Annotated in this window: 54 protein-coding genes, 4 tRNA genes and 5 pseudogenes (2 of these 63 running past the window's edge); 44 read left to right on the top strand and 19 right to left on the bottom strand. The window is 70.8% G+C overall.

Features of this window, described 5'->3' with window-relative positions; all coding sequences use genetic code 11:
- The 4 genes and pseudogenes from NEH16_RS13135 to NEH16_RS13120 all read left to right on the top strand — a co-directional run.
- A pseudogene (locus tag NEH16_RS13135) lies at positions 1-1,169 on the top strand (LolA family protein) (it extends 57 nt beyond the left edge of the window).
- Positions 1,170-1,245: 76 nt separating this feature from the next.
- Positions 1,246-2,187: an ABC transporter ATP-binding protein gene (locus NEH16_RS13130; RefSeq protein WP_265542230.1), complete on the top strand. Its 942-nt coding sequence runs from the start codon at positions 1,246-1,248 to the stop codon at positions 2,185-2,187.
- Complete coding sequence (locus NEH16_RS13125) at positions 2,174-3,061, top strand: ABC transporter permease (RefSeq protein ID WP_265542228.1); 888 nt, start codon at positions 2,174-2,176, stop codon at positions 3,059-3,061. The genes NEH16_RS13130 and NEH16_RS13125 overlap by 14 nt, the downstream gene beginning before the upstream one ends.
- 192 nt (positions 3,062-3,253) lie before the next feature.
- A complete protein-coding gene (locus tag NEH16_RS13120; RefSeq protein WP_265542226.1) occupies positions 3,254-3,841 on the top strand; it encodes a TetR/AcrR family transcriptional regulator in 588 nt (195 codons plus the stop codon).
- A 4-nt stretch (positions 3,842-3,845) separates the two neighbouring features.
- On the opposite strand, the gene NEH16_RS13115 is transcribed toward NEH16_RS13120, so the two are convergent.
- Positions 3,846-4,652 carry an HAD family hydrolase gene (locus NEH16_RS13115; RefSeq protein WP_073964512.1) on the bottom strand — a complete coding sequence of 269 codons (807 nt, stop codon included), beginning with the start codon at positions 4,650-4,652 and terminating at the stop codon, positions 3,846-3,848.
- Positions 4,653-4,783: 131 nt separating this feature from the next.
- Between NEH16_RS13115 and NEH16_RS13110 the strand changes: the two genes are divergently transcribed.
- Positions 4,784-5,317 carry a hypothetical protein gene (locus NEH16_RS13110; RefSeq protein WP_265542224.1) on the top strand — a complete coding sequence of 178 codons (534 nt, stop codon included), beginning with the start codon at positions 4,784-4,786 and terminating at the stop codon, positions 5,315-5,317.
- Between the two features lie 17 nt (positions 5,318-5,334).
- On the opposite strand, the gene NEH16_RS13105 is transcribed toward NEH16_RS13110, so the two are convergent.
- Positions 5,335-6,261: a quinone oxidoreductase family protein gene (locus NEH16_RS13105; RefSeq protein ID WP_265542221.1), complete on the bottom strand. Its 927-nt coding sequence runs from the start codon at positions 6,259-6,261 to the stop codon at positions 5,335-5,337.
- Positions 6,262-6,349: 88 nt separating this feature from the next.
- On the opposite strand from NEH16_RS13105, the pseudogene NEH16_RS13100 reads away from it, so the two are divergent.
- Positions 6,350-6,799, top strand: a pseudogene (locus NEH16_RS13100) (MarR family winged helix-turn-helix transcriptional regulator); the annotation flags it as partial.
- Between the two features lie 70 nt (positions 6,800-6,869).
- Here NEH16_RS13100 and NEH16_RS13095 read toward each other — a convergent pair.
- Positions 6,870-7,328, bottom strand: a complete 459-nt coding sequence (locus NEH16_RS13095) for a carboxymuconolactone decarboxylase family protein (RefSeq protein ID WP_265542220.1) — start codon at positions 7,326-7,328, stop codon at positions 6,870-6,872.
- 84 nt (positions 7,329-7,412) lie between these two features.
- Between NEH16_RS13095 and NEH16_RS13090 the strand changes: the two genes are divergently transcribed.
- From NEH16_RS13090 to NEH16_RS33885, 4 genes and pseudogenes are all read left to right on the top strand, one after another.
- A complete protein-coding gene (locus NEH16_RS13090; protein ID WP_265542218.1) occupies positions 7,413-8,264 on the top strand; it encodes a sigma-70 family RNA polymerase sigma factor in 852 nt (283 codons plus the stop codon).
- Positions 8,265-8,753: 489 nt separating this feature from the next.
- Positions 8,754-9,833 (top strand): peptidoglycan recognition protein family protein, encoded by a 1,080-nt coding sequence (locus NEH16_RS13085; RefSeq protein WP_265542215.1) that lies wholly within the window; start codon positions 8,754-8,756, stop codon positions 9,831-9,833.
- 40 nt (positions 9,834-9,873) lie between these two features.
- A pseudogene (locus tag NEH16_RS33890) lies at positions 9,874-10,140 on the top strand (peptidoglycan-binding domain-containing protein); the annotation flags it as partial.
- Between the two features lie 15 nt (positions 10,141-10,155).
- Positions 10,156-10,779 (top strand): peptidoglycan-binding domain-containing protein, encoded by a 624-nt coding sequence (locus NEH16_RS33885; protein WP_430523778.1) that lies wholly within the window; start codon positions 10,156-10,158, stop codon positions 10,777-10,779.
- 48 nt (positions 10,780-10,827) lie between these two features.
- Here the strand turns inward: NEH16_RS33885 and NEH16_RS13075 are convergent, their stop codons facing one another.
- The 8 genes from NEH16_RS13075 to NEH16_RS13040 all read right to left on the bottom strand — a co-directional run bounded on the left by NEH16_RS13075 (position 10,828) and on the right by NEH16_RS13040 (position 20,182).
- Entirely contained in the window at positions 10,828-11,286 is a 459-nt protein-coding gene (locus NEH16_RS13075) for a VOC family protein (RefSeq protein ID WP_265542212.1), read from the bottom strand.
- Entirely contained in the window at positions 11,274-12,278 is a 1,005-nt protein-coding gene (gene rarD / locus NEH16_RS13070) for an EamA family transporter RarD (protein ID WP_265542210.1), read from the bottom strand. The genes NEH16_RS13075 and rarD overlap by 13 nt, the downstream gene beginning before the upstream one ends.
- A 116-nt stretch (positions 12,279-12,394) precedes the next feature.
- On the bottom strand, positions 12,395-13,255 hold the full coding sequence (locus NEH16_RS13065; RefSeq protein ID WP_265542209.1) for an SDR family oxidoreductase: 861 nt from the start codon (positions 13,253-13,255) through the stop codon (positions 12,395-12,397).
- Between the two features lie 158 nt (positions 13,256-13,413).
- Entirely contained in the window at positions 13,414-14,472 is a 1,059-nt protein-coding gene (locus NEH16_RS13060; RefSeq protein WP_265542207.1) for a 2-oxoacid:ferredoxin oxidoreductase subunit beta, read from the bottom strand.
- The gene (locus NEH16_RS13055; protein ID WP_265542205.1) at positions 14,465-16,411 is read right to left on the bottom strand and encodes a 2-oxoacid:acceptor oxidoreductase subunit alpha; all 1,947 of its coding nucleotides are present in this window, start codon (positions 16,409-16,411) and stop codon (positions 14,465-14,467) included. The genes NEH16_RS13060 and NEH16_RS13055 overlap by 8 nt, the downstream gene beginning before the upstream one ends.
- Positions 16,412-16,699: 288 nt before the next feature.
- Positions 16,700-17,359: a response regulator transcription factor gene (locus NEH16_RS13050; RefSeq protein ID WP_026171285.1), complete on the bottom strand. Its 660-nt coding sequence runs from the start codon at positions 17,357-17,359 to the stop codon at positions 16,700-16,702.
- 139 nt (positions 17,360-17,498) lie between these two features.
- The gene (locus NEH16_RS13045; protein WP_265542203.1) at positions 17,499-18,854 is read right to left on the bottom strand and encodes a sensor histidine kinase; all 1,356 of its coding nucleotides are present in this window, start codon (positions 18,852-18,854) and stop codon (positions 17,499-17,501) included.
- A 128-nt stretch (positions 18,855-18,982) separates the two neighbouring features.
- Entirely contained in the window at positions 18,983-20,182 is a 1,200-nt protein-coding gene (locus NEH16_RS13040) for a sensor histidine kinase (protein WP_265542201.1), read from the bottom strand.
- 188 nt (positions 20,183-20,370) lie between these two features.
- Here NEH16_RS13040 and NEH16_RS13035 point away from each other — a divergent pair, with 188 nt between their 5' ends.
- From NEH16_RS13035 to NEH16_RS12970, 14 genes are all read left to right on the top strand, one after another.
- A complete protein-coding gene (locus tag NEH16_RS13035) occupies positions 20,371-20,793 on the top strand; it encodes an NADH-quinone oxidoreductase subunit A (protein ID WP_242441963.1) in 423 nt (140 codons plus the stop codon).
- Positions 20,784-21,404, top strand: a complete 621-nt coding sequence (locus NEH16_RS13030; RefSeq protein WP_073964490.1) for an NADH-quinone oxidoreductase subunit B — start codon at positions 20,784-20,786, stop codon at positions 21,402-21,404. Before NEH16_RS13035 ends, NEH16_RS13030 begins: the two co-directional genes overlap by 10 nt.
- Positions 21,401-22,213 carry an NADH-quinone oxidoreductase subunit C gene (locus NEH16_RS13025; protein WP_374215659.1) on the top strand — a complete coding sequence of 271 codons (813 nt, stop codon included), beginning with the start codon at positions 21,401-21,403 and terminating at the stop codon, positions 22,211-22,213. Before NEH16_RS13030 ends, NEH16_RS13025 begins: the two co-directional genes overlap by 4 nt.
- On the top strand, positions 22,210-23,178 hold the full coding sequence (locus NEH16_RS13020; RefSeq protein WP_265542199.1) for a complex I subunit 1/NuoH family protein: 969 nt from the start codon (positions 22,210-22,212) through the stop codon (positions 23,176-23,178). The genes NEH16_RS13025 and NEH16_RS13020 overlap by 4 nt, the downstream gene beginning before the upstream one ends.
- Positions 23,178-23,762, top strand: coding sequence for a NuoI/complex I 23 kDa subunit family protein (locus NEH16_RS13015; RefSeq protein ID WP_265542198.1), 585 nt, complete (start codon positions 23,178-23,180; stop codon positions 23,760-23,762). The genes NEH16_RS13020 and NEH16_RS13015 overlap by 1 nt, the downstream gene beginning before the upstream one ends.
- Positions 23,759-24,355, top strand: a complete 597-nt coding sequence (locus NEH16_RS13010) for an NADH-quinone oxidoreductase subunit J family protein (protein ID WP_265542196.1) — start codon at positions 23,759-23,761, stop codon at positions 24,353-24,355. Before NEH16_RS13015 ends, NEH16_RS13010 begins: the two co-directional genes overlap by 4 nt.
- Complete coding sequence (nuoK, locus tag NEH16_RS13005) at positions 24,355-24,774, top strand: NADH-quinone oxidoreductase subunit NuoK (RefSeq protein ID WP_073964485.1); 420 nt, start codon at positions 24,355-24,357, stop codon at positions 24,772-24,774. The genes NEH16_RS13010 and nuoK overlap by 1 nt, the downstream gene beginning before the upstream one ends.
- Positions 24,771-26,771 (top strand): NADH-quinone oxidoreductase subunit 5 family protein, encoded by a 2,001-nt coding sequence (locus NEH16_RS13000; protein WP_265542194.1) that lies wholly within the window; start codon positions 24,771-24,773, stop codon positions 26,769-26,771. Before nuoK ends, NEH16_RS13000 begins: the two co-directional genes overlap by 4 nt.
- Before the next feature lie 27 nt (positions 26,772-26,798).
- Complete coding sequence (locus tag NEH16_RS12995) at positions 26,799-28,349, top strand: complex I subunit 4 family protein (protein WP_265547173.1); 1,551 nt, start codon at positions 26,799-26,801, stop codon at positions 28,347-28,349.
- The gene (locus tag NEH16_RS12990) at positions 28,346-29,863 is read left to right on the top strand and encodes an NADH-quinone oxidoreductase subunit N (RefSeq protein ID WP_265542192.1); all 1,518 of its coding nucleotides are present in this window, start codon (positions 28,346-28,348) and stop codon (positions 29,861-29,863) included. The genes NEH16_RS12995 and NEH16_RS12990 overlap by 4 nt, the downstream gene beginning before the upstream one ends.
- 116 nt (positions 29,864-29,979) lie before the next feature.
- Positions 29,980-30,444 carry an MscL family protein gene (locus tag NEH16_RS12985; protein WP_265542189.1) on the top strand — a complete coding sequence of 155 codons (465 nt, stop codon included), beginning with the start codon at positions 29,980-29,982 and terminating at the stop codon, positions 30,442-30,444.
- 194 nt (positions 30,445-30,638) lie between these two features.
- Positions 30,639-31,502 carry a zinc metalloprotease HtpX gene (htpX, locus tag NEH16_RS12980; RefSeq protein WP_265542187.1) on the top strand — a complete coding sequence of 288 codons (864 nt, stop codon included), beginning with the start codon at positions 30,639-30,641 and terminating at the stop codon, positions 31,500-31,502.
- Positions 31,499-31,891 (top strand): YccF domain-containing protein, encoded by a 393-nt coding sequence (locus NEH16_RS12975; protein ID WP_073964479.1) that lies wholly within the window; start codon positions 31,499-31,501, stop codon positions 31,889-31,891. The genes htpX and NEH16_RS12975 overlap by 4 nt, the downstream gene beginning before the upstream one ends.
- Positions 31,892-31,981: 90 nt before the next feature.
- On the top strand, positions 31,982-32,254 hold the full coding sequence (locus tag NEH16_RS12970; protein WP_073964478.1) for a GlsB/YeaQ/YmgE family stress response membrane protein: 273 nt from the start codon (positions 31,982-31,984) through the stop codon (positions 32,252-32,254).
- A 2-nt stretch (positions 32,255-32,256) separates the two neighbouring features.
- Here NEH16_RS12970 and NEH16_RS12965 read toward each other — a convergent pair whose 3' ends face one another.
- The 3 genes from NEH16_RS12965 to NEH16_RS12955 form a co-directional block, all read right to left on the bottom strand.
- A complete protein-coding gene (locus NEH16_RS12965; protein WP_265547171.1) occupies positions 32,257-32,916 on the bottom strand; it encodes an alpha-ketoglutarate-dependent dioxygenase AlkB family protein in 660 nt (219 codons plus the stop codon).
- Positions 32,917-32,929: 13 nt separating this feature from the next.
- The gene (locus NEH16_RS12960) at positions 32,930-33,436 is read right to left on the bottom strand and encodes a methylated-DNA--[protein]-cysteine S-methyltransferase (RefSeq protein ID WP_265542183.1); all 507 of its coding nucleotides are present in this window, start codon (positions 33,434-33,436) and stop codon (positions 32,930-32,932) included.
- 146 nt (positions 33,437-33,582) lie between these two features.
- The gene (locus tag NEH16_RS12955; protein ID WP_018519335.1) at positions 33,583-34,071 is read right to left on the bottom strand and encodes a YajQ family cyclic di-GMP-binding protein; all 489 of its coding nucleotides are present in this window, start codon (positions 34,069-34,071) and stop codon (positions 33,583-33,585) included.
- 191 nt (positions 34,072-34,262) lie between these two features.
- On the opposite strand from NEH16_RS12955, the gene NEH16_RS12950 reads away from it, so the two are divergent.
- Positions 34,263-34,344 (top strand) — tRNA-Tyr (locus NEH16_RS12950).
- Between the two features lie 47 nt (positions 34,345-34,391).
- On the opposite strand, the gene NEH16_RS12945 is transcribed toward NEH16_RS12950, so the two are convergent.
- Together NEH16_RS12945 and NEH16_RS12940 are read right to left on the bottom strand one after the other, a co-directional pair.
- Positions 34,392-35,048, bottom strand: a complete 657-nt coding sequence (locus NEH16_RS12945) for an NAD(P)H-binding protein (RefSeq protein ID WP_265542180.1) — start codon at positions 35,046-35,048, stop codon at positions 34,392-34,394.
- Positions 35,049-35,082: 34 nt separating this feature from the next.
- A complete protein-coding gene (locus NEH16_RS12940) occupies positions 35,083-36,342 on the bottom strand; it encodes an amidohydrolase family protein (RefSeq protein ID WP_265542177.1) in 1,260 nt (419 codons plus the stop codon).
- A gap of 214 nt (positions 36,343-36,556) precedes the next feature.
- Between NEH16_RS12940 and NEH16_RS12935 the strand changes: the two genes are divergently transcribed.
- The 8 genes and pseudogenes from NEH16_RS12935 to NEH16_RS12900 all read left to right on the top strand — a co-directional run bounded on the left by NEH16_RS12935 (position 36,557) and on the right by NEH16_RS12900 (position 41,360).
- Positions 36,557-36,629: transfer RNA gene (locus NEH16_RS12935), tRNA-Thr, on the top strand.
- A 44-nt stretch (positions 36,630-36,673) separates the two neighbouring features.
- Positions 36,674-36,746, top strand: a tRNA-Met gene (locus NEH16_RS12930).
- An 88-nt stretch (positions 36,747-36,834) separates the two neighbouring features.
- Entirely contained in the window at positions 36,835-36,999 is a 165-nt protein-coding gene (gene rpmG, locus NEH16_RS12925; protein WP_003956487.1) for a 50S ribosomal protein L33, read from the top strand.
- A 133-nt stretch (positions 37,000-37,132) separates the two neighbouring features.
- Complete coding sequence (locus NEH16_RS12920; protein ID WP_018101272.1) at positions 37,133-37,585, top strand: MaoC family dehydratase N-terminal domain-containing protein; 453 nt, start codon at positions 37,133-37,135, stop codon at positions 37,583-37,585.
- The gene (locus NEH16_RS12915; protein WP_265542154.1) at positions 37,585-38,013 is read left to right on the top strand and encodes a MaoC family dehydratase; all 429 of its coding nucleotides are present in this window, start codon (positions 37,585-37,587) and stop codon (positions 38,011-38,013) included. Before NEH16_RS12920 ends, NEH16_RS12915 begins: the two co-directional genes overlap by 1 nt.
- A gap of 139 nt (positions 38,014-38,152) precedes the next feature.
- Complete coding sequence (locus tag NEH16_RS12910) at positions 38,153-38,701, top strand: TetR/AcrR family transcriptional regulator (RefSeq protein ID WP_265542152.1); 549 nt, start codon at positions 38,153-38,155, stop codon at positions 38,699-38,701.
- 77 nt (positions 38,702-38,778) lie between these two features.
- A complete protein-coding gene (locus NEH16_RS12905; RefSeq protein WP_265542151.1) occupies positions 38,779-40,233 on the top strand; it encodes an MFS transporter in 1,455 nt (484 codons plus the stop codon).
- Positions 40,234-40,305: 72 nt separating this feature from the next.
- Positions 40,306-41,360 (top strand): annotated as a pseudogene (locus NEH16_RS12900) (UDP-N-acetylmuramate dehydrogenase).
- Between the two features lie 39 nt (positions 41,361-41,399).
- Here the strand turns inward: NEH16_RS12900 and NEH16_RS12895 are convergent.
- Entirely contained in the window at positions 41,400-42,035 is a 636-nt protein-coding gene (locus NEH16_RS12895; RefSeq protein WP_265542149.1) for an NAD(P)-dependent oxidoreductase, read from the bottom strand.
- Between the two features lie 87 nt (positions 42,036-42,122).
- On the opposite strand from NEH16_RS12895, the gene NEH16_RS12890 reads away from it, so the two are divergent.
- Positions 42,123-42,722 carry a TetR/AcrR family transcriptional regulator gene (locus tag NEH16_RS12890; protein WP_073964468.1) on the top strand — a complete coding sequence of 200 codons (600 nt, stop codon included), beginning with the start codon at positions 42,123-42,125 and terminating at the stop codon, positions 42,720-42,722.
- Positions 42,723-42,725: 3 nt separating this feature from the next.
- Here the strand turns inward: NEH16_RS12890 and NEH16_RS12885 are convergent.
- Together NEH16_RS12885 and NEH16_RS12880 are read right to left on the bottom strand one after the other, a co-directional pair.
- A pseudogene (locus NEH16_RS12885) lies at positions 42,726-43,747 on the bottom strand (adenosine deaminase).
- Between the two features lie 124 nt (positions 43,748-43,871).
- Entirely contained in the window at positions 43,872-45,098 is a 1,227-nt protein-coding gene (locus NEH16_RS12880) for a pyridoxal phosphate-dependent aminotransferase (RefSeq protein ID WP_073964466.1), read from the bottom strand.
- A gap of 225 nt (positions 45,099-45,323) precedes the next feature.
- Here NEH16_RS12880 and NEH16_RS12875 point away from each other — a divergent pair.
- The 10 genes from NEH16_RS12875 to NEH16_RS12830 all read left to right on the top strand — a co-directional run.
- Positions 45,324-45,396 (top strand) — tRNA-Trp (locus NEH16_RS12875).
- A 106-nt stretch (positions 45,397-45,502) separates the two neighbouring features.
- Positions 45,503-45,790, top strand: coding sequence for a preprotein translocase subunit SecE (gene secE, locus NEH16_RS12870; RefSeq protein WP_073964465.1), 288 nt, complete (start codon positions 45,503-45,505; stop codon positions 45,788-45,790).
- Between the two features lie 71 nt (positions 45,791-45,861).
- On the top strand, positions 45,862-46,704 hold the full coding sequence (gene nusG / locus NEH16_RS12865; protein WP_073964464.1) for a transcription termination/antitermination protein NusG: 843 nt from the start codon (positions 45,862-45,864) through the stop codon (positions 46,702-46,704).
- A gap of 175 nt (positions 46,705-46,879) precedes the next feature.
- Positions 46,880-47,314, top strand: coding sequence for a 50S ribosomal protein L11 (gene rplK, locus NEH16_RS12860; RefSeq protein ID WP_018101261.1), 435 nt, complete (start codon positions 46,880-46,882; stop codon positions 47,312-47,314).
- An 80-nt stretch (positions 47,315-47,394) separates the two neighbouring features.
- Complete coding sequence (gene rplA / locus NEH16_RS12855) at positions 47,395-48,117, top strand: 50S ribosomal protein L1 (RefSeq protein WP_073964463.1); 723 nt, start codon at positions 47,395-47,397, stop codon at positions 48,115-48,117.
- 158 nt (positions 48,118-48,275) lie between these two features.
- Positions 48,276-49,190 (top strand): hypothetical protein, encoded by a 915-nt coding sequence (locus NEH16_RS12850; protein WP_265542147.1) that lies wholly within the window; start codon positions 48,276-48,278, stop codon positions 49,188-49,190.
- Between the two features lie 291 nt (positions 49,191-49,481).
- Entirely contained in the window at positions 49,482-50,039 is a 558-nt protein-coding gene (rplJ, locus tag NEH16_RS12845) for a 50S ribosomal protein L10 (RefSeq protein ID WP_018101258.1), read from the top strand.
- Between the two features lie 84 nt (positions 50,040-50,123).
- Complete coding sequence (gene rplL, locus NEH16_RS12840) at positions 50,124-50,507, top strand: 50S ribosomal protein L7/L12 (protein ID WP_073964461.1); 384 nt, start codon at positions 50,124-50,126, stop codon at positions 50,505-50,507.
- 561 nt (positions 50,508-51,068) lie between these two features.
- The gene (gene rpoB, locus NEH16_RS12835) at positions 51,069-54,554 is read left to right on the top strand and encodes a DNA-directed RNA polymerase subunit beta (RefSeq protein WP_073964460.1); all 3,486 of its coding nucleotides are present in this window, start codon (positions 51,069-51,071) and stop codon (positions 54,552-54,554) included.
- Between the two features lie 130 nt (positions 54,555-54,684).
- Positions 54,685-55,112 carry the start of a DNA-directed RNA polymerase subunit beta' gene (locus NEH16_RS12830; protein WP_073964459.1) on the top strand. It continues 3,472 nt past the right edge of the window, so only the first 428 of its 3,900 coding nucleotides appear in the window; its start codon is at positions 54,685-54,687; its stop codon lies beyond the right edge, outside the window.

Raw genomic sequence — 55,112 nt, 5'->3', positions numbered from 1 at the left:
CGCCGCAAGGCCGCGCGCTACATCGTCCCCGTCGCGGTGGCGGGGTGGCGGCCGCGACGATCGGCCTGGTCCCGGCGCTCGCCAGCTCGGGCGACCCCGATCTGCCGAAGATCACCGCTCAGGAACTCATCGAGAAGATCGCCGCGTCGGACACCGAGCGGTTCTCCGGCACGGTGAAGATCAGCACGGACCTCGGCATCCCGTCCATGGGCGGCCTGGCCGGCTCCTTCCTGTCCGGCGCGGCCGAGGGCGGCGACGGCGGCAAGGACGCGTCGAGCGCCGACCCGCAGTCCAAGCTCACCGAGCTGGCCTCCGGTACGCACACCCTCCGGGTGGCCGCCGACGGCCCCGACAAGCAGCGCCTGTCCGTCCTGGACCAGGCGTCCGAGTACAGCCTCATCCACAACGGCGACGACGTCTGGGCCTACGACAGCGGCTCCAACGCGGTCTACCACGCGGAGGGCAAGGGCGAGGCGCCCCACGGCAAGGACCGGGCCGCCCCGAAGACCGTCACCCCCAAGGCCCTCGCCGAGGAGGCGCTGAAGGCCGCCGACGGCACGACGTCCGTCTCGGTGGACGGCACCGCGCGGATCGCCGGGCGCGACGCGTACCGCCTGGTCCTGAAGCCCGAGCAGAAGGGCTCCACGGTCGGGTCCATCACCGTCGCCGTGGACGCGGAGAACGGCGTGCCGCTGAAGTTCACGCTTCAGCCCAGCAGCGGCGGCAAGGCGGTCGTGGACGCCGGTTTCACCTCCGTCGACTTCGGGAAGCCCGCCGCGTCCTCGTTCGCCTTCACCCCGCCCAAGGGTGCGAAGGTCACCGAGGCCGACGAGGCGAAGACCGAGGGCCACGAGAAGGCGCGGGGCGACCTGGACGCGTTCAAGGACGCGGAGGGCGCCGGCGCCCCGAAGATCATCGGCAAGGGCTGGAACAGCATCGCCGAGTTCAAGACCCCCGGCGGCGCGGCGCTGCCCTCCGAGGCGTCGAAGGGCGTCCCGGCCGAGGCCCAGCAGTTCTTGGACGCGCTCGGCGACAAGGTCAGCGGGAAGTTCGGCTCGGGCACGGTCTTCAAGACCCGTCTGATCAACGCCTTGATGACGGACGACGGCCGCGTCTACGTCGGCGCGGTCACCAAGGACGCGCTGGTCGCCGCCGCGAACCGGGGCTGACGTTCCTCCGCCCGCCCCGCCGTGCGTGTCGCGCGGCGGGGCGGGCGCGACCGTACGACCAGTGGGGAGCAACACCATGGCGGCACCCTCACCCGTCATCGAGACGCGCGGGCTGACCAAGCGCTACCGGGGCGGCCAGCTCGCCGTGGACGGGCTCGACCTCAGCGTCCCCGGTGGCAGCGTCTTCGGCTTCCTCGGGCCCAACGGCTCCGGCAAGACCACCACCATCCGGATGCTCATGGGCCTCATCGCCCCCACCTCCGGCACCGCGAGCGTCCTCGGCCGCCCCATGCCGGACGCCTCGCGCACCGTCCTCCCCGAGGTCGGCGCGCTGATCGAGGGGCCCGCGCTGTACGGGTTCCTGAGCGGCCGGGACAACCTCCTCCGGTTCGACCGGGCCGACCCCACCGCCGACCCGCGCACCCGCGCCGCCCGGGTCGGGGAGGCGCTGGACCGGGTCGGGCTCGCCCCGGCGGCCGGCAAGAAGGCGCGCGCGTACTCGCTGGGCATGAAGCAGCGTCTCGGCCTCGCCGCCGCCCTGCTCCGGCCGCGCCGGCTCCTCGTCCTGGACGAACCGACCAACGGCCTGGACCCGCAGGGCATGCGCGAGATCCGCGCCCTGGTCCGGGAGCTGGCGGCGGACGGCACCACGGTCTTCCTCTCCTCCCATCTGCTGGACGAGATCGAGCAGGTCTGCACGCACGCGGCGGTGATGGCCCGGGGCCGCCTGCTCACCCAGGGCCCGGTCGCGGGCCTGGCCACGGGCGGCCGGCTGGCGGTCACCACGCCGGACCCGGCGGACGCGGCGCGGGTGCTGAAGGAGCAGGGCGTCACGGGCATCACGGTGGACGGCGACCGCGTCCGCGCGGACGCCCCGCCGGGCACGGTGGATGCGGCCGATCTCAACGCGGCGCTGGTGCGGGCGGGCGTGCGGGTGCGGGCGTTCGGGGTGGAACGGGCTTCGCTGGAGGACGCGTTCGTGGCCCTGACGGGAGAGGGATTCGATGTCGCAGGCTGAAGCCGCACCCGCCACCGTGCCTGCTGGGCGCAACCCCCTTTGGACCCTGGGCATCCTCCGCTCCGAGTTCGCCACCACCCTGCGCCGCTGGCGCACCGTCGCGCTGCTCGGTGTGCTGGCCGCCGTGCCCGTCCTGATCGGGATCGCCGTGCGCATCGAGACGGCGGACGGCTCCTCGGCGGGGGCCGGGGGAGGGGGCGGCGGGCCGGCCTTCCTGTCCCAGGTGACCAACAACGGGCTCTTCCTGGTCTTCGCCGCGCTCGCCGCGACGCTCCCGGTCTTCCTGCCGATGGCGGTCGGCGTCATCGCGGGCGACGCGGTCGCGGGCGAGGCCAACGCGGGCACCCTGCGCTATCTGCTGGTCGCCCCGGCCGGCCGGACGCGGCTGCTGCTCGCCAAGTACGCCGCGACGCTCGGCTTCTGCCTGGTCGCCACGCTCGTCGTGGCCGCCTCCGCGCTGGCGGTGGGCGCGCTGCTGTTCCCGGTGGGCGAGGTCACGACGATCTCGGGGACGACGATCGGCTTCGGTGAGGGGCTGGTACGCGCGGGGGTCGTCGCGGTCTTCGTGGCGGCGTCCCTGACCGGCTTCGCGGCACTCGGCCTGTTCGTCTCGACCCTCACGAACAGCGGCATCGCGGCCATGGCGGCGACGGTCGGAGTGCTGATCACCGTCCAGATCGTGGACACCATCCCCCAGCTGAGCGGGGTCCACCCCTACCTCTTCCCGCACTACTGGCTGTCCTTCGCGGACCTGCTGCGGGAGCCCGTCTACTGGGACGAGCTGCTCAGGAATCTCGAACTCCAGGCGCTGTACGTGGCGGTGTTCGGCTCCGCGGCCTGGGCCCGGTTCACCACGAAGGACATCACGGCCTGACCGGGATCCGCGCCCGTACCGTCGGCCGGCGAGCCGTCCCCCGATCGGCTCGTCGCGGCACGAACGGCACGAACGGCGCGAAAACAGAAGGAACGAGCCGACACGCTACGTTCCGTTTCCGCCAGAGCATTGTTCGACTTGTAGCGACTCACTGTCAATAAGGTTTGGCTCAAACAGTCCTATGCTCACCGAATGAACACATCGCCGAGTTCACTGCGCAGGAGCGAGAGCTCACGCAGGGCGACCCTGCAAGCCGCCCTCGATCTCTGTACGGAGAGGGGCTACGGGCGGGTCACGGTCGAGGCGATCGCGGCGCGGGCGGGCGTGAGCAAGAAGACGATCTACCGCTGGTGGCCGTCGAAGAGCGCGGTGCTGCTGGAAGCCTTCACGGAGATGCTGGTCTCGGCGACCCCGTTCGTGGACACCGGTGACATCGCGAAGGATCTGCGTACCCACCTCACGGGCGCGGTGAACGTCCTCGCCGTACCCCCGTTCGGCCCGGCCTACGCGGGCATCCTCTCCGAACTCCACCACGACGACCAACTGGCCGAAACGGTTCGCACACAGCTCATCGACCCCCGCTTCCGGGAGGCGGTCGGCCGGCTGCGGAGCGCCCAGGACCGGGGCCAGATCCCGCCGGACGCGGACCTGGACCTCGCGGTGGAGATGCTCTACGGCCCGCTGTACTACCGCCATGTGCTGCGCAAGCCGATGCAGGACGCGGAGGACGTGGGGAAGCTGGTGGACCACGTACTGCGGGCGCTGGGGGCGACGCTCTGAACCCTCAGCCGTAGAGGCGTTCCAGCACGACCGCTATCCCGTCCTCCTCGTTGGAGAACGTCACCTCGTCGGCCGCCGCGCGCAGCTCCGGGTGGGCGTTGCCCATGGCGACGCCGTAGCCGCAGCTGCGGAACATCGGCAGGTCGTTGGGCATGTCCCCGAAGGCGATCGCCGTGCGCGGGTCGATGCCCAGCTCCTCGGCGGCGAGCGCGATCCCGGCGCCCTTGTCGATGCCGTACGGCTGGAGCTCGACGGTCCCGGGCCCGGAGTGCGTCACCGTGGCGAGGTCCCCGACGACCGCGCGGGCCTCGGCGGTCAGCGCCTCGTCGCTCAGCTCGGGGTGGCGGATGAGCACCTTGATCACGGGCTCGGCCCACAGCTCGTCCCGGTGCCGGGTGCGCTGTGCGGGGAGCGTGGCGTGCGGCAGCCGGTAGCCGGGCTCGATGAGCGTGCGCCCCTCGGCCCCGTCCTGGTCCACGGCGGCGAAGACCTGGCCCACCTGGGCCTCGATCTTCCCGAGCGCGGTCCCGGCCGCCTCCCGGTCGAGCGTGACGGCCCGCACGGTGCGCCGCGCCCCGGCGTCGTACACCTGCGTGCCCTGCCCGCAGACGGCCAGCCCCTCGTACCCGAGCCCGTCCAGCAGCTCCCGCACGCCGGGCACGGGCCGCCCGGTGACGACGAGATGGCGGGCGCCGGCCGCGCGGGCCAGGGCGAGCGAGGCGCGGGTGCGGGGGCTGACGGTGTCGTCGCCGCGCAAGAGGGTGCCGTCCAGGTCGGTGGCGACGAGGGCATATGCGGGTGGGATGGGCATGGCAGCAAGCGTAGGTGCTGGTTTCCGGAGCCCGGCCGGAGTTGTGGCGGGGCGGGGGCGTGGGGTAGGGGCAAAAGAATTTCGACAACAAGGGTTGTCGAAACGGATCTCGACAACTAAAGTTACGAGGCATGGGGAACTCTGGGGAGATCGAGAACGCGGCGACGGGCCGGGACGTGGATCGCGTGGCGCTGGACGCGGCGCTGCTGGAGGCGCTGAATCCGGTCGCCGAGGCGCTTCAGGCGCGGGCGACGGGGCTGCCGCCGGACCGGATGTGGGCGGCGGAGCCGGTGGAGGTGTCGCTGTCCGTTCTGGCCGCTTGGAAGGTGGTCGACGAGGAGGTCAAGCGGCTGACCGCGATAGCCGCCCGGACGGCCGGTTCCTACGGCGCGAACTACGAGCGGCTGGGGGCCGCCTGGGGGATCACGCGGCAGGGTGCCCGCAAGAAGTGGCCGGATGCGGTGGGGAAGCGGCGCGAGGCGAGCAAGCTGGAACTGTTCGGCGGCAGGGCTGAGTTGAGTTGGGAAGAGGTGCCGGGGGGCTGGTGCTGGTCGGGCCTGGGCGCCGACGGCACGCATAGTGCGGCGGACGGTACGGGGGGCTTCCCGACGAAGGAGGAGGCGGCGGCCCACGCGGGCGCGTTCCTGAAGGAGCACGCGGAGTAGGCGCGGCGCTCGGGTGGTCAGGATGCGGTGAGGACGACCTTGCCCCGGTTGGCCCGGTTCTCGATCGTCGCGTGGGCGAGGGCCGCGTCGGCCAGCGGGTGGGCCGCGTGGACGGCGGGGCGCAGGCTGCCCTCGGCGTGCAGCGCCCACAGCTCCGCGATCCAGCCGGCGTACCGTGCGGGCTGCGTCCGGGCGATGTGGGCCACCTGGAAGCCGATGACCGACTTGCCGCCGACGAGCAGGTCGTACGCCTCGATCGTGCCGCCGCCCGAGCTGTAGGCGACGAGTCGGCCACCGGGGGCGGTGGCCCGGACGGCCCGGGGGAGGAGGTCGCCGCCGACCGCGTCCAGGACGATGTCGCAGGGCTCGCCCCAGCTCTCGCCGGTGTACGTCACCACCTCGTCGGCCCCGAGCGACCGTACGAAGTCCGCCTTCGCCGGATCGCCCACGGCCGCCACGACCCGGGACGCGCCCCGGAGCCGGGCGAGCTGGAGCGCCAGGTGCCCGACGCCGCTCGCGGCGGCCGTGACGAGCACGGCTTCGCCCTTCTCGGGCCGCGCGGACTCCAGCGCCCCGAGCGCGACGACCCCGCTCCGGACGAGCGCGACGGCGTCCTGGGCGGTGGCCCCGGCGGGGACGGCGGACGCCATGGCCTGGTGGAGCAGGGCGTATTCGGCGTACCCGTGCCCGAAGCAGAGGCCGGTGACCCGGTCGCCGACGGCGTGCGCGCTCACCCCGTCCCCGAGCGTCACCACCTCCCCGGCGACCTCGCCGCCGAGCGGGATCGGCTCCCGGCCTTCGCGCACCTTCCGCACCACTGGGAGGGTGATGCCGACTGCCTCGACCTTGACGAGGAGTTCGCCGGGGCCGGGTGTGGGAACGGGCACGTCCTCCTCGAACAAAACCTCGGGCCCGCCGCTGTGTTCGTACCGAATGCGCCGCATGGCGATGACCTCCGACCGAGGGGGCGTTCATTGGGAACGCCAACGATAGGGCGAAAGTCGTTGGGGAGTCCAATGATTCCTGGATACGATGCGGGGCATGGCAGACAAGGCAGCAGCGACGACGGCCCCGAGCCGCATCCGCCCGCTCCCGAGCTGGCTCCTGGGCCGGGCGGCGGCGCGGGGCCGGTCCCTGGTGGCGGATGCGCTGGCCGCGCACGGCATGAAGATGTGGCACCACGTAGTGCTGGCGGCGGTGGAGGACTTGGAGCCCGTCGCCCAGGCGGACCTGGGCCGCGCGGTCGCCCTCGACCCGAAGGACCTGGTCGGCATCCTGAACGACCTTCAGGAGGAGTCCCTGATCGTCCGCGCCCCGGACCCGAACGACCGCCGCAAGAACGCGGTCAGCGTGACGGAGGCGGGGCGCCGCCGCCTGGAGGAGTGCACGGCAGCGGGCGACCGCGCCAACGCGGAACTCCTGGCCCCGTTGACCCTCGACGAGCGGGTCCGCTTCCTGGACATGCTGCGCCGGATCAGCGGGGCCGGACGAACCTGGACCGAGCCGAACCCGCCGTCCTTGACGTCCGTGCTGGAGGCGGAGCACGCGGGCGTCAGCCCCACGTCTTCCCGGCGGGTTCCTTGACCGTGCGGTTGATGCGGTTGAAAAAGTTGGTCAGGGCGATTTCGAGGTTGAGGGCGCCGATCTGCTGCTCGGTGAATTGCGCGCTGACCTCGTCCCAGATTTCGTCGGTGACGCCGGGGGCGCCGTCCTGGAGGCGGGTGGCGCCCTCGGCGAGGGCCAGCGCGGCGCGCTCGCCGTCCGTATAGAAGGGCGCTTCGCGCCAGGCCGCGACGGTGTGGAGGCGCTCGTCGGTGTCACCGGCCTTCTTGCCGGCGGCGACGGCGGCGAAGACGCAGGCCGAGCAGCCGTTGATCTGGCTGACGCGCAGGTGGACGAGGGCGAGGATCTTGGGGTCGACGCCGCCGGAGGCAATCGCCTGGTGGAGGTGGCGGACGGCGGTCCAGACGTCGGGGTGGGCGCCGTTCTTGTCCTTGAGGCGGTTTTCCATGGGGAGGGCTCCTTCGGAGGGTTACGTTGCCGCGCCGGTGCGCGTCATCCCTATGACGGAGCCGCTTCCAGGGAGGTAACAACCATGGCGTTGGCCGAGGAGTTCGAGGCGCACCGGGACCGGCTGAGGGCCGTCGCGTACCGGATGCTCGGGTCGCACGCGGACGCGGAGGACGCGGTGCAGGAGGCGTGGCTGCGGCTGTCGCGTCAGGACGCGGGGGAGATCGAGAACCTGGGCGGCTGGCTGACGACGGTGGTGGGCCGGATCAGCCTGGACGTGCTGCGGTCGGGGCGGCGGCGCCCGGAGGTGTCGTACGAAGAGGGGCCGGAGTACGCGGTGACGCCGGACGGCACCCCCGCGCCGGAGGAGCTGGCGGCGATCGGGGACTCCGTGGGCGTCGCGCTGCTGACGGTGCTGGACACGCTGCGGCCGGACGAACGGCTGGCGTTCGTGCTGCACGATGTCTTCGCGGTGCCGTTCGCGGAGGTGGGCCCCATCCTGGGCAAGTCGGCGGACGCGACGAAGATGCTGGCGAGCCGGGCGCGGCGGAAGGTCCAGGGGGCCCAGCAGCCGGCGAGGCCGGGCCGCCGGGAGCGCGAGGTGGTCCAGGCGTTCCTGGCGGCGGCCCGCGAGGGCCGGTTCGAACGGCTGCTGGATGTCCTGCACCCCGAGGTGAAGCTGACCGCGCACACCTCGAACGGCACGTACGTGGTGCTCGGCGCGACGGAGGTGGCGACCCGGGCCCGCCTGGCGGCCGCCGCGGCCCACGGCCACCCGACCACGTACAACGGCCTCCCCGCGATCCTCGCCCGCACCCCGGAAGGCACCCCGCAGTCCCTCCTCACCTTCACGGTCACGGGCGACCGCATCACGGAGATCACGGTGCTGGCGGACCCGGCACGACTGGCGCGGACGGACCTGCCGGAGGGGGCGTGAATCTGCCGCGTTCGAGGCGGGGGCGCGGGTGGATCCGCCTACGGTCGCGAACGAGTACACGGTCGCCGCGTTCGGCGACCACCTTCCCGAGCCTCATCCCGGGCGCCGCCGTCGGCGTGCTCCTGCTCACCGTCCTCGGCGCCCGGGGGTCGCGTCTGCGTGCGATCGAGGACCGGGGACTCCCGGTGGCCTGAGCGCCCGGTGGCTGCCGCCGGCTCGTCCCGCCGTCCCGCGCGGGGTCCGCGGCTCGGTCCCGTAGTCCCACATCACCGCAGGTCAGCGCATGCGCGGCCGCGTCCCACGCGCATCCCGTGACGCCCTGCCGGGCTCCCGGGACGGGAAAGCGTGGAGGGACGGTCTCCGGTCTCCCTAGGTTCGTCGGTGTCGGCCTCGTCCGGGTCGTCGCACCCCTCAGGAGACCCCTCCCCACGCCGCCCACGGCCGTCCGCGCCGCCGCGCTGCCCGCCCACCGACTCCGAAGGACCTCGCATGACCGCGCTCGACCGCCCCCAGCCGCACCCGCGCCGCAGGGCCGTACTCACCGGAACACTCGCGCTCGGCGCCGCCGCGCTGCTGCCGCTTGCCGCGCCGGGCCGGGCGCGCGCCGCGACCGGGCCCGTGATCGCCGACTGCGCGGCCTGGGGCGCCCGGCAGCCCAGCAGTCCGGTGAAGACCCTGGCCACGCGGCCGCAGAAGATCATCGTGCACCACACCGCGGACCCCAACTCCACGGACTACTCGCAGGCCCACGCCTTCGCGCTGGCCCGGTCCATACAGGCGTACCAGATGGACACGGAACACTGGATCGACACCGGCCAGCACTTCACGGTCAGCCGGGGCGCGGTCGTGATGGAGGGCCGGCACGGCAGCCTCGCCGCGCTCCAGGGCGGCACGCGGCAGGTGGAGTCGGCGCACTGCACCGGGCAGAACACGGTGGCCGTCGGCATCGAGAACGAGGGCACGTACACCACGGTCGAGCCCCGGAGCGAGCAGTACGCCGCGCTGGTGGAGCTGTGCGCGCAGATCTGCCGTCAGTACGGGCTCGCGGCCTACCAGATCTACGGGCACCGCGACTTCAACAGCACCGAGTGCCCCGGCGACCGCCTCTACGCCCTGCTGCCGAAGCTGCGCCAGGACGTGGCGGCCCGGATCGGCGGCGACGCGACCCCGCCCGTGTGGCCCGTGCTCGCCACCGGGAACACCGGCGAGCGCGTCCGTACGCTCCAGCTCCTGCTGAACGCGCGCGGCGCCGCGCTCACGGCGGACGGTGCCTACGGTCCCGCCACGCAGGCCGCGGTGCTCGCCTTCCAGAACACCATGCACGCGACCCCGGACGGCGTCGCGGGCCTCCAGACCTGGAACCAACTCGCCGCGCCCGCCCGGCAGGGCGACTCCGGCGTCGCGGTGGAGGCCGTGCAGCGCCAGCTCGCGGCGCACGGCATCGCGACCGACGTCGACGGCGCCTTCGGGCCCGGGACCGCGGCGAGCGTGGTCCGGTTCCAGACGACCCGGTCACTGCCCGCGGACGGGGTCGTGGACGCCCGTACGTGGAGCCGGCTCGTCGCGTAATCCCGTATCACCGCACCTCACCCCGACAGGAGACACGTTCATGAGACGCGCAGCGTCCGTCATCACCGCGGTGTTCGCCGCACTCCTCGCCGCCCTGCTCGTCGTGCCGGCCGCCCAGGCCGCCGGCTGGCCCGTCGTGGACAGCGGCGACAAGGGCGCCGATGTCACGACCGTCCAGCACCTGCTGACCGCGCGCGGCTTCAGCACCACCGCCGACGGGGACTTCGGCCCCGGCACCGTGAGCAGCGTCCGAGGCTTCCAGAGCGCCAACGGCCTGTCCGCCGACGGCGCGGTCGGCCCCGCCACCTGGTCGAAGCTCATCGTGACCGTCAGCAACGGCAGCAACGGCTCCGCCGTGAAGGCCCTTCAGGTCCAGCTCAACAAGTACGGCGGCGGGCTCACGGTCGACGGGGCCTTCGGCGCCGGCACCGAGGCGAAGGTGCGCGCGTTCCAGCAGTCCAAGGGCCTGAGCCCGGTCGACGGCATCGTCGGCCCGGCCACCTGGGAGGCGCTGCTCTCCGGCTCCGGGTCCAGCGGCGGCGGCAGCGGCACCCTGACGCACGCCCAGGCCGCCGCCCAGTTCAACGCGGCCGGCATCGGCTGGGTCTCCTCCGGCAACTGCTCGGACCGCACCAAGAGCACCTGCACCTCGTTCGACGGGCTGCGCGCCACCACGGCCGGCGGGGCCGTCGCGCTGAAGCAGGCGGTGGGCGGCTGCACGCTCACCATCACCGGCGGCACCGAGACCGGGCACGCGGCGGGCACGTACAGCCACGCCAACGGCTACAAGCTGGACTTCCAGCGGGTGGCCTGCCTGACCAGCCACATCACCGGCAACTTCACGCACACCGGCACCCGCAGCGACGGCGCCGCGCTCTACACCGCGCCGTCCGGCAACATCTACGCGGACGAGGGCAGCCACTGGGACGTGACCTTCGTCGGCTGAGCGCCGAGGGGTGCCGGGCCGCGAGGGGCCCGGCACCCCCTTTCGCGTCTACTGGACGCAGAATTCGTTGCCCTCCGGGTCCGTGAGCACCGTCCAGCGGCCCCCCGGCTCCTCGACCTCGCGTTCCACCTTCGCGCCCAGCCCGACCAGCCGCTCCACCTCGGCCTCGCGGCGCTCCGGGCCCGCGTGCAGGTCGAGGTGGAGGCGGTTCTTCACCGTCTTCGGTTCGGCGACGCGCTGGAAGAGCAACCGGCGGCCGTGCCCGGCGCCGCTCTCCTCGTCGTACGGGTCGTCGGGGTGCCGTACGGCCGCCAGGTCGAGCCAGGCGCGGCGGCCGTGCGCGGTGGTGGTGAGTGCTTCGGGTACGGCCCCGATGCCCAGGAGCTTTTCGATCAGGGGGCTGTTGTCCTCGATCTCGTAACCGAGGGCCTGGGACCAGAAGCCGGCCTGCGCGTGCGGGTCGGCGGCGTCGATGACGACTTTCCACTCAAGGGTCATGACCGGCATTCTGTCCCGGTGCCGGGACTTTTGCTTGGTGCGACCTCGATCGGTTCCCCGCTCGCCGGCGCGGCCGTCGCCTTCGCGGCCGACCGGGCCGCCTGGGCCCGGGCCCGGTTGAGGCGGGCGGTCCGCAGCGCGTCCCAGGTGAGGACGATCAGCGCCGCCCAGACCAGCGCGAACCCGGCCCACCGCTCCGGCGGCATCTCCTCGTGGAAGTAGGCGACGCCCAGCACGAACTGGGCGATCGGGGTCATGTACTGGAGCAGCCCGATGGTCGAGAGCGGGATGCGGATCGCGGCGGCCCCGAACAGGATCAGCGGCACCGCCGTGACCACGCCGGTCGAGGCGAGGAGCGCGGTGTGGCCGAAGCCCTCGGAGGTCAGCGTCGAGGTGCCCTGCGCGCCGAGCCAGATCAGATAGCCGAGCGCGGGCAGGAAGAGCACGGCGGTCTCGACGGTGAGCGATTCCAGGCCGCCCACGTCGGCCTTCTTCTTGAACAGGCCGTACGTCGCGAAGGAGAACGCAAGGATCAGCGAGATCCAGGGCGGCTTCCCGTAACCGATGGCGAGCACGAGCACCGCCACGACGCCGGTGGCGACCGCAGCCCACTGCGCCGGGCGCAGCCGCTCGCCCAGGAGCAGGACGCCCATGGCGATGGTGACCAGCGGGTTGATGAAGTAGCCGAGGGACGCCTCGACCACATGGCCGCTGTTCACGGCCCAGATGTACAGGCCCCAGTTGACGGTGATCGTGGAGGCCGCGATGCCGAGCATCCCCAGCCTGCGGGGCTGCCGCAGCAGCGGGCCGATCCAGGACCAGCGGCGCAGGACCAGCAGCAGGACCGCCACCACACCGAGCGACCACACCATGCGGTGGGCCAGGATCTCGACCGCCCCGGCCGGCTTCAGCAGCGGCCAGTACAGCGGGACGAGGCCCCACATTCCGTACGCGGCGAAGCCGGAGAGGAGTCCGGCCCGCTGGTCATTCGTCCCCTGCACGGGCCCCTCCTGGTGGTGGCTGTCGTACGACCGTCAACCACATGAAGGTAGCGCCGCCGGGGGCCCGGTGTCATGCCCGTATCGCAGGACGGTCATGACACCGGTCGGCGTACGGGTCAGAGCGCGGCGACCGCGGCGGCGACGGTGTCGGCGACCGGGGTGGTCGGGCGGCCGATCAGGCGGGCCAGGTCACCGCTGGTGTCGGCCAGCTTCCCGCGCCGGACGGCCTGGTCCACGTCGACCAGGATCGCCGCGAAGCCCTCGGGCAGCCCGGCGCCGGTCAGGATCTCCTGGTGGACGGCGGCCGGGACGTCGTTGTGGACGATCTCCTTGCCGGTGACCTTCGCGACCACCGCCGCGTAGTCGGCGTAGGACAGGGCGGTGTCGCCGCTCAGCTCGTACGCGCGGTTCAGGTGGCCCTCGCCGGTGAGGACGGCGGCAGCGGCGGCCGCGTAGTCGTCGCGGGAGGCGTAGGCGATACGGCCCTCGCCCGCGCTGCCGACGACCGCGCCGTGCGCCAGGACCGGGGCCAGGTTCTCGGTCTGGTTCTCCGTGTACCAGCCGTTGCGCAGGAAGGTGTACGGCAGGCCGGAGTCCAGGATCAGCTGCTCGGTCACGCGGTGCTCGTCGGCCAGCGTGAAGTCGGCCTCGGGCCCGCCGAGGATCCCGGTGTACGCGAGCTGGGCGACGCCCGCCGCCTTGGCCGCGTCGATGACCGCGGTGTGCTGGGCGACGCGGCTGCCGACCTGGTTGCCGGAGATGAGGAGGACCCGGTCGCCGGCGTGGAAGGCGTCCGCCAGGGTCTCGGGGCGGTCGTAGTCGGCGATGCGCAGCTCGACGCCCCGGGCGGCGAGGCCGGCGGCCTTCTCCTTGTCGCGGACCACGGCGGCGACCTCGGAGGCGGGGGTGGTGGTCAGCAGGTGCTCGACGACGAGACGGCCGAGTGCTCCGGTGGCTCCGGTGACGACGATGCTCATGGGGGTGTTCCTCCTCGTTTGTTCGCTTCGTTCTCACACCACCTTACGGAATGCGCTAACTAAAGGAAAGTGCGCTGGTCAGGTGCTGTTCAGGGCATGCAAAAGCGCGCCGGACCCCGCCCGCGAGGGGCAGATCCGGCGCGCTCCGACGCTAGGCGTCAGCCGACCACGGTCCAGTTGTCGTTTCCGGCGAGGAGGGCGGCGAGGTCGCCTTTGCCGTGGCGTTCGACGGCGGTGTCGAGTTGGTCGGCCATGGTGGTGTCGTAGACGGGGCGCTCGACGCTGCGTAGGACGCCGATGGGGGTGTGGTGGAGGGTGTCGGCGTCGGCGAGGCGGGACAGGGCGAAGGCGGTGGTGGGGCTCGGGGCGTGGGCGTCGTGGACGAGGATCTGTGACTTGTTGTCCTCGGTGACCGGGACGACTTGGAGGTCGCCGGTGAGGGGGTCGCGTACGACGCCCTTGGAGCCGTCGGCGCCGAAGGTGATCGGCTGGCCGTGTTCGAGGCGGATGACGGCTTCTTGGGCTTGGTCCTTGTCCTTGAGGACTTCGAAGGCGCCGTCGTTGAAGATGTTGCAGTTCTGGTAGATCTCGACCAGTGCGGTGCCGGGGTGGTCGGCGGCGGCGCGGAGCACGCTGGTGAGGTGTTTGCGGTCGGAGTCGACGGTTCTCGCGACGAAGGACGCCTCCGCGCCGATCGCGAGGGACACCGGGTTGAACGGGGCGTCCAGGGAGCCCATGGGCGTCGATTTGGTGATCTTGCCGAGTTCGGAGGTCGGGGAGTACTGGCCCTTGGTCAGGCCGTAGATCCGGTTGTTGAACAGCAGGATCTTCAGGTTGACGTTGCGGCGCAGGGCGTGGATGAGGTGGTTGCCGCCGATGGACAGCGCGTCCCCGTCGCCCGTGACGACCCACACCGACAGGTCACGCCTCGATGTCGCCAGGCCGGTGGCGATGGAGGGGGCGCGGCCGTGGATGGAGTGCATCCCGTAGGTGTTCATGTAGTACGGGAAGCGGGAGGAGCAGCCGATGCCGGAGATGAAGACGATGTTTTCTTTGGCCAGGCCGAGGTCGGGCATGAAGCCTTGGACGGCGGCGAGGACGGCGTAGTCGCCGCAGCCGGGGCACCAGCGCACTTCCTGGTCGGACTTGAAGTCCTTCATGGACTGCGTGGTCTCGGCTTTGGGGACGAGCTGGAGCAGTTCGTTGGTCTCAGGCATCGATGGCCTCCTCGAGAGCGGTGGCGAGCTGCTCGGCCTTGAACGGCATGCCGTTGACCTGGTTGTAGCTGTGGGCGTCGACCAGGTAGGTGGCGCGGATGAGGGTGGCGAGCTGGCCGAGGTTCATCTCGGGGACGACCACCTTGTCGTAACGTGCCAGCACCTCGCCCAGATTCCGGGGGAAGGGGTTCAGGTGACGCAGATGAGCCTGCGCAATCGAGCGTCCGGAGGCGCGCAGGCGGCGTACGGCGGCGGTGATCGGCCCGTAGGTGGAGCCCCAGCCGAGTACGAGGGTGCGGGCTTCGGCGGGGTCGTCGACTTCCAGGTCGGGGACTTGGATGCCGTCGATTTTGGCTTGGCGGGTGCGGACCATGAAGTCGTGGTTGGCGGGGTCGTAGGAGATGTTGCCGGTGCCGTCCTGCTTCTCGATCCCGCCGATGCGGTGTTCGAGGCCCGGGGTGCCGGGGACGGCCCAGGGGCGGGCCAGGGTCTGCGGGTCGCGTTTGTAGGGCCAGAAGACTTCGGTGCCGTCGGCGAGTTCGTGGTTGGGGCCGCTCGCGAACTGGACGCGCAGGTCGGGCAGCTGGTCGAGCTCGGGGATGCGCCAGGGCTCGGAGCCGTTGGCGAGGTAGCCGTCGGAGAGCAGGAAGACCGGGGTGCGGTAGGTCAGCGCGATCCGTGCCGCGTCCATGGCGGCGTCGAAGCAGTCCGCCGGGGTGCGCGGGGCCACGATCGGGACCGGGGCCTCACCGTTGCGCCCGTACATCGCCTGGAGCAGGTCCGCCTGCTCCGTCTTGGTCGGCAGCCCCGTCGAGGGCCCACCACGCTGGATATCCACGATCAGCAACGGCAGTTCCAACGACACCGCGAGCCCGATGGTCTCCGACTTCAGCGCCACCCCCGGCCCCGACGTCGTCGTCACCGCAAGCGAACCACCGAACGCGGCGCCCAGCGCGGCGCCGATGCCGGCGATCTCGTCCTCGGCCTGGAAGGTGCGCACGCCGAAGTTCTTGTGCCGGCTCAGCTCGTGCAGGATGTCGGAGGCCGGGGTGATCGGGTACGAGCCGAGATACAGCGGCAGGTCGGCCTGCTGGGAGGCGGCGATCAGCCCGTAGGACAGGGCCAGGTTCCCGGAGATGTTGCGGTAGGTGCCGGTGGGGAAGGCCTGCGAGGCCGGGGCGACCTCGTAACTGACGGCGAAGTCCTCCGTCGTCTCACCGAAGTTCCACCCGGCCCGGTAGGCGGCCACGTTCGCCTCCGCGATCTGCGGCTTCTTCGCGAACTTCGCCCGCAGGAACGCCTCGGTCCCCTCGGTCGGCCGGTGATACATCCACGACAGCAGCCCGAGCGCGAACATGTTCTTCGACCGCTCGGCCTCCTTGCGGGAGAGCCCGAACTCCTTCAACGCCTCGATCGTGAGCGTCGTCAACGGCACCGGATGGACGTTGTACGCCTCCAGCGAGCCGTCCTCCAGCGGGTTGGTCTCGTAGCCGACCTTGGCCATCGGCCGCTTCGTGAACTCGTCGGTGTTCACGATGATCTCGGCCCCGCGCGGCACATCCGCGATGTTCGCCTTCAGCGCCGCCGGATTCATCGCCACGAGCACGTTCGGGGCGTCCCCCGGAGTCAGGATGTCGTGATCGGCGAAGTGCAGCTGGAACGACGAAACCCCCGGCAGAGTGCCTGCGGGGGCCCGGATCTCGGCCGGAAAGTTCGGCAGCGTGGAGAGGTCGTTCCCGAAGGACGCCGTCTCCGACGTGAACCGGTCACCCGTCAGCTGCATTCCGTCACCCGAGTCACCCGCGAAGCGGATGATGACCCGGTCCAGACGGCGGACTTCCTTCTCGCCGCTTCCCGCGGCTGCGGACTGGGGGGCGCGCTGTCCCCCTACGAGCGCCTCGTCGGCCTGCTCGGCTGGGCTACTGACCTGGCTGGTCACTTACTGGACCTCCCTCGGCACGGCGGCTCGGAACCGTCCGGCCCGCCGGAGGTCCCCCGCCCACCCTACGTCCGTAAGGGTCGCCTTCCTCCGGTAGATCACATGATGGACGGCAATTTGAGACGCATTTCGGCACGTTGGCGTATTGGATGCTGAGACGTGTCCCGGCGCTGTTCCGTCATGATCCACCAGCCGCCCGGCTCCCCGTCGGACCCGCGCCCGGGCGGTGGCGCCGTGTCAGGAGTCCAGACGTGTCAGGGGTTCGGAAGCGTCAGGAGTTCAGCCGCGTCAGGAGTTCAGGTACGTCAGCACCGCCAGCACCCGGCGGTGGTCGCCCTCGCTCGGGGCCAGGCCCAGCTTCTGGAAGATGTTGCTGACGTGCTTCTCGACCGCCCCGTCGCTGACCACCAGCTGCTTGGCCACCGCGGAGTTCGTACGCCCCTCCGCCATCAGGCCCAGCACCTCGCGCTCACGCGGCGTCAGCCCGGCCAGCACGTCCTGCTTCCGGCTGCGGCCCAGCAGCTGCGCCACCACCTCCGGGTCCAGCGCCGTACCGCCCTGTGCCACCCGGACCACCGCGTCCACGAACTCCCGGACCTCGGCGACCCGGTCCTTCAGCAGATACCCGACGCCCCGGCTGGACCCGGCCAGCAGCTCGGTGGCGTACTGCTCCTCCACGTACTGCGACAGGACCAGCACCCCGATCCCCGGGTAGTCCCGACGCAGCCGCACCGCCGCCCGGACGCCCTCGTCGGTGTGGGTCGGGGGCATCCGCACATCCGCGACCACCACGTCGGGAAGCGCGTCCTGCCCGGCGAGGTCGCCGATCGTCTTGATCAGCGCCTCCGCGTCCCCGACGCCCGCGACGACGTCATGCCCGAGATCGGTCAGCAACCGGGTCAGTCCCTCCCGGAGCAGTACCGAATCCTCGGCGATGACCACGCGCACCCTGTCCTCCACCACGACGCTGTTTCCCCCGCTGCTCGCTCGCTCGCCGGCACGGCCCGTACGCCGTCCAGCATCCCAGTAACGGCAGTGACGTCGCGAGCGTTCGCGGGTTGACCCGACAGGTGCCGTGGTTCTCCGGTCAGCCGCGCCAGGGCAGCTCCGCCGTGACCTTCGTCGGGCCGCCCACCGGCGAGTCGACCACCAGGACCCCGTCGACCGCGTCCAGCCGCTCGGTGAGACCGGCGAGCCCGCTGCCCGACGCCGGGTCGGCGCCGCCGCGCCCGTCGTCGGTCACCTGGAGCAGGAGGCGGTCCTCCGTGCGCCACACGTCGACCGAGGCGCGGGTGGCCCCGGAGTGCTTGCTGATGTTCTGGAGGAGTTCGGAGACCGTGAAGTACGCGATGCCCTCGATGGCCTGCGCGGGCCGGGACGGGAGGTCCACCTCCACCGACACCGGCACGGTGCAGCGCGAGGCGACGGCGGAGAGCGCCGCGTCCAGGCCGCGGTCGGTGAGGACGGCGGGGTGGATGCCGCGGGCGAGGTCGCGGAGTTCCTGGAGGGCGACCTTCACCTCGCCGTGCGCCTCGTCCACCATGCGCGCGGCGGCCTCCGGGTCGTCGGTCAGCTTCTCCTTGGCGAGGCCCAGGTCCATGGCGAGGGCGACGAGGCGGGCCTGCGCCCCGTCGTGGAGGTCGCGCTCGATGCGGCGCAGGTCCGCGGCGGCGGTGTCCACGACGACACCCCGGTCCGACTCCAGCTCCGTGACGCGCTCCGCCAGCCGGGACGGGCTCAGCAGCCCCGCGACCATCAGGCGGTCGACGGTCGCCAGGCCCCGGATCACCCAGGGGGTGACGAGGACGACGCCCAGGCCCAGCCCTGCGGTCAGCGCGAGATCGACGCCCGAATCGAGGTAGACCTCGTGCTGGGTGTCCCCGTACAGCTGGATGCCCGAGACACCCGTGTGCGAGGGCACGAACCAGTGCCACAGCGGGTAGGTGAGCGCCGCCCAGCCCCACGCCTGGAGGGTCAGCGCGACGCAGAACGCGAAGACCGCCCACGGGAAGTGCAGCAGCGCGTACAGCAGATGGCGCCAGGACACCCCGCTCTTCAGGACCGCCCCGACCCAGGACATCAGCCCGCCCTTGCGGCCGCGCACCGGCGCCGGATCGGCGACGTCCAGCCGCAGCAGGGCCCGCGCCCGGGTCCGCTCCAGCATCCCGAAGCCCCGGCACATCGCCAGGCCGCCCGCCAGCACCGGAATGCCGAGGAAGGTGACGAGGAGCCCGGCACCCAGCGAGACCATGGTGATCGCGAAGGTGAAGAGCACGATGCTGATCGGCAGGCTCAGCATGAGGTAGAGGAACTCGCGCCAGGTCCTGCCCTCCAGCGGCGCCCGCAGCGCGGCCGGCAGGACGTGCCGCCGCGCGGGACGGTCCCCGAGGCCGCTTCCCGACCGCTGAGGGTCCCGTGTGTCCGGTCCGTATGCCGTGGCCATGGGGTTCCGTCCGTTTCTACTGCCGCGTGGGTGAAGGTGCGTGTGCTCTGTACTTCAAGGGTGCTGGGCGGCGGGCCGCCGCACCATGAGGACGGTCGCCGTCTCGGACCGGGGGTTTTCCCTACCTCTTATGCGCTGCGCGTCCTCGCCGCGCTCTTCTCGGCGCCCCGGTCGCGCCACGGCAGCTCCGCCGTGACGGTCGTCGGGCCGCCGGCGGGCGATTCGAGTACGAAGACCCCGTCCACGGCGTCCAGCCGCTCGGCGAGCCCCGCCATGCCCGTACCGCCGTCCATCGAGGCCCCGCCCCGTCCGTCGTCGCCGACCTGGATGAGCAGCCGGTCGCCCGAGCGCCACACGTCGACGGACGCGGTCCGGGCCCCGCTGTGCTTGCTCACGTTCTGGAGGAGTTCGGAGACGGTGAAGTACGCGATGCCCTCGATCGCCTGGGCCGGGCGCCCCGGAAGATCCACCCGCACGGAGACGGGCACGGTGCAGCGCGAGGCGATGGCGGAGAGGGCGGCGTCGAGGCCGCGGTCGGTGAGGACGGCGGGGTGGATGCCGCGGGCGAGGTCGCGGAGTTCCTGGAGGGCGACCTTCACCTCGCCGTGCGCCTCGTCCACCATGCGCGCGGCGGCCTCCGGGTCGTCCGTCAGCTTCTCCTTGGCGAGGCCGAGCCCCATGGCGAGGGCGACGAGGCGGGCCTGCGCCCCGTCGTGGAGGTCCCGTTCGATGCGGCGGAGGTCCGCGGCGGCCGTGTCGACCACCACGCCCCGGTCCGACTCCAGCTCCGCGATGCGGCGTTCCAGGTCGTCGGAGGGCGAGAGCAGCCCGCGCACCATGGCCCGGTCCGCGTTGCCCATCAGCCGGGCCGCATAGGGGAGCGCCGGCCACACGATCAGGCAGACGAGCGTCACGACGAAGGTGAGGATGCCCCACGGCAGCCGTATGAACGAGTACAGGGCCGCCCGCCAGGCGACCGGGTCGCGCAGGCTGGTCCACAGCCACACGAAGAACCCGTCGCCGTCCCGGCCCCGGGCCGGCGGGCTCGGCTCGTCGACCACGACCCCCAGCAGCTTGCGGGCGCGGGCGCGCTCGGCGCGCCCGATCAGCCGGGACCCCTGGAGCCCGGCGGCCAGCAGCGGCAGACCGACGACGGTGACCGCGAGGCCCACGCCGATCGCGATCATCAACACCGTGTAGACAAATCCGACGATCGCCATCGGCAGGTTGGCAAGAAGGTGCGCGACCTCCTTCCACGTCCACCGGCCGAAGGCGAAGCGGACGGGAGGCGGCCCGTCGTGGGCGGGCACCTGGGGGCTCATGGTCATACGCCAAGCCTGCCGGGCGCGCGAGGCGGATGCCATGGGGCTCGTGGGTGAGGCCGGGTAGGGATATCCCTACCCGTGAGCCGCTGCTTCCCCGTCCGTTGCCCGACGCAACTGCTTACCCGTCCTTTACAGGGCCTAGACTCCCGTGCGTACAGATCGTGGACGGGGCTAGGGAGCGAGGGGCGGACGTGACGGGTCTTCCCGGTGCGGCATCGACACCGGCGCGGACGGTGCTCGCGTCGTCGGACTACTTCCACGCGTACGCGGTGGTCGGACTGCTCGCCGTGGTCGGCGTCCTGTTCGTCGCCGTCGCCTTCGGCGCGGGCCGGCTGCTGCGGCCGGTGGTCCCGACGCCGGAGAAGCTGCTCACGTACGAATGCGGCGTGGACCCCGTGGGGGAGGGCTGGGCGCACACCCAGGTCCGCTACTACGTGTACGCCTTCCTGTACGTGATCTTCGCCGTCGACTCGATCTTCCTGTTCCCCTGGGCGACGGTCTTCGCGGCGCCGGGCTACGGCGCCACCACGCTGGTGGAAATGTTCATCTTCCTCGGTTTCCTGGCCGTGGGACTGCTCTACGCATGGAAGAAGGGCGTCCTCGAATGGACGTGACGAGCCCGTCGTCGGCCGGGGCGGGGGACGAACCCGCCGCCGTACCCACGTTCCTCCCGGAACCGAAGCGCCTGGGCGTCCTGTCCAGGCTCGCGCCGGAACCGATGAAGGTGGTCCTCAACTGGGGCCGCCGCTACAGCCTCTGGGTCTTCAACTTCGGACTCGCCTGCTGCGCCATCGAATTCATCGCCGCCTCCATGGCGCGCCACGACTTCATCCGGCTCGGCGTCATCCCCTTCGCGCCGGGCCCGCGCCAGGCCGACCTGATGATCGTCTCCGGCACGGTGACGGACAAGATGGCCCCGGCGGTCAAGCGCCTGTACGAGCAGATGCCCGAGCCCAAGTACGTCATCTCCTTCGGCGCCTGCTCCAACTGCGGCGGCCCGTACTGGGACTCGTACTCCGTCACGAAGGGCGTCGACCAGATCATCCCCGTCGACGTCTACGTCCCCGGCTGCCCGCCCCGCCCCGAGGCGCTGCTCCAGGGCATCCTGAAGCTCCAGGAGAAGATCGCGCGCGAGTCGCTGGGGGAGCGTTACGCGGATGCGGCGGGCGCCCGTCCGTCGACGGCGGCGCTGCGCAGCGGCCTGGTGAAGGGGGAGGAGAAGTGAGTACGGCCTCCTTCGACCGCCTCCCGGACGCGGTGACGGACGTCTTCGGCGAGGACGCCACGGCGGAACAGGCGTACGACCTGCTGACGGTGGACGTCCCGCCCGCTTCCTGGCTGCCCGCCCTCGAAACCGCGCGCGACGCCCTCGGCTGCACGTATTTCGACTGGCTGAGCGCGGTGGACGAACCGGGCACGGGCTTCCGGGTGTGCGCGCATGTGGTGGCGCTGCCCGGCTCCGGCGTCCGCCGCCTGCTGCTCCGTACGACGGTGCCGCACGAGGCCCCGTCGCTGCCGACGGCGATCGGTGTGTACGCGGGGGCCGCCTGGCACGAACGCGAGACGCACGAGATGTTCGGCGTCGTCTTCGAGGACCACCCGAACCTGGTCCCGCTCCTCCTCCCCGAGAACTTCGAGGGCCACCCCCTCCGTAAGGACTTCGTCCTGGCCGCCCGCGTCGCGAAGGCGTGGCCGGGCGCGAAGGAACCGGGCGAGTCGGACCACGGCGGCCCGAAGCGCCGCACGATGCTCCCGCCCGGCGTCCCGGACCCGAACGAGTGGGGCCCCCTGAAGGGCCAGCTGCCTCCGGCTCCGGCCCGCCCGGCGCGGCGCGCCCGCACGGCGGGCGACGCGACCCCGACGACCCCGGCGGAACCCCGCCCGCGCCGCACCCGCAGCGCGTCCCAGGGCTCGGCGAGCCAGGGGGCGGGGTCGCCTCCGGCGACGGACGCACCGTGGCGCAACGCACCGGAGACCCGGCCCCCGGTTCGTCCCGACACCGACACCCCCGACAACGGAGGCGATCAAGAGTGAACGACGCCCTGGACGTCGCCCTCCGCATCGTCATCGTCTTCGCCGTCTTCATGGTCCTCCCCCTCCTCGTGGGCCAGACCGAACACAAGGTCATGGCCCACATGCAGGGCCGCCTCGGCCCCATGTATGCCGGGGGCTTCCACGGCTGGGCCCAGCTCGTCGCCGACGGCGTGAAGTTCGCGCAGAAGGAGGACATCGTCCCCGCCGGCGCCGACCGCAAGGTCTTCCGCCTGGCGCCGGCCGTGGCCCTCCTCCCGTACCTGCTCGTCCTGGTCGCGGTCCCGATCGGCCCGGGCGAGGGTGCGGTCGGCCAGGTCGTCGACGCGGGCATCTTCTTCGTGCTCGCCGTAATGGGCGTGGGCGTGCTCGGCTCGCTGATGGCCGGCTGGGCGTCGGCCAACAAGTTCTCCCTGCTCGGCGGCCTCCGCACCGCCGCGCAACTCCTCGCGTACGAGCTGCCGATGCTGCTCGCCGCCGCCTCGGTGGCGATGGCGGCGGGCACGGTCTCGCTGCCCGGCATCCTGGACGCGTTCGAGTGGTGGTGGCTGCCCTGGCAGATCACCGGCGCCCTGGTCTTCTTCGTGGCCGGGCTCGCCGAACTCCAGCGCCCCCCGTTCGACATGCCGGTCGCCGATTCGGAGATCATCTTCGGCGCGTACACCGAGTACACCGGCCTCCGCTTCGCGCTGTTCCTGCTCGCCGAGTACGCCGGCATCGTCGTGCTGTGCGGGCTGACCACCGTGCTGTTCCTCGGCGGCTGGCACGGCCCGCTGGGCGCCGACGGACTCGGCTGGGTGTGGACTCTGCTGAAGACCGGCATCCTCGCGTTCGTCGTGATCTGGCTGCGCGTGAGCTACCCGCGCCTGCGCGAGGACCAGTTGCAGAAGCTCGCCTGGACGACCCTCATCCCCCTCGCTCTCGCGCAGATCGCGCTCACCGGCATCGTGAAGGTGGCGATCAACTAGTGCCCCCGATCCCCGGCTCAGGTCTGGCCAAGGGCCTCGCCGTCACCCTGCGGACGATGACGAAGAAGACCGTCACCGCCCAGTACCCGGACGTGCAGCCCGAACTGCCGCCCCGTTCGCGCGGGGTCATCGCGCTGTTCGAGGAGAACTGCACGGTCTGCATGCTGTGCGCCCGCGAGTGCCCCGACTGGTGCATCTACATCGACTCCCACAAGGAGACGGTGCCGGCCGCGGCCCCGGGCGGCCGCGAACGCAGCCGCAACGTGCTCGACCGCTTCGCGATCGACTTCTCGCTCTGCATGTACTGCGGCATCTGCATCGAGGTCTGCCCCTTCGACGCGCTGTTCTGGTCGCCGGAGTTCGAGTACGCGGAGACGGACATCCTCGACCTCACCCATGAGCGCGACAAGCTGCGCGACTGGATGTGGACGGTCCCGGAACCGCCCGCGCTCGACCCGCGCGCCGAGGAACCGAAGGAACTCGCCGCGGCCCGCAAGACGGCGGACAAGCTCCGCGCCCAGCAGGAGCAGGAGCAGGAACAGCAGCACGCGCAGGACGACACAGGGCAGGAGGGCAACGCATGAGCAACGCCCTCGCGGCCGCCGAGGCGGCCCCCGGCTTCCTCTCCCCGTCCGGCGTCGAGATCGTCTTCGTCCTCGTCGGCATCGTCACCCTCGGCGCGGCGGTGGTGACCGTCACGACCCGTCAGCTGGTGCACGCCGCCCTCTGGCTGATCGTGGCGCTCGGCGGCCTCGCCGTCGAGTACCTCCTGCTCACCGCGGAGTTCATCGCCTGGGTGCAGGTACTGATCTACGTGGGCTCCGTCGTCGTCCTCCTCCTGTTCGGGCTGATGCTCACCAGGGCCCCGATCGGGCGCTCCCCGGATGCCGACTCCGAGAACCGGTGGGCCGCCCTCGCGGTCGCCGTCGCCTCGGCCGGCACCCTCCTCTGGGTCGTCGTGGACGCCTTCCGCACGACGTGGATCGAGCTGGACGGGCCCGCCCAGGGCTCCACCGAGGTCACCGGCGCCTTCCTCTTCCGGAACTGGGTGCTCCCCTTCGAAGCCCTCTCCGTCCTCCTGCTCGCCGCCCTGGTCGGCGCGATCGTCCTCTCCCGCAAGGGCGGCCGGGCAGCGGACCGGGCCGACGCCACCCCGCCCCGAGAGGACGCGCGCTGATGCACCTCGCCTATCCCGCGGTGCTCGCCGCCCTCCTCTTCTGCACCGGGCTGTACGGAGTCCTCGCCCGCCGCAACGCGATCCTCGTCCTGATGTCCGTCGAGCTGATGCTCAACGCGGTCAACCTCAACCTGGTCGCGTTCGACGTCTGGCTCCGCGACCGCCTCCACTCCGGCCAGGCCCTCACCCTGTTCACCATCGCCATCGCGGCGGCGGAGATCGGCATCGGCCTGGCGATCGTCCTCGCCGTCCACCGCAACCGGGGCAGCTCCGACGTCGACCGCCTCCGCGACACCGCCGAGACCGACGAGGCCGAGACCGTCCCGGCCGGCGACGACGAGGACGACGCCGTCACCGAACCCGAAGACCAGGCCACTGCTGCGGCAGGGAAGGCAAAGAAGGCAGAGGCCACCCCGTGACCACCACGACCCTCGCCGTCCTCGTCCCCCTCCTCCCGTTCCTGGGCGCGGCGGCCGGGCTGCTCATCGGCCGCACCGCACCCGAGTTCGTGCGCCCGCTCGCCGTACTGCCCTCCCTCGTCTCGCTCGTCCTCGCGGCCACCGTCGCCGCGCGCCAGGGGGGCGGCCGGGCCATCGACGCGGCCACCCAGCTCACCCCCACCGGCTCCGTCCCCATCGACCTCGCGCTGCACCTCGACGGCTTCGCCGTCCTCGTCGCCGTGCTGGTCGCCCTGGTCGCGAGCTGCGTGCAGATCTACTCGACCGCGTATCTCCGCGACGACCCCCGCTACCCCTCGTACGCGGCGCTGGTCTCCCTCTTCACCTCCGCGATGCTGCTCGTCGTCTACTCCGGCGACCTGATGGTGCTGCTGGTCGGCTGGGAGGTCATGGGCATCTGCTCGTACTTCCTGGTCGGCCACTACTGGGAGACGCCCGAGGCGCGCGCCGCGTCCCTGAAGGCGTTCCTGGTCACCAAGCTGGGCGACGTCCCCTTCCTCATCGGCCTGTTCGCGCTCGCCGCCGATACCGGCTCATTCCGCATCACCCGCATCCTGGGCGCCGTCGCCCACGGCGGCCTCGATCACCCGACCCTCATCGCGCTCCTCCTCCTGGCCGGGGTCGCGGGCAAGTCCGCGCAGTTCCCCCTGCACACCTGGCTGCCCGACGCCATGGCCGGCCCGACCCCCGTCTCGGCGCTGATCCACGCGGCGACGATGGTCGCCGCCGGCATCTACTTCGTCGCCCGGCTCCTCCCCGTCTTCGCCGCGTCCGGCGCGGCCCTGGTCGTCCTCGCCGTGATGGCGGCCGTCACGATGATCGGGTCCGGGCTCGCCGCGCTCGCCCAGGACGACATCAAGCGCGTCCTCGCCTACTCGACCATCGGGCAGCTCGGCTACATGTCGGGCGCCCTGGCCGTCGGCGACCGGGGGGCCGCCGTCTTCCACCTCGTCTCGCACGGTGCCTTCAAGGCGGTCCTCTTCCTCGCGGCCGGCGTCGTCATCCACGCCGCCGGCACCAACTCGCTGGCCGCCATGTCCCGGATGAGCGGCCTCGCCCGCCGCATCCCGGACGCCTACTGGACGATGACCGTGGCGCTGCTCGCGCTTGCCGCCATCCCGCCGTTCGCCGGCTTCTTCTCCAAGGAAGCCGTCCTCGTCGCCGCCGAGCACACCGCGCTGGGCGACCGGCACGTCGCCCCGGCCGCCGCCGGCTGGACGGTCCTCGTCGCCGGGCTGCTGGCCGCCGTGCTCACCGCCGCCTACGCCACCCGGCTCTGGCTCCTCGCCTTCCGGGGCCGGGGCGCCGAGGCCCCCGACCACGGCAGGCAGCCCGCCGCCATGACCGCCGTCCTGTGGGTCCTGGCCGTCCCGACCATCGCCCTCGGGCTGAGCGTCGGCGTCATCGGCGACTGGTTCGACGGACACCGCCTCGTCCCCTCGCTGACCACGGCCGTCCTGTCCACCGGCGTCGGCCTCGTCGGCGGCCTGGTCACCTACGGGGCCTGGCGCCACACCACCGCGCTCGCCGCCCGCGTCCCGATGGGCTCGGTCGTCGCCCACCCGGACGCCGAACCGGCGCTCGTGGAGATCGAGGCCATCGAGGCCCGCACCGCCGCCTACGGCCCGGCCGGGGACGCCCCCGACCCCGCCGACCCCGGACGCCTGCTGCTCGGCCCCCTCCACCGCCACGCGGCCACCGGCTTCCACCTCGACGCCCTGTACGCGGCGCTGTTCGTCCGCCCCGTCCAGGCCGCCGCACGCCTCGTCCGCTTCCTGGACCGCGAGGTCGTCGAGACCTACGTACGCGGCTCCGCCACCGGCGCACGCTGGCTCGGCACGGCCGTCCGCCGCGCCCAGACCGGCAACGTGCAGAGCTACCTCAGCGCACTGCTGGCCGGTTCCCTGGTCCTGGCGGTCGCCGCCGTCGTCTACGCCAACGTCAACGCGGGGTCCTGAGCCGTGATCGATATCAGCGCATCCGTGATGCAGTTCCTTCTGGCGTTCGTCGTCGTCGGCCCGCTCATCGGGGCCGTCGCCGCCCTGCTCCCCGCCCCGCCCGGGCTGAAGGGCCGCAGCCCCGACCAGGCCGTGCTCCGCCACGGCGTGACCGTCACCGGGGTCATCCTCCTGGCGACCCTGGTGCTGGCCGCCGGCTTCGACCACGACCACCCGTCGAAGATGCAGGCCACCACCGACATCAGCTGGATCCCGGCGCTGGACGTGCGCATCCACCTCGGCATCGACGGCATCTCGCTCCCCCTGCTCGTCCTGACCGCGCTGCTGACCTTCCTCTGCGCGCTCTACAGCTACTTCAAGCTGCCCGAAGGCCCCTCCCCGAAGGCGTTCGTCGCGCTGGTCCTCCTCCTGGAGTCCGGCACCCTCGCCACCTTCGCCGTGCTCGACCTGCTCCTGTTCTTCCTGGCGTTCGAGATGGTGCTCATCCCGATGTACTTCCTGATCGCCCGATGGGGCGGTGCGGGGAGGCAGGCGGCCGCCTGGAAATTCATCCTCTACACACTGCTCGGCTCGGTCGTCATGCTGCTGGGCCTGCTCCTCATCGGACTGAAGAGCGGCACCTTCGACATGGTGGCACTCGCCACTGACAACGGCCGCGGGCTCACCTCGTCCGTGCAGGTCACCGCCGTTCTGGCGATCGGGATCGGGCTCGCCGTGAAGACCCCGATGTGGCCGCTGCACAGCTGGCTGCCCGACGCCCACACCGCCGCCCCGACCGTCGGCTCCGTGCTCCTCGCGGGCGTCCTGCTGAAGATGGGCACGTACGGCTTCGTCCGCATCCTGCTCCCGGTCGCCCCCGACGGGATGCACACCTTCGCCCCGTACCTCGCGGCCTTCGCCGTCGCCGGGATCGTCTACGGATCGCTCGCCTGCCTGGCCCTCGCCCGGCCCGGCGCCAAGGGCGACCTGAAGCGGCTCATCGCGTACTCCTCCGTCGGCCACATGGGCTTCGTGCTCCTCGGCATCGCGAGCATGACCCCCACCGGCGTCAACGGCGCGCTCTTCGCCAACATCGCCCACGGCCTCATCACCGGCCTGCTGTTCTTCCTGGTCGGCGCGGTGAAGGACCGCTACGGCACCGCCGACCTGGACACCCTCGCCGGGGCCACCGGCGCCGCCCTCTACGGCCGCGCGCCCCGCCTCGGCGGCCTCCTCGCGTTCGCCGCGGTCGCCTCGCTCGGGCTGCCGGGGCTCGCCGGGTTCTGGGGCGAGATGCTCGCCCTGTTCGGCGCGTTCGACCCGGCCGAGGGCCTGAGCAGGCCCGCCTTCCTGACGTTCATGTCGATCGCCGCCTTCGGCACCCTGCTCACCGCCGCCTACCTGCTGATCGTGGTCCGCCGCGTCTGCATGGGCGCCCACCGCGACGAACCGCGGCAGATCGCCGACGTCCAGAGCTACGAATTCGCCGCCTGGACCCCCCTCGCGGCCCTCACCGTCCTCGCCGGCCTGTGGCCCGCCGTCCTCCTCGGCCTCACCGACCCGGCCGTGCAGAAGCTCCTCGCAGGAGGCAAGTCGTGACCACAGCGGCCGAGAGCGCCACCAGCCTCGTCCAGTCCGTCGACTGGCTCGCCATCGCGCCCCCGCTCACCGCCGCGGCCGTCGCCCTCGTCGTCCTGGTCGCCGACCTCTTCGTCACCGAGGCCCGCAAACCGCTCCTCGGCTACGGGGCCGTCGCCGGACTCGTCGCCTCGCTCGCCCTGATCCTCCCGCTCCACGACGGCGACCGCTCCACCTTCTGCCTCACCACCGGCAGCCACGCGTGCAGCTACACCGCCGACCACTTCACCCTGGTCATCCAGGCCCTTGTGCTCGGCGGCGCGCTGCTCACCGCGCTGCTCTCCCTCGGCGACATCCGCAAGCTCCCGGCCGGCGAGTTCTGGTTCCTGCTGCTCTCGTCCGCCGCCGGCGCCGCGCTCCTGCCCGCGTCCCGGGACCTCGCCACGCTGGTCATCGCCCTCGAAGTCGCCTCGCTGCCCGCGTTCGCCCTCGTCGGCATCAAGCGCGGCGACCGGCGCTCCTCCGAGGCCGCGCTGAAGTTCTTCCTGTCCTCCGTGACCGCCACCGCCGTGATGCTCCTCGGCGTCAGCTTCGTCTACGCGGCCACCGGCACGCTGCACCTCACGGAGCTGGCCGGCCGGCTCGGCCACGTCGACCCCCGGCTCTCCACCCTCGCCGGGGCGGGCGTCGCGCTGACGCTGGTCGGCTTCGCCTTCAAGACGGCCGCCGCGCCCTTCCACTTCTGGGTGCCCGACACCTATGTCGGCGCCCCGCTGCCCATCGCCGCCTACCTCTCGGTCGTCGGCAAGGCGGTCGGCTTCACCGGCCTCATCCTCGTCACCGTGATCGCCTTCCCGGCCTACGCGGACGTGTGGGGCCCCGCCCTCGCGGTCCTGGCCGCGCTCACGATGACCGTCGGCAACGTCGCCGCGCTGCGCCAGAGCGCTTCCCGCGCGCGCAGCGCCGTACGCCTGCTCGCCTGGTCCTCCGTCGCCCAGGCCGGGTACCTGCTCGTCCCCGTGGCCGCCGCCGCGTACGCGGGGGAGCGCAGGATCGGCTCCACCGTCGCGTACGCCCTGATGTACGCCGTCGTGAACCTCGGTGCGTTCGCGGTGGCCGCCCTGGTCGCCCGTACCCGCCCGGGCAACCGTCTTGACGACTACCGCGGCCTGTACGCCACCCGGCCCCTGGCCGCCCTCGCGCTGGCGTTCTTCCTGCTCTGCCTGGCCGGGCTGCCGCCGGGGATCATCGGGCTCTTCGCCAAGGTCACGGTGTTCTCGGCGGCCGTCGACGCGGGCCTGGGCTGGCTCGCCGTCGTGATGGCCGTCAACGTCGTCGTCGCCCTGTACTACTACCTCCAGTGGACGGCCGCCCTGTTCCGGGCGCCCGCGGACGGGGAAGAGGCGCAGCCCGCCGTACGGCACCGGGTCCCGGCGCCCCTGACCGCGGCGATCGTCCTCACCGCGGCCGCCGGAGTCGTCCTGTCGGGCGCCCCACAGACCGTCCTGAGATTCGCCGCCGTCAATCTCTTCTGATCTCGTTCACCTGTTCGAAAGGTGACAAGATCGGCTTGCCCCCGGCCGCCCGCACAGGGCAAGGTCGATGGCTTGGAACGCGTACGACGTTCTCAACACCACAAGGAGCCAGAGCAGTGCTGAGCGGGTTCAAGGACTTCATCCTGCGCGGGAACGTCATCTCCATGGCGGTCGGTCTCGCCGTCGGAGCCGCGTTCACCGCGGTCGTCACCGGATTCAGCAACGCCTTCATCGTGCCGCTCATCGGCGTCTTCACCCGCGGCACCGGCGACTTCAGCAAGGCGCACTTCGACGTCGACGGCGTGGACTTCCCGTACGGCCTGTTCCTCAGCGCCGCGATCGCCTTCCTCATCACCGCCGCGGTCCTCTACTTCTGCGTCGTCATGCCGATGGCCAAGGTCCAGGACCGCTTCACCGCCAAGAAGGCCGACGAGCCGGTCGACATCAAGGCCGCCCTGCGCGACTGCCCCCGCTGCTACACCGAGATCCCGGCCATCGCCTCCCGCTGCGCCCACTGCACCAGCGAGGTCGAGCCCGACCCGGCGGCCCTGGAGCTGGCCAAGCTCCCCGTCCAGCGCTGAGCACGGCCACACCTCCACCCGGACGGCCCAGAGCCCGGTCCCACGCGTACAGCGGGTCCGGCCTGGGCCGTCCGGCCGTCCGCACCAGGGAACTCGCATCCTTCGCCTGGCGTTGACCAGTACGGGAGGCTCCACTGAGCGGTGGGGCCCCACCCGCCAAGGGCTCCCCTGCTGCACGATTTGGAGGGCGTACCGTGCACCGCCGGCACAACGGGCTGAGGACCGCCGTACTCCTCGGGGGCCTGTCCGCACTCATCATCGTCATCGGCAGCTTCTTCGGCCGTACGGGGCTGCTCGTCGCCCTCCTGGTGGCGATCGGCACCAACGCGTACGCGTACTGGAACAGCGACAAGCTGGCGCTGCGGGCCATGCGCGCCCGCCCCGTGAGCGAATTCGAGGCGCCCCAGCTCTACCGCATGGTCCGCGAGCTCTCCACCTCGGCGCGCCAACCCATGCCCCGGCTCTACATCTCCCCGACCCAGGCACCCAACGCCTTCGCGACCGGCCGCAATCCGCGCAACGCGGCGGTCTGCTGCACCGAGGGCATCCTGAGCCTGCTGGACGAGCGCGAGCTGCGCGGCGTCCTCGGCCACGAGCTGAGCCACGTCTACAACCGGGACATCCTCATCTCGTCGGTCGCCGGAGCGCTGGCCTCCGTCGTGATGTTCCTGGTCAACTTCGCCTGGCTGATACCGGTCGGCCGCTCCAACGACGACGAGGGCCCGGGCATCCTCGGCATGCTGCTGATCATGATCCTCGGCCCGCTCGCCGCGTCCGTCATCCAGCTGGCCGTCAGCCGCTCCCGGGAGTACGAGGCGGACGCCTCGGGCGCCCGGCTCACCGGGGATCCGCTGGCCCTCGCCAGTGCCCTCCGGAAGCTGGAGGCCGGGACGCAGCAGCTCCCGCTGCCCCCGGAGCCGAAGATCGAGACCGCGAGCCACATGATGATCGCCAACCCCTTCCGCGCGGGGCAGGGGATGTCCAAGATGTTCTCGACCCACCCGCCGATGGCGGAGCGCATCGCCCGACTCGAGCAGATGGCAGGTCCTCGCCCGTGAAAACCATTCTGAACGTCATTTGGCTGGTCCTCTGCGGATTCTGGATGTTCCTCGGCTATCTGCTCGCGGGAGTCCTGCTCTGCATCACGATCATCGGCATCCCCTTCGGCCTGGCCGCCTTCCGGATCGGCGTCTACGCCCTGTGGCCCTTCGGGCACCGGGTGGTCGACCGCCGGGACGCCGGTGGAGCGTCCTGCGTGGGCAACGTGCTGTGGCTGATCCTCGCCGGCTGGTGGCTGGCGCTCGGTCACATCACCACGGGCATCGCCCTGTGCCTCACGATCATCGGAATCCCCCTGGGCATCGCCAACTTCAAGCTGATCCCGGTGTCCCTGATGCCGTTCGGCAAGGAGATCGTCGACACCGACGAGCAGTTCGCCGGCTGGTAAGCCCCCCGGCCCGCAGGCCGCCGCACGCAACCGCCCGCCCCTCCCCGGCGTCTTGGATTCCAGGACAGAGGGACGGGTAGGTTCGCACGCATGACCATTATCGGCTGGATCATTCTCGGGCTCGTCGCGGGCGTCATCGCCAAGATCCTGCTGCCGGGGCGCGACCCCGGCGGTCTGATCGGCACCACGCTCATAGGGATCGTCGGCGCGTTCCTCGGTGGCTGGATATCGTCGCGCTTCCTGGACCGTGAGATCTCCAAGGACTTCTTCGACCCGGCGACCTGGGTCGCGGCCATCGGCGGCTCCCTGGTCCTGCTGATCGCCTACCGCCTGCTCTTCGGCAACTCCCGCGAACGCCGCTGACGTCAGCCGTCCAGGCCCGTTTCACGCAGCGTCAGATTGAGCCGGCCACCGCTCATCCCCGTGCCGGGGGGAGCGGTGCCGGGCCGGACCGAGGGCACTCCGTGGAACGCCCGGCGCGACGGCCCGCCGAACACGAACAGATCCCCGGACGCCAGCTCCACGTCCGTCCACGGCCTGCCCCGGCCCTCGGTGTTGCCGAACCGGAAGACGCATGTGTCCCCGATGCTGAGCGACACCACGGGCGCCTCGGACCGCTCCTCGGCATCCCGGTGCATGCCCATCCGGGCCGTGCCGTCGTAGAAGTTGACCAGCGCGGCATCCGGCGCGTACGCCTCCGAGCCGCCTCCCCGCCCGTACGCCTCCGCCACCGCCGCCCGCCCCAACTCCGCGAGCCAGCCGGGGAACGGGAGCACCGGAGCCCCGTTCACATCGTCGGCGGTACGCGCATAGCGGTACGGCTGCCAGTGCCACCCGAGGCACACCGTCCGCACCGACATGACCCCGCCACCCGGCAACGCCGTGTGCCGCAGCGGCACGGGCCCCCGCGCCCACTCCCGGCACGCCACCACCAACTCCCGCTGCCGCTCCGGCGACAGCCAGTCGGGCACATGCACGGCCCCCGGCGCGATGACGGCGCGCGACCTGGGGAAGAGCCCGTCCATCACCGGCCGCCCGTCAACGCCCCGCCAGGGCCCCTTCGAGCCCCAGCAGCCGCTCCTTGCGCTCAAGACCGCCCGCGTACCCGCGCAGCGCGCCGTCCGCACCGATCACCCGGTGGCACGGCCGCACGACGAGCAGCGGATTGCGCCCGATCGCGGTGCCCACGGCCCGCACCCCGGCACCGCTCGCGCCGACGCGCGCGGCGATCTGCCCGTACGAGACCGTCTCGCCGTACGGAACGGCCTCCAGCGCGTCCCAGACCCGCCGCTGGAACTCGGTGCCCCGCCCCTGCGCGTACACCAGGTCGAAGCGCGTCCTGCGCCCCTCGAAGTACTCCCGCAGCTGGGCGGCGACCCCCGCGAACGCCTCCGGCGCGTACACCCAGCCGTCCTGGACGACGGTGCCGCCCTTCTGGCCGGGCACGGAGAGCGAGACGAGCGCGACGCCCGCCGCTCCGGGGGCCTCTTCCCCGACCAGCAGCAGTTCACCCAGCGGGCTGTCGACCGTCGCGTACATGGTCATGACCGGTCCCTCTCCTCGTCCGTACGACCGGCCGGAACGCCGGCCGCCATGGACCAGTCTGCTGCGCCCGAACCGCCGAGACCGGCGGTATTCGGACATGCAGTCCGGGCACGGAACGAAGCCCTCCGCACCCGGACCACCCCGCTCTAGCGGTAGTTCGCGAACTGCACGTCGAAGTCGAAGTCCTGGGCCTTCAGCAGCGCCTGCACGGCCTGGAGGTCGTCCCGGCTCTTCGAGGTGACCCGCAGCTCCTCGCCCTGGACCTGGGCCTTGACGCCCTTGGGACCCTCGTCGCGGATGATCTTCGCGACCTTCTTGGCGTTCTCCTGGGAGATGCCCTCCTGGATCGAGGCGAACAGCTTGTACTCCTTGCCGGACAGCTGCGGCTCACCGGCGTCCAGCGACTTCAGCGAGATCCCGCGCTTGATCAGCTTGGACTGGAAGATGTCGAGGATGGCCTTGACCCGCTCCTCGCCGTTCGCCTGCATCAGGATCTTCTCGCCGGACCACGCGATCGACGCGTCCGTGCCCTTGAAGTCGTAACGGGTGGAGATCTCCTTGGCGGCCTGGTTGAGGGCGTTGTCGACCTCCTGCCGCTCGACCTTCGAGACGATGTCGAAACTGGAGTCGGCCATGACGTGTGGCTCCTTGGATCGGGGGTGCTGGAAAGTGCGTACCTGGCGCAGCGGCCGCGTAAAGCCTAGCCACCCGAGACCGCACGGGCCTCCGAACAATCCGGTGGCGTAGCACCCTCGGTCATCAGGTATTGTTTACGTCGTTGCCAGAGAGCGCCACGGGAAACCGGGACTCGAAGGCGGCATCCCTTGGCGGTGTGCCCGAGTGGCCAAAGGGAGCAGACTGTAAATCTGCCGGCTCAGCCTACCCAGGTTCGAACCCTGGCGCCGCCACAAGCAAGGCCCCCGTTCTTCGAACGGGGGCCTTCTTCGTCGTGCGGTCAGTTGCCCGCGATGTCCTTCACCGCGACCGTCAACGGCACGTTGCCCGAGATCAGTTCCAGGGTCAGGCCCGCCGTCGCCGGGGTGTCCAGGAGTTCGACCAGGGCCGCCGCCACGTCGTCGCGGGGGACCGGGCCCCGGCCCGTGGAGGCGGCCAGGAGGACCTGGCCGGTGCCGGCGTCGTTGGTGAGCATCCCGGGGCGCAGGATCGTCCAGTCCAGGGCCGGGCGGGAGCGCACGTCCGCGTCCGCCGCGCCCTTGGCCCGCAGATACACGTCGAACACCTCGTCCCCGGCGTGGTCCGGGTCCGCGCCCATGGCGGAGACCACGAGGTAACGCCGCACCCCCGCCCGTTCCGCCGCGTCCGCGAAGAGCACCGCCGCACCCCGGTCCACCGTGTCCTTGCGGGCCGTACCGCTGTCGGGGCCCGCACCGGCCGCGAAGACCGCCGCGTCGGCGCCCCGCAGCACCTCGGCGACCTGATCGACCGTGGCCGATTCCAGGTCCAGCACCACGGGCTCGGCGCCCACCGCCCTGAGGTCGTCGCTCTGTCCGGGATTGCGGATGATGCCGGCCGCCTCATCCCCGCGCGCGGCGAGCAACCGCTCCAGCCGCAGCGCGATCTGACCATGTCCACCTGCGATGACAATGCGCATACGACCGACGGTACGCCGGAGCGCGCCGCGCCGCTCACGGCCCGCCGGTGGATTCCGGCCGTCCCTGGCGGGGAAGACCGGGCCCGCCGCCCGCCTCCGAATCGCAGTACTCGCGCACCGCGCTGGTCCGGGCCACCACCCGCCCCCGGTGCACCACGATCCGGCTGTACGCCAGCGACAGCGCCCCGGCCAGCCCTTCCCCGCGTACGGCGAGCAGCTCGGCCGGGAAGCCCGCCTCGACGCGGACCTCGGGGAGCCCCATCACATGCCGCGCCTCGGCGGACACCGCCGCGTAGGCGTGCTCGGGGCGCAGCCCGCCCTGCGAGGCCAGCAGGAACGCCGCCTCCAGCGGGTCGCCGCGCCCCACCGGGTTGGCCGGATCGCGCAGCGCCCCACCGCCCGCGGCGACCCGCACCCCGGCCTCGCGCAGCAGCCGTACGGGGGCGGCGCCCCGGTGCTCCGTACCGCAGCAGCCGCCCTGGGGGAGGCAGGTGACGCTCACCCCGGCCGCCGCCAGCTGCCCGGCCACCCGGGCGGCGACGTCGGCGGGGAGGCGGGCGAGACCGGCGCAGGGGCCGATGGTGACCTCCTGGCGCATTCCGCCCGCCAGCGCGGCGAACCGGGCGAGGCGGGCGGGGTCGTCGCCGTCCGTGTGCAGGTCCACGGGGCAGCCGTGCTCGGCGGCGACTTCGAGGACGGCCTCCGCGTATCCCGCCGGGTCCGGGTCGAGGTCGGGGCGGCCGCCGACCGCGCCGGCGCCCATCTTCACCGCGTCGCGGAGCATCGCCAGGTTGCCCGCCCCGGCGACGCCGGTGAGCAGCCGGGGGACGGCGACCGGGGTCAGGTCGGCCAGGCCGCGCAGCGAGCGCCGGGCCTGGAGAACGGCTTCGAGCGCGGCCAGGCCCGGGGGGCCGCCGATCCGTACGTGTGAGCGCAGGGCCGTCGCGCCGTGGCCGAGCTGGAGCAGCGCGGCCTCCGTGGCGCGCCGCTGGACGTCCTCGGGCCGCTCGGACGCGGGGCCGGAGCCGTCCGCGGTGAGGGCGGTGTCGCTGTGGGCGTGCGGCTCGGCGGGCGCGGGGAGCAGGAGGTGGCCGCGCAAGTCGACGCGGGCGCCGGGGGCGGCGGTGAGGCTGCCCGCGGTGCCGACGGCCTCGATGCGGCCGCCGCAGACCCGTACGTCCACGACGCGGCCGTCGGTGAGGCGGGCGCCGCAGAGCGTCAGGGCCGAGGTCTCCGGGCCGCCGGTGGCGTCGGCCGCGTGGTCGTCGGGCCGCTGCGGCTGGCTGTCGGGCATCGTGCTCCTGGGAAGGGGTCAAGATCACGCAGAGTGAGTAGAGCCTAGGGGCGGGCGCGGTCCGGTCGGAGGAGGAGCGCAATAGTCGTACCGGTGCGGCCTTGCTGATCAGCGGTGTGCGGGCGCCCGGAGCGGGGTACGAGCCCGGGTCGGCCGGGGCCCGCGAAACGGATTTGGGCGATCGGCGACCGAGCGTGTAATGTCTTCATCGCTCGCCCCAATAGCTCAGTCGGTAGAGCGTCTCCATGGTAAGGAGAAGGTCTGCGGTTCGATTCCGCATTGGGGCTCTGGTGATCGGAAACCCCGCTTCGGCGGGGGGCCCAGTCATCAAAGCGGTGTAGCTCAGTCGGTAGAGCAAGCGGCTCATAATCGCTGTGTCACCGGTTCAAGTCCGGTCACCGCTACTAAAAGTAGCCGATTGTGGGGTCGGTCCTTCGATCGGCTACTCTTTTCTGCGTTCATCCGTCCATCGTCCGTCCAAGGAGCACTCACGTGGCTGCCACCGACGTCCGCCCGAAGATCACGCTGGCCTGCGTGGAGTGCAAGGAGCGGAACTACATCACCAAGAAGAACCGGCGTAACAACCCGGACCGTCTTGAGATGAAGAAGCACTGCCCGCGCTGCAACTCGCACACCGCGCACCGCGAAACGCGCTGAATCAGGCTCGTACACGAGGCCGTCCCCTTCGGGGGGCGGCCTCGTGTCGTTGTGCGGCGGGTTTGGCGTTGAATGGTGCCGGACGCCGCCACAGGCCGGCCCAGTCGTTCTTTCATCAGGAGGTTGCGAGTTCATGGCGCTCGACCAGTCCTTCGTGGGACGGACCTATCCGCCCACCGCGCCGTACGAGGTCGGACGGGAGAAGATCCGCGAGTTCGCCGAGGCCGTGGGCGACGCCCACCCCGCGTACACCGACCCCGAGGCCGCCAAGGCCCTCGGCCACGCCGATGTGATCGCGCCGCCGACCTTCGTGTTCTCGATCACTTTCAAGGCCGCCGGCCAGGTCATCGAGGACCCCCAGCTGGGCCTGGACTACAGCCGGGTCGTGCACGGCGACCAGAAGTTCGTCTACGTCCGCCCCGTGCGCGCCGGTGACCGGCTGTCGGTCGTCTCGACCATCGAGGCCGTGAAGTCGATGGCGGGCAACGACATCCTGGACGTCCGCGGTGACGTCCACGACGAGTCCGGCGAGCTGGTCGTGACCGCCTGGACGAAGCTGGTGGCGCGCGCCGCCGAGGAGGCGTGATGACGGCGAAGGTGAATTACGAGTCCGTCGAGGTCGGTACGGAGCTGCCGGCGCGGTCCTTCCCGGTCACCCGGGCGACCCTCGTGCAGTACGCGGGTGCCTCGGGCGACTTCAACCCGATCCACTGGAACGAGCGCTTCGCGCGCGAGGTCGGGCTGCCCGATGTGATCGCGCACGGCATGTTCACCATGGCCGAGGCGATCCGCGTGGTCACGGACTGGACCGGCGACCCGGGCGCGGTCGTCGAGTACGGGGTGCGCTTCACCAAGCCCGTCGTGGTCCCGGACGACGACAAGGGCGCGCAGATCGAGGTCAGCGGCAAGGTGGGCGCGCTGCTGGACGACCGGCGGGTGCGGGTGGACCTGACGGTCATGAGCGACGGCAAGAAGGTCCTGGGCATGTCCCGGGCCGTGGTGCAACTCGCCTAGGGACGACGGGCGACGCGACGCGTTGTAAGGGGCACGGTCCATGGGCCGTGCCCCTTACGCGTACCTCCGTTCGCGACTCGGCCCGGCATCCCGCTTGACGAAGTTAGTGATTGAGTACTAACTTATTGGCATGGCAAGGATGAGTGCAGATGAGCGGCGCGAGAGCGTCATCCGCGCGGCGATCACCGAGTTCGCCCGCGGTGGGTACAGCGCGACCTCCACCGCGGTGATCGCCCAGCGGGTGGGTGTCTCGCAGCCGTACCTCTTCCGCCTCTTCCCCAACAAGGAGGCGATGTTCCTCGCGGCGGCCGAGCGCTGTCTGGAGGAGACCCGGCAGGTCTTCGCCGACGCGGCCGACGGGCTGGACAGCGAGGAGGCGCTGCACGCCATGGCCCGCGCCTACCAGCGGCTGATCGCCGACGACCCCGAGAAGCTGCTCATGCAGATGCAGGTGTACGCGGCCGTCGCCGCAGCGGAGGCCGCCGGTGACCATGAATTCGGCGAGGCGATGCGGACCGGCTGGCTGGAGCTCTTCGACTCCGTCAACCTCGCGCTCGGTGCCGAGGTGGCCGAGACCACCCAGTTCCTCGCGTACGGAATGCTCGCCAACACGCTGACCTCGCTCGGTTTTCCGGCCGGACACCGGATCTGGTCCGGGTTCTACGAATCCGCCCAGCCGGTCTCCTGAACGCGTACGACGCCGGGTTCGGCCCGGTTTTCTGCCCAGAAAAGTTAGTAATCAATAACTAACCCTCAGGGGGAGCAGTGAACCAGCAATCGACAGGCCGCGCGGGAGCGGCCTGGGCCCTCGTCATCACCAGCGTCGCCGGCTTCATGGCGGCCCTCGACAACCTCGTCGTCACCACCGCCCTGCCGTCCATCCGCGAAAGCCTCGGCGGAGAGATGGAGGAGCTGGAGTGGACGGTCAACGCCTACACGCTCACCTTCGCCGTCCTGCTGATGTTCGGCGCCGCCCTCGGTGACCGCTTCGGCCGCCGTCGGCTCTTCCTCACCGGCCTCACCGTCTTCACCGGCGCCTCCGCCGCGGCCGCCCTCTCACCCGGCATCAACGAACTCATCGCCTTCCGCGCCGTCCAGGGCGTCGGCGCCGCGATCATGATGCCGCTCACGCTCACCCTGCTCACGGCCGCCGTGGAACCCGCCCGACGGGGCGCGGCGCTCGGCATCTTCAGCGCCGCGACCGGGCTCGCCGTGGCCAGCGGACCCCTGATCGGCGGCAGCCTCACCGAGCACATCTCCTGGCAGTGGATCTTCTGGCTCAACGTCCCGATCGGCCTGCTCCTGCTGCCCCTCGCCCGCTTCCGCCTCGCGGAGTCGTACGCCCCCGGCGCCCGGCTCGACGTCCCCGGCACCCTCCTCGTCAGCGGCGGCCTCTTCGGCATCGTCTACGGCCTCGTCAACGCCAACGCCGACGGCTGGACCAGCCCGACCGTCCTGACCTCCCTCATCGCCGGCATCGCGCTCATCGGCGCCTTCATCCGCCACGGCTTCCGGGGCCGCAAGCCGATGCTCCCCATGCGGCTCTTCCGGGACCGCGGCTTCTTCGGGATCAACATCGCCAGCATGCTGATGTACCTCGGGATGTTCGGCGCGATCTTCCTGCTCAGCCAGTACCTCCAGGGCGTCCTCGGCTACTCGCCGACCGAGGCCGGGCTGCGGATGCTGCCCTGGACCGGGATGCCGATGCTCGTCGCCCCCATCGCCGGGATGCTCTCCGACCGGTTCGGCGGCCGCCCGGTGGTCGTGACCGGGCTCGCCCTCCAGGCCGTCGGCCTCGCCCTCTTCGCCCTGATCATCGCCCCGGACGCGTCCTACGCCTCGCAGCTGCCCGCCCTGATCATCGGCGGCATCGGAATGGCCCTGTACTTCGCGCCGGCCGCCAGCCTGGTGATGTCCAGCGTCCGCCCCGGTGACCAGGGCATCGCGTCCGGCTCCAACAACGCCCTCCGCGAGGTCGGCGGCGCCCTCGGGGTCGCCGTGCTCACCACCGTCTTCGCCTCGCAGGGCGGCCTGGAGTCCGCGCAGTCCTTCACCGACGGCACCGTGCCCGCCGTCTGGATCGGCTCCGGAGTCGTCGCCCTGGCCGCGCTCGTCGCCCTGATGATCCCCGGCCGCCGCGCCGCCGGTGCGCAGGAGGCCGCCACCGAGACGGCCGACGCCGACGCCCACACCGAGGAGCCGGTCTCCGTACCCGCCTGACGCACCCCGCACACGCCACACGGTCCGTGGCCCCGCCCAGACGGCGGGGCCACGGACCGTACTCTTGTCCCCGTGCAGGAACTCCACGACGCGCCCCTCGCCCCCCTGACCACCTTCCGGCTGGGCGGCCCCGCCACCCGGCTCCTCACGGCCACCACGGACACCGAGGTGATCGACGCCGTGCGCGAGGCCGACGACAGCGGCACCCCGCTCCTGATCATCGGCGGCGGCAGCAATCTGGTCATCGGCGACAAGGGCTTCGAGGGCACCGCCCTGCGGATCGCCACCAAGGGCTTCGTCCTCGACGGCGGCTCCCTGGAACTGGCCGCGGGCGAGGTCTGGACCGACGCCGTCACCCGCACCGTGGAGGCCGGTCTCGCGGGCCTCGAATGCCTGGCGGGCATCCCCGGCTCGGCGGGTGCGACCCCGATCCAGAACGTCGGGGCGTACGGACAGGAGGTGTCCGCCACCATCACGGAGGTCGTCGCCTACGACCGGCGCACCCGCGAAACGGTCGTCCTGCCCAACTCCGAGTGCGCGTTCTCCTACCGGCACAGCCGCTTCAAGGCCGAACCCGACCGGTACGTGGTGCTGCGCGTCCGCTTCGGCCTGGAGGAGGCCGGCGGGCTCTCGGCGCCCCTGAAGTACCCGGAGACCGCGCGGGCCATGGGCGTCCAGGAGGGCGAGCGCGTTCCCGCCGCCGAGGCCCGTGAAACGGTGCTCCGGCTGCGCGCCGGCAAGGGCATGGTGCTGGACCCCGAGGACCACGACACCTGGTCGGCCGGGTCCTTCTTCACCAACCCGATCCTGGAACAGGCCGAGTTCGACGCGTTCCTGGCCCGGGTCGCCGACCGGCTGGGGCCCGAGGTGACGCCCCCGCCTTCCCCGCCGGTGAGGGGCGCACCAAGACCTCCGCCGCCTGGCTCATCGACCGGGCCGGCTTCACCAAGGGCTACGGCACCGGACCCGCCCGCATCTCCACCAAGCACACGCTCGCCCTCACCAACCGGGGCGCGGCGACCACGGAGGACCTGCTCGCCCTGGCGCGCGAGGTGGTTGCCGGAGTGCACGCGGCCTTCGGCGTCACCCTGGTCAACGAACCGGTGACGGTGGGCGTCAGCCTGTAGGGCGCCCGGGCCCCGTGCCCCGGGCGCCCGACCCGGGCCTCAGTACGCGACGCCCACGCCCTGCTTCACCGTTGCCCGGTCGCCGATCAGGGCCAGCATGGCGTGGGCCACGTCGGCCCGGGAGATGGACCGGCCGCTGCGCGGGTTGCCGCCGACGACCGTGCGGTAGGTGCCCGTCAGGGGCCCGTTCGTCAGCTTCGGCGGCCGCACCGACGTCCAGTCCGTGGCCGAGGCCGCCAGCGCCGCCTCCATCGCGGTGAGGTCCGCGTACACCTCCTTGAGGACCGCGCCGATCATCGACAGCATCATCCGGTCGAGCAGCGGCTCGTCGGCGGGCGTGGGGGCGAGCGGGGCGGCGCTGACCACCAGCAGCCGCCGGGTGCCCTCCGCCTCCATGGCCGCCAGCACGGCGCGGGTCAGCCGCTCGGCGATCCCGTCGGCCTTCCGGCCTCTGGACCCGAGGCCGGAGAGGACCGCGTCCCGGCCCGCCACCGCCTCCCGCAGCGCCTCCGGGTCGTCCACCCGGGCGGCCGTGTGCACCGTGATGTCCGAGAGCGGGACCGCGAGCCGGGCGGGGTCGCGGACCACCGCCGTCACCTCGTGCCCCGCCGCCACCGCCTGGCGGACGATCTCCTGCCCGATACCGCCGGTCGCACCAAAAACCGTGAGCTTCATGGCACACCCCTTCGAGGTGGGTAAGTGTTCACTCACCTCTAGAGTGGGTGGGTAATCACTCACCCGTCAAGTCTTATCGGAGTGCTCATGGAGCAGAAGCCGGCCCGCGTCCGCCTCATCGACGCCGCCCACGAGCTCATGCTCACCAAGGGCCTGGCCCGGACCACCACCAAGGAGATCGCCAAGGCCGCCGGCTGCTCGGAGGCCGCGCTCTACAAGCACTTCCTCAGCAAGGAGGAGCTGTTCGTGGTGGTCCTCAAGGAACGGCTGCCCAAGATCGACCTGCGCGAGCTCATCGCCGACCCGGGCGCGGGGGAGCGGTCGGTCGAGGAGAACCTCACCGACATCGCCCGCCAGGCCGCCCTGTTCTACGAGCAGAGCTTCCCGATCGCCGCCTCCCTCTACGCCGAACCGAGGCTCAAGGAGCGCCACGACGCGGCGATGCGCGAACTCGGCACCGGCCCCCACCTGCCCATCCGCGGCGTCGCCACGTATCTGCGGGCCGAACAGACCGCAGGGCGCGTCCGCCCCGACGCCGACACCTACGCGGCCGCCGCACTGCTCCTCGGCGCCTGCGCCCAGCGCGCCTTCGCCTACGACGCCACGGACACCGGCGAACCGCCTCAGCCGCTGGACGACTTCGCGGCGGCCCTGGCCCGCACCCTGCTCAGCGGCCTCGCGGGCTGAGGCTCAGGCCGCAGGACCCGCCAGCCACGCGTCGACCCCCGCCAGCAGCTCCGCCCGCACCGGCTCCGGCGCCGTCGAACCGCGCACCGACTGGCGGGCCAGCTCGGCCAGTTCCTCGTCGGTGAACGCGTGGTGGCGGCGCACCAGGTCGTACTGCGCGGCCAGCCGGGAGCCGAAGAGCAGCGGGTCGTCCGCGCCCAGGGCCATCGGCACCCCGGCGTCGAACAGAGTGCGCAGGGGGACATCGGCGGGCTTCTCGTAGACGCCGAGCGCCACATTGGACGCGGGGCACACCTCGCAGGTCACCCCCGCCTCGGCGAGCCGCCGCAGCAGCCGGGGGTCCTCGGCGGCGCGCACACCGTGCCCCACCCGGGCCGCGTCGAGGTCGTCCAGGCAGTCCCGGACGCTGGACGGGCCCGACAGCTCGCCGCCGTGCGGGGCGGCCAGCAGACCGCCCTCCCGGGCGATGGCGAACGCCCGGTCGAAGTCGCGGGCCATGCCGCGCCGTTCGTCGTTGGAGAGGCCGAAGCCGACCACCCCCCGGTCCGCGTACCGCACGGCGAGGCGCGCGAGGGTCCGGGCGTCCAGCGGGTGCTTCATCCGGTTCGCCGCGATGACCACCCGGATCGGCAGTCCGGTCTCGCGCGAGGCGGCGTCCACCGCGTCCAGGATGATCTCGATCGCCGGGATCAGGCCGCCGAGCAGGGGCGCGTACGAGGTGGGGTCGACCTGGATCTCCAGCCAGCGGGAGCCGTCCGCCACGTCCTCCTGGGCGGCCTCGCGCACCAGGCGCTGGATGTCCTCGGGGCCCGCAGGCAGGACCGGGCGATGTCGTACAGCCGCTGGAAGCGGAACCAGCCCCGCTCGTCCGTGGCGCGCAGTTTGGGCGGCTCGCCGCCGGTCAGGGCCTCGGGCAGCCGCACCCCGTACTTGTCGGCGAGCTCCAGCAGCGTCGTGGGCCGCATCGACCCGGTGAAGTGCAGGTGCAGGTGGGCCTTGGGCAACAGCCGTACATCACGTTCCATTGCAAGATCCTGCCGCACGGACGGGGCGGCGCGGTAGCCGCTTTCCCCATCGGGTGCCCCCTCGAACGCGAAAGCGACCCCCGATTCGGACATCGGGGGCCGCATTCAAGGGAAGGGAGCGGGGTTACGCCTTCGCCTCACCCAGCAGCTTCTGGAGCCGCGAGACGCCCTCGACCAGGTCGTCGTCGCCCAGCGCGTACGACAGGCGCAGGTAGCCCGGGGTGCCGAACGCCTCGCCCGGGACGACCGCCACCTCGGCCTCGTCCAGGATCAGCGCGGCCAGCTCCACCGAGGTCTGCGGGCGCTTGCCGCGGATCTCCCTGCCGAGCAGCTCCTTGACCGACGGGTACGCGTAGAACGCGCCCTCGGGCTCCGGGCAGAACACGCCGTCGATGTCGTTGAGCATCCGCACGATGGTCTTGCGGCGCCGGTCGAACGCGGTGCGCATCTCGGCGACCGCGTCCAGGTTCCCGGAGATGGCGGCGAGCGCGGCGGCCTGCGAGACGTTGGCGACGTTGGACGTGGCGTGCGACTGGAGGTTGGTCGCGGCCTTCACGACGTCCTTGGGGCCGATGATCCACCCGACGCGCCAGCCGGTCATCGCGTACGTCTTGGCGACGCCGTTGACCACGATGCACTTGTCGCGCAGCTCGGGCACGATCGCCGGGAGCGAGGTGAACTTCGCGTCGCCGTAGACCAGGTGCTCGTAGATCTCGTCGGTCATCACCCACAGGCCGTGCTCGACGGCCCAGCGGCCGATCGCCTCGGCGTCCGCCTCGCTGTAGACCGCGCCGGTCGGGTTCGACGGGGAGACGAACAGGACGACCTTCGTACGCTCGGTACGGGCCGCCTCCAGCTGCTCCACGGAGACCCGGTAACCGGTGGTCTCGTCGGCCACGACCTCCACCGGGACGCCGCCGGCCAGCCGGATCGACTCGGGGTAGGTGGTCCAGTACGGGGCCGGGACGATGACCTCGTCGCCCGGGTCGAGGATCGCGGCGAACGCCTCGTAGATCGCCTGCTTGCCGCCGTTGGTCACCAGGATCTGGGAGGCGTCGACCTCGTAACCGGAGTCGCGCAGCGTCTTCTCCGCGATGGCGGCCTTGAGCTCGGGGAGCCCGCCCGCGGGGGTGTAGCGGTGGTACTTCGGGGTGCGGCACGCCTCGACGGCGGCGTCCACGATGTAGCCGGGCGTCGGGAAGTCGGGCTCACCGGCACCGAAGCCGATCACCGGGCGGCCGGCGGCCTTGAGGGCCTTGGCCTTGGCGTCGACGGCGAGGGTGGCGGATTCGGAGATGGCACCGATGCGGGCGGAGACCCGGCTCTCGGACGGAGAAGTAGCAGCGCTCATGGCCCCCATGCTCGCAGACCGTTTTCCGCGTCGGCACGGGGGTTTCAGGGACCGGACAGCACTCGGACAGCATGCGGACAGGAAGCGACCAGGAGCGATCAGCAGCTTTCTGTTCGACGCCGGGCCGCTGAGCACGTACACTCTCCTGTCGTTGGCCTTCACCAGCCGCACCGTTCCTGCACTCGGGTCATCCGGGAACATGCGGTAGGTTGGTGGAATCCACAAAGGGTCGTAGCTCAATTGGTAGAGCACTGGTCTCCAAAACCAGCGGTTGGGGGTTCAAGTCCCTCCGGCCCTGCTACACACTCCTTCGCCAGGATGTGTGCGCATGTACGTACTTCAATGCACCGCCGTGCGGCTCCACCGGGCGCGGCACGGCCACGACCCGGAATCAGGTGAGAAGCGTGACGGACGCCGTGGGCTCCATCGACAAGCCTGATGCCGAGGACGAGGCCCCCGAGTCGAAGAAGAAGACCCGGAAGGGCGGCAAGCGCGGAAAGAAGGGCCCTCTGGGCCGTCTCGCGCTCTTCTACCGCCAGATCGTCGCGGAGCTCCGCAAGGTCGTCTGGCCGACGCGCAACCAGCTGACGACGTACACCAGTGTGGTGATTGCGTTCGTCGTCGTCATGATCGGCCTCGTAACCGTGATTGACTTCGGTTTCGCGCGGGTCGTCAAGTACGTCTTCGGCTGATCCACGCGAAGGGCGCCTGATGGGCGCCCCTTTCGCATGTTCCACCCATATGTATCCAGGAAGAAGCCACCGTGTCTGACCCGAACCTGAACGACGCCGTCGAGCCGACGGCGGGCGCCTTCGAGTCCGCCGAGGACGAGCTCGACATCGTCGAGGCGGCGGACGCCGAGGAGTCGGACCAGGCCGAAGCCGCCGACGCCGACGAGGCCCCCGCGGCCGGCGACGAGGCGTCCGAGGACACCGCCGAGGAGACCGCGGACGCGGCCGACGAGGAGGAGGCCGAGCCGGCCGAGCCCGTCGACCCCGTCACGGCCCTGCGCGAGGAGCTCCGCGGGCTGCCGGGCGAGTGGTACGTCATCCACACGTACGCCGGTTACGAGAAGCGTGTGAAGGCCAACCTGGAGCAGCGCGCCGTCTCGCTGAACGTGGAGGAGTTCATCTATCAGGCCGAGGTGCCTGAGGAGGAAATCGTCCAGATCAAGAACGGCGAGCGCAAGAACGTCCGTCAGAACAAGCTCCCGGGTTACGTCCTGGTGCGCATGGACCTGACGAACGAGTCCTGGGGCGTCGTCCGCAACACCCCCGGTGTCACCGGCTTCGTGGGCAACGCCTACGACCCGTACCCGCTGACGCTGGACGAGATCGTCAAGATGCTCGCTCCGGAGGCCGAGGAGAAGGCCGCCCGCGAGGCCGCCGAGGCCGAGGGCAAGCCGGCTCCGGCCCGCAAGGTCACCGTCGAGGTTCTCGACTTCGAGGTCGGCGACTCGGTCACCGTCACCGACGGCCCGTTCGCGACGCTCCAGGCGACGATCAACGAGATCAACGCCGACTCGAAGAAGGTCAAGGGCCTCGTCGAGATCTTCGGTCGCGAGACCCCGGTCGAGCTGAGCTTCGACCAGATCCAGAAGAACTGAGCTTTCCGCCCGCTTCTGGACACATGCCTACCGAGCAGGTCAGACAGGCTCTCGCAGCCGGTCTGACCTGCTTGGTTTTTGGTCGCGCAGCTATACCCGTTATCGTTGTGCGGTATGCCTGCATCCGGATGACCGGATGACGGCGAAAACTCTCACTAGGACCCGGAGAGAGCACATGCCTCCCAAGAAGAAGAAGGTCACGGGGCTTATCAAGCTCCAGATCAACGCCGGTGCGGCCAACCCGGCCCCGCCGGTCGGCCCCGCACTGGGTCAGCACGGCGTCAACATCATGGAGTTCTGCAAGGCCTACAACGCCGCGACCGAGTCGCAGCGTGGCATGGTCGTGCCGGTGGAGATCACGGTCTACGAGGACCGCTCCTTCACCTTCATCACCAAGACTCCGCCGGCCGCCAAGCTGATCCTCAAGGCCGCGGGTGTGGAGAAGGGCTCCGGCGAGCCGCACAAGACCAAGGTCGCCAAGCTGACGGCTGCCCAGGTCCGCGAGATCGCCACGACGAAGCTCCCCGACCTGAACGCCAACGACCTCGACGCCGCGTCGAAGATCATCGCTGGCACCGCCCGTTCCATGGGCATCACGGTCGAAGGCTGATTCAGCCCCACGCCCTCAGTGGTAGGACCGGCGCTGGTCCGCACCACGACTCCACACTCTGAAAACCATCAGGAGTAGAAGTGAAGCGCAGCAAGAACCTCCGCGCTGCGGACGCCAAGATCGACCGGGAGCGCCTGTACGCCCCCCTCGAGGCCGTCCGTCTCGCCAAGGACACCGCCACCACGAAGTTCGACGGCACCGTCGAGGTCGCCTTCCGCCTGGGTGTTGACCCGCGCAAGGCCGACCAGATGGTCCGCGGCACCGTGAACCTCCCGCACGGCACCGGCAAGACCGCCCGGGTCCTGGTCTTCGCGACCGGTGACCGTGCTGCGGCCGCGGAAGCCGCCGGCGCCGACATCGTCGGCTCCGACGAGCTCATCGACGAGGTGGCGAAGGGCCGTCTGGACTTCGACGCCGTCGTCGCGACCCCGGACCTCATGGGCAAGGTCGGCCGCCTCGGCCGCGTGCTCGGTCCGCGTGGTCTGATGCCGAACCCGAAGACCGGTACGGTCACCCCCGATGTCGCGAAGGCTGTCAACGACATCAAGGGCGGCAAGATCGAGTTCCGCGTCGACAAGCACTCGAACCTGCACTTCATCATCGGCAAGGTGTCCTTCGACGACACCAAGCTGGTGGAGAACTACGCAGCGGCGCTGGAGGAGGTCCTCCGTCTGAAGCCGTCCGCGGCGAAGGGGCGCTACATCAAGAAGGCCGCCCTGGCGACCACGATGGGCCCCGGCATCCCGCTGGACCCCAACCGCACCCGTAACCTCCTCGTCGAGGAGGACCCGGCCGCCGTCTGAGCCTCCGTGCTCGTACGACCGCCGCGTCGCGTGTGACATGGGACGGGCCCCGCAACCTTTCGAGGTGCGGGGCTCGTCCTCATTCGTACGTGCACATGACTGTCGGAGCCCTGCGTTAGCGTGGGTGACCGAGAGTCGAACGAGGGGTGGGATGCAAGATGTTGACCAAGACCGTACGGCGCCTGGGTCTGTCCGTCGCCGTGGTGGCGGCGCTGACCTCGGTCGCGGCCTGTGGCGGATCGGACGACGGGGGTACGGACAAGGGCTCCGGCAAGTCCGAGAGCCGCGGCAATTCCGTGGTGAAGGTCGATCCGATCGCCGCGCTGGTCGCCGTGCAGAAGAAGACCGGTCAGGCGCACTCGGCGCGGATCGACGGCACGACGACCATGGGCAGCACGATGTCCGCCAAGCAGCAGGGCGCCATCGACTGGTCCGACGGCATCACCGGCACGCTGAAGATCACCTCCACCGGCGGCGCCATGGCCGACGGCATGAAGCAGCTCGGCAGCGACGGCACGATGGAGGCCCGTTACCTCAAGGACGGGTACGTCGTGGACATGGGCCAGGCCATGGCCCAGCAGACCGGCGGCAAGCGCTGGATCAGCTACAGCTACGACGACCTGGCCAAGCTCTCCGGCGCCGCGGGCGCCGCGATGAAGGACCAGATGCAGAACAGCACCCCGGAGCAGGGGGTGAAGTCGCTGCTGGCCTCCGGTGACGTGAAGAAGGTCGGCCAGGAGGACGTGCGCGGCGTCAGCGCCACGCACTACTCGGGCACGGTCGACGTCGCCGAGCTGACCGCCAAGAACGGCAATCTGGACGCCGACGAGACCGCGCAGCTCAAGGAGCAGCTGGCCGCGTCCGGGATCACCACCGAGAAGATCGACATCTGGGTGGACGAGAACGATCTGCTGGTGAAGAAGACCGAGCGCGGCGAGATGCAGACCGGCGAGCTCAACTCCACGGTGTACTACAGCGACTACGGCGTGAAGGTGTCCGTCGAGGCCCCGCCGGCCGCCCAGACGGTCGACTTCACCGAGCTGATGAAGCAGCAGCAGGGGGCCGCTTCGTAACCCGGTTCCGGGAGTTCAAACCTCCCGGCGCCCATCGAAACGGGACGGATTTGCCCGGCGCGACCCGAGTCGCGTACTCTCCTTTGGAAGCCAAAGACCGCTGGTCGTTGTTCTGAATCCATCAGGGTTCGGGCAACCGAAGGCTCCGTTGATGCGGACGACCTGCGCAGGTGACTGTGGAGAGCTCCCGGATTCTGTCCGGTCGAGCTTCGCCCTGGCGCCCGCGCCGGGGCGTTTCGTCTTTCCGGTCCCTTTCGAGCGGTCCTCATCACCCGGAAGGAGGCCGACGCTATGGCTAGGCCCGACAAGGCTGCTGCGGTAGCCGAGCTCGCGGACCAGTTCCGCAGCTCGAACGCCGCCGTGCTGACCGAGTACCGGGGTCTCACCGTGGCTCAGCTCAAGCAGCTGCGCCGTTCGCTCGGTGAGAACGCCCAGTACGCCGTGGTGAAGAACACGCTGACCAAGATTGCGGCCAACGAGGCCGGGATCGACACGCTGGACGACCTGTTCGCAGGTCCGACGGCGGTTGCCTTCGTCACCGGTGACCCGGTGGAGTCGGCGAAGGGTCTTCGTGACTTCGCCAAGGACAACCCGAACCTGATCATCAAGGGCGGTGTCCTTGACGGCAAGGCGCTGTCCGCCGATGACATCAAGCAGCTCGCGGACCTCGAGTCCCGCGAGGTTCTGCTCGCCAAGCTGGCCGGTGCCATGAAGGGCAAGCAGACTCAGGCTGCGCAGCTCTTCCAGGCGCTGCCGTCGAAGTTCGTCCGCACCGCGGAAGCGCTTCGCGTCAAGCTGGAGGAGCAGGGCGGTGCCGGTACGCCGGCTCCCGCCGAGGCCGCCGAGTAATCACGCTCAGCGGTCCAGCGGGCACCGTGTACGCCCGCCGACACATACATCCGGCACCTGCCGAATAGTGGAAGGACGCCTGTCATGGCGAAGCTGTCCCAGGAAGACCTGCTCGCTCAGTTCGAGGAGCTCACCCTCATCGAGCTCGCCGAGTTCGTGAAGGCCTTCGAGGAGAAGTTCGACGTCACCGCCGCCGCGGCCGTCGCCGTCGCGGGCCCGGCCCAGGGTGGCCCGGCTGCCCCGGCCGAGGAGGAGAAGGACGAGTTCGACGTCATCCTCACCGCCGCCGGTGACAAGAAGATCCAGGTCATCAAGGTCGTGCGCGAGCTGACCTCCCTCGGCCTGAAGGAGGCCAAGGACCTCGTCGACGGCGCCCCGAAGCCCGTCCTCGAGAAGGTCGCGAAGGACGCCGCGGACAAGGCTGCCGAGTCCCTCAAGGGCGCCGGCGCCTCCGTCGAGGTCAAGTGACCCGAGGAGTCCTCTGACTCCTCAGGACCCCCGTGCCGCGAGGCGCGGAGTCACATCGCGAAAGGCGATCACCCGTCCGGGTGGTCGCCTTTCGGCGTACCGGAGGCGGGTGCCTTGCCCTTCCCGCGTTGACGAGTATGGTGATCTTCGCCGTGCGCCTCTCGGAGGTCCGAGGGCGGCCGGGGCCGAGGGGGCCCTTGACGAACCGCACGCGGCGCGCAATTCTCAAGGCGCGTCGCCGAATCGATCCGAATCCGAGGCATGGATCGATGGCGAAGCGGGCAGTAAAGAAGGGCGCACCTCGCGCAGGGCTGGACATAGGTGTTGAGAAGAGCTGTTGAGAGCAACGTGGGTCTCTGAAAACCCCGACTGGACATCAGTGTGGCACTTGGCTACACTGACCCTTTGCGCTGCCTGTTAGCTGCCTCCTGCCCGTCACCAGGGGCATACCCATCTTGAGCATCGTGGACCGATCTTCCCTGACCTGGGATTTTCTGCCCTCATGTCCAGTTTGGGACCGGTACGCGCGTAGTGAGTCCGAGCCCTCGGAAGGACCCCCTCTTGGCCGCCTCGCGCAACGCCTCGACCGCGAATACGAACAACGGCGCCAGCACCGCCCCGCTGCGCATCTCTTTTGCAAAGATCAAGGAGCCCCTCGAGGTTCCGAACCTCCTCGCGCTGCAGACCGAGAGCTTTGACTGGCTCCTCGGCAACGCCGCCTGGAAGGCTCGCGTCGAGGCTGCTCTGGACAGTGGACAAGACGTCCCCACCAAGTCCGGCCTCGAGGAGATCTTCGAGGAGATCTCCCCGATCGAGGACTTCTCCGGGTCGATGTCGCTCACGTTCCGCGACCACCGCTTCGAGCCCCCGAAGAACTCGATCGACGAGTGCAAGGAGCGCGACTTCACGTACGCCGCCCCGCTCTTCGTCACGGCCGAGTTCACCAACAACGAGACCGGCGAGATCAAGTCCCAGACGGTCTTCATGGGCGACTTCCCGCTCATGACCAACAAGGGCACCTTCGTCATCAACGGCACCGAGCGTGTCGTGGTGTCGCAGCTGGTCCGCTCGCCGGGTGTCTACTTCGACTCGTCGATCGACAAGACGTCCGACAAGGACATCTTCTCCGCCAAGATCATCCCCTCCCGGGGTGCCTGGCTGGAGATGGAGATCGACAAGCGCGACATGGTCGGTGTCCGCATCGACCGCAAGCGCAAGCAGTCGGTCACCGTCCTCCTGAAGGCGCTCGGCTGGAGCACCGAGCAGATCCTCGAGGAGTTCGGCGAGTACGAGTCCATGCGCGCCACCCTGGAGAAGGACCACACCCAGGGCCAGGACGACGCGCTGCTCGACATCTACCGCAAGCTCCGCCCGGGCGAGCCGCCCACCCGCGAGGCCGCTCAGACGCTGCTCGAGAACCTCTACTTCAACCCGAAGCGCTACGACCTCGCGAAGGTCGGCCGCTACAAGGTGAACAAGAAGCTCGGCGCGGACGAGCCGCTGGACGCCGGCGTGCTCACCACCGACGACGTCATCGCGACCATCAAGTACCTGGTCAAGCTGCACGCCGGTGAGACCGAGACGGTCGGCGAGTCCGGCCGGACGATCGTCGTCGAGACCGACGACATCGACCACTTCGGCAACCGCCGCCTGCGCAACGTCGGCGAGCTCATCCAGAACCAGGTCCGTACGGGTCTCGCCCGTATGGAGCGCGTCGTGCGCGAGCGCATGACCACCCAGGACGTCGAGGCGATCACGCCGCAGACCCTGATCAACATCCGGCCGGTCGTCGCCTCCATCAAGGAGTTCTTCGGCACCAGCCAGCTGTCGCAGTTCATGGACCAGAACAACCCGCTGTCGGGTCTCACCCACAAGCGCCGTCTGTCGGCGCTCGGCCCGGGTGGTCTGTCCCGTGAGCGGGCCGGCTTCGAGGTCCGAGACGTGCACCCGTCCCACTACGGACGCATGTGCCCGATCGAGACCCCCGAAGGCCCGAACATCGGTCTGATCGGTTCGCTCGCCTCGTACGGCCGCGTCAACGCGTTCGGCTTCATCGAGACGCCGTACCGCAAGGTCGTCGACGGCCAGGTCACCGACGAGGTCGACTACGTCACCGCCGACGAGGAAGACCGTTTCGTCATCGCCCAGGCGAACGCGACGCTCTCCGACGACCTGCGCTTCACCGAGCCCCGCGTCCTGGTCCGCCGTCGTGGCGGCGAGGTCGACTACGTCCCCGGTGGCGAGGTCGACTACATGGACGTCTCGCCGCGCCAGATGGTGTCCGTCGCGACCGCGATGATCCCCTTCCTGGAGCACGACGACGCCAACCGTGCCCTCATGGGCGCGAACATGATGCGCCAGGCCGTTCCGCTCATCAAGAGCGAGGCGCCGCTCGTCGGCACCGGCATGGAGTACCGCTGCGCCACCGACGCCGGTGACGTGCTGAAGGCCGAGAAGGACGGCGTGGTCCAGGAGGTCTCCGCGGACTACATCACCGTCACGAACGACGACGGTACGTACACCACGTACCGCATCGCCAAGTTCATGCGCTCCAACCAGGGCACCTCGGTCAACCAGAAGGTCGTCGTCTCCGAGGGCGACCGCGTCATCGAGGGCCAGGTCCTCGCCGACGGCCCGGCCACCGAGTTCGGTGAGATGGCGCTCGGCAAGAACCTGCTCGTGGCGTTCATGCCCTGGGAGGGTCACAACTACGAGGACGCGATCATCCTGTCGCAGCGCCTCGTGCAGGACGACGTCCTCTCCTCGATCCACATCGAGGAGCACGAGGTCGACGCCCGTGACACCAAGCTCGGCCCCGAGGAGATCACCCGGGACATCCCGAACGTCTCCGAGGAGGTCCTCGCCGACCTCGACGAGCGCGGCATCATCCGTATCGGTGCCGAGGTCGTCGCCGGCGACATCCTCGTCGGCAAGGTCACGCCCAAGGGCGAGACCGAGCTGACCCCCGAGGAGCGCCTGCTCCGCGCGATCTTCGGTGAGAAGGCGCGCGAGGTCCGCGACACCTCGCTGAAGGTGCCGCACGGCGAGATCGGCAAGGTCATCGGCGTCCGCGTCTTCGACCGTGAAGAGGGCGACGAGCTGCCGCCGGGCGTGAACCAGCTGGTCCGCGTCTACGTCGCGCAGAAGCGCAAGATCACCGACGGTGACAAGCTCGCCGGCCGTCACGGCAACAAGGGCGTCATCTCGAAGATCCTGCCGATCGAGGACATGCCGTTCCTGGAGGACGGCACCCCGGTCGACATCATCCTCAACCCGCTGGGTGTCCCGTCCCGAATGAACCCGGGACAGGTCCTGGAGATCCACCTCGGCTGGCTCGCCAGCCGCGGCTGGGACGTCTCCGGCCTCGGTGACGAGTGGGCCAAGCGCCTGCAGGCCATCGGCGCCGACCAGGTCGCCCCCGGCACCAACGTCGCCACGCCCGTCTTCGACGGCGCGCGCGAGGACGAGATCTCCGGTCTCTTCGAGGCCACGATCCCGAACCGCGACGGCATGCGTCTGGTGCAGCCCTCCGGCAAGGCCAAGCTGTTCGACGGCCGCTCCGGCGAGCCGTTCCCGGACCCGGTCTCGGTCGGCTACATGTACATCCTCAAGCTGCACCACCTGGTCGACGACAAGCTCCACGCCCGTTCGACCGGCCCGTACTCCATGATCACGCAGCAGCCGCTGGGTGGTAAGGCGCAGTTCGGTGGGCAGCGATTCGGTGAGATGGAGGTGTGGGCCCTTGAGGCTTACGGCGCCGCTTACGCCCTCCAGGAACTGCTGACGATCAAGTCCGACGACGTCACCGGCCGCGTGAAGGTCTACGAGGCGATCGTCAAGGGCGAGAACATCCCCGAGCCGGGCATTCCCGAGTCCTTCAAGGTGCTCATCAAGGAAATGCAGTCGCTCTGCCTCAACGTGGAGGTGCTGTCCTCGGACGGCATGTCCATCGAGATGCGCGACACGGACGAGGACGTCTTCCGCGCGGCGGAGGAGCTCGGTATCGACCTGTCCCGGCGCGAGCCGAGCAGCGTCGAAGAGGTCTGACGGGTTGGCCGGCCGGATCTCCGTGATCCGGCCGGCTCTCCCCGGACCCGTTCAGACCATTGCTGAAGTGCCCCGATTTACTCGCGTGACGCGAGGGGGCTCGAACCCCCGAAAGAGGGATTGACGACAAGTGCTCGACGTCAACTTCTTCGACGAGCTGCGGATCGGCCTTGCCACCGCGGACGACATCCGGACCTGGTCCCACGGCGAGGTCAAGAAGCCGGAGACCATCAACTACCGCACCCTCAAGCCCGAAAAGGACGGACTCTTCTGCGAGAAGATCTTCGGTCCGACCCGGGACTGGGAGTGCTACTGCGGCAAGTACAAGCGTGTCCGCTTCAAGGGCATCATCTGTGAGCGCTGTGGCGTCGAGGTCACGCGCGCCAAGGTGCGCCGCGAGCGCATGGGCCACATCGAGCTCGCCGCTCCCGTCACCCACATCTGGTACTTCAAGGGCGTCCCGTCGCGCCTGGGCTACCTGCTGGACCTCGCGCCGAAGGACCTCGAGAAGGTCATCTACTTCGCCGCGTACATGATCACGTTCGTGGACGAGGAGCG

Origin of the sequence: Streptomyces drozdowiczii (assembly GCF_026167665.1) — a bacterium.
GTDB lineage: Bacteria > Actinomycetota > Actinomycetes > Streptomycetales > Streptomycetaceae > Streptomyces > Streptomyces drozdowiczii_A.
This window is presented reverse-complemented; position numbering and strand designations above follow the sequence as displayed.

Bases quoted from the DNA above. Each gene is read 5' to 3' on its own strand.
- NEH16_RS13130 (WP_265542230.1), top strand. From the start codon at position 1,246: ATGGCGGCACCCTCACCCGTCATCGAGACGCGCGGGCTGACCAAGCGC.
- NEH16_RS13125 (WP_265542228.1), top strand. From the start codon at position 2,174: ATGTCGCAGGCTGAAGCCGCACCCGCCACCGTGCCTGCTGGGCGCAAC.
- NEH16_RS13120 (WP_265542226.1), top strand. From the start codon at position 3,254: ATGAACACATCGCCGAGTTCACTGCGCAGGAGCGAGAGCTCACGCAGG.
- NEH16_RS13115 (WP_073964512.1), bottom strand. From the start codon at position 4,652: ATGCCCATCCCACCCGCATATGCCCTCGTCGCCACCGACCTGGACGGC.
- NEH16_RS13110 (WP_265542224.1), top strand. From the start codon at position 4,784: ATGGGGAACTCTGGGGAGATCGAGAACGCGGCGACGGGCCGGGACGTG.
- NEH16_RS13105 (WP_265542221.1), bottom strand. From the start codon at position 6,261: ATGCGGCGCATTCGGTACGAACACAGCGGCGGGCCCGAGGTTTTGTTC.
- NEH16_RS13095 (WP_265542220.1), bottom strand. From the start codon at position 7,328: ATGGAAAACCGCCTCAAGGACAAGAACGGCGCCCACCCCGACGTCTGG.
- NEH16_RS13090 (WP_265542218.1), top strand. From the start codon at position 7,413: ATGGCGTTGGCCGAGGAGTTCGAGGCGCACCGGGACCGGCTGAGGGCC.
- NEH16_RS13085 (WP_265542215.1), top strand. From the start codon at position 8,754: ATGACCGCGCTCGACCGCCCCCAGCCGCACCCGCGCCGCAGGGCCGTA.
- NEH16_RS13075 (WP_265542212.1), bottom strand. From the start codon at position 11,286: ATGCCGGTCATGACCCTTGAGTGGAAAGTCGTCATCGACGCCGCCGAC.
- NEH16_RS13065 (WP_265542209.1), bottom strand. From the start codon at position 13,255: ATGAGCATCGTCGTCACCGGAGCCACCGGAGCACTCGGCCGTCTCGTC.
- NEH16_RS13060 (WP_265542207.1), bottom strand. From the start codon at position 14,472: ATGCCTGAGACCAACGAACTGCTCCAGCTCGTCCCCAAAGCCGAGACC.
- NEH16_RS13045 (WP_265542203.1), bottom strand. From the start codon at position 18,854: ATGGCCACGGCATACGGACCGGACACACGGGACCCTCAGCGGTCGGGA.
- NEH16_RS13040 (WP_265542201.1), bottom strand. From the start codon at position 20,182: ATGACCATGAGCCCCCAGGTGCCCGCCCACGACGGGCCGCCTCCCGTC.
- NEH16_RS13030 (WP_073964490.1), top strand. From the start codon at position 20,784: ATGGACGTGACGAGCCCGTCGTCGGCCGGGGCGGGGGACGAACCCGCC.
- NEH16_RS13010 (WP_265542196.1), top strand. From the start codon at position 23,759: ATGAGCAACGCCCTCGCGGCCGCCGAGGCGGCCCCCGGCTTCCTCTCC.
- nuoK (WP_073964485.1), top strand. From the start codon at position 24,355: ATGCACCTCGCCTATCCCGCGGTGCTCGCCGCCCTCCTCTTCTGCACC.
- NEH16_RS12995 (WP_265547173.1), top strand. From the start codon at position 26,799: ATGCAGTTCCTTCTGGCGTTCGTCGTCGTCGGCCCGCTCATCGGGGCC.
- NEH16_RS12970 (WP_073964478.1), top strand. From the start codon at position 31,982: ATGACCATTATCGGCTGGATCATTCTCGGGCTCGTCGCGGGCGTCATC.
- NEH16_RS12965 (WP_265547171.1), bottom strand. From the start codon at position 32,916: ATGGACGGGCTCTTCCCCAGGTCGCGCGCCGTCATCGCGCCGGGGGCC.
- NEH16_RS12960 (WP_265542183.1), bottom strand. From the start codon at position 33,436: ATGACCATGTACGCGACGGTCGACAGCCCGCTGGGTGAACTGCTGCTG.
- NEH16_RS12955 (WP_018519335.1), bottom strand. From the start codon at position 34,071: ATGGCCGACTCCAGTTTCGACATCGTCTCGAAGGTCGAGCGGCAGGAG.
- NEH16_RS12945 (WP_265542180.1), bottom strand. From the start codon at position 35,048: ATGCGCATTGTCATCGCAGGTGGACATGGTCAGATCGCGCTGCGGCTG.
- NEH16_RS12940 (WP_265542177.1), bottom strand. From the start codon at position 36,342: ATGCCCGACAGCCAGCCGCAGCGGCCCGACGACCACGCGGCCGACGCC.
- NEH16_RS12920 (WP_018101272.1), top strand. From the start codon at position 37,133: ATGGCGCTCGACCAGTCCTTCGTGGGACGGACCTATCCGCCCACCGCG.
- NEH16_RS12915 (WP_265542154.1), top strand. From the start codon at position 37,585: ATGACGGCGAAGGTGAATTACGAGTCCGTCGAGGTCGGTACGGAGCTG.
- NEH16_RS12910 (WP_265542152.1), top strand. From the start codon at position 38,153: ATGAGTGCAGATGAGCGGCGCGAGAGCGTCATCCGCGCGGCGATCACC.
- NEH16_RS12895 (WP_265542149.1), bottom strand. From the start codon at position 42,035: ATGAAGCTCACGGTTTTTGGTGCGACCGGCGGTATCGGGCAGGAGATC.
- NEH16_RS12890 (WP_073964468.1), top strand. From the start codon at position 42,123: ATGGAGCAGAAGCCGGCCCGCGTCCGCCTCATCGACGCCGCCCACGAG.
- NEH16_RS12880 (WP_073964466.1), bottom strand. From the start codon at position 45,098: ATGAGCGCTGCTACTTCTCCGTCCGAGAGCCGGGTCTCCGCCCGCATC.
- rplK (WP_018101261.1), top strand. From the start codon at position 46,880: ATGCCTCCCAAGAAGAAGAAGGTCACGGGGCTTATCAAGCTCCAGATC.
- NEH16_RS12850 (WP_265542147.1), top strand. From the start codon at position 48,276: ATGTTGACCAAGACCGTACGGCGCCTGGGTCTGTCCGTCGCCGTGGTG.
- rplJ (WP_018101258.1), top strand. From the start codon at position 49,482: ATGGCTAGGCCCGACAAGGCTGCTGCGGTAGCCGAGCTCGCGGACCAG.
- rplL (WP_073964461.1), top strand. From the start codon at position 50,124: ATGGCGAAGCTGTCCCAGGAAGACCTGCTCGCTCAGTTCGAGGAGCTC.